The sequence below is a fragment of the Haloarcula salinisoli genome (genome assembly GCF_019599405.1).
Taxonomy (GTDB): domain Archaea; phylum Halobacteriota; class Halobacteria; order Halobacteriales; family Haloarculaceae; genus Haloarcula; species Haloarcula salinisoli.
Map to the genome: position 1 here is coordinate 110904 of NZ_RKLQ01000005.1, position 55101 is coordinate 166004.

Sequence of the window (55101 nt, forward strand, 5' to 3'; positions counted from 1 at the left end):
GTCGAGTGCTTCAACCCTACAAGGGTTCGTCTGAAACTCTTCGTCGTATGCGTCGGCCCGAGCCAACATCTGCTTCAACCCTACAAGGGTTCGTCTGAAACCTGGTCGGTCCACTCAGACTTAGATTCGTTCAGCGAGCTTCAACCCTACAAGGGTTCGTCTGAAACTCGATATCTCCGAGCCCGGTCTCGTCCTCCAGCTCGCTTCAACCCTACAAGGGTTCGTCTGAAACAACAGCCCGATGTTGTTCTCGATGACCGCGTCGCGCTTCAACCCTACAAGGGTTCGTCTGAAACCCGCTGGTGTTGCCGATAACCGTCGTGAACGTCTGGCTTCAACCCTACAAGGGTTCGTCTGAAACGCGGTCCTCCGGCGCGATGATTTCGTCTTTGTGCTTCAACCCTACAAGGGTTCGTCTGAAACGAGCGTCTCACTGCCGACGGAATTCCCGTTCAGGTAGCTTCAACCCTACAAGGGTTCGTCTGAAACTTTGTGGCCGAGTATACGGCACCGAACCAACCCGGCTTCAACCCTACAAGGGTTCGTCTGAAACATCGGGTACTCCGGGGTCGGGGTGGACTCCGGTAATGCTTCAACCCTACAAGGGTTCGTCTGAAACGCGAGGGGAATATGACGGTCTCGGGCGACCCCGGAGCGCTTCAACCCTACAAGGGTTCGTCTGAAACGTACTGTCCACGGCGGCGTCGGTGTTGCCACGGACGCTTCAACCCTACAAGGGTTCGTCTGAAACACGTCCCGCGCCCGATTCGGACCTGTCCGTCAAACGTGCTTCAACCCTACAAGGGTTCGTCTGAAACATACTTGACGTCCTCGTCACCGAGGCAAACAACGAGCTTCAACCCTACAAGGGTTCGTCTGAAACTTGTAGCCCCACAGATGCCCACGCGACGGGATGCGGCTTCAACCCTACAAGGGTTCGTCTGAAACATCGATATAACACTGGCTTCGGATGACCAGGTCTTCGCTTCAACCCTACAAGGGTTCGTCTGAAACGTTCCCGCCTTTCTGGCCACGCTCGACGGGCTCGGTGCTTCAACCCTACAAGGGTTCGTCTGAAACGAAGTTGCCGATGCCACCACCGAACTGCTCAACGGGCGCTTCAACCCTACAAGGGTTCGTCTGAAACATCTCGTCCGTCTCCCGGCCGAGGTAGTTGTCGCGGCTTCAACCCTACAAGGGTTCGTCTGAAACACGGTAGCAACAGCGTTCAACATTTGAATATCGGTGGCTTCAACCCTACAAGGGTTCGTCTGAAACAGCCTGTCGACGACGTAACCCGGGTTCACGAGGTCGGCTTCAACCCTACAAGGGTTCGTCTGAAACGCTCATCGCTTCCTCCGTTTGTATTCGGTTGCTTTCGCTTCAACCCTACAAGGGTTCGTCTGAAACACGTAAGCGCTGCATACGGCTAAAACGTTGCTCCGGCTTCAACCCTACAAGGGTTCGTCTGAAACACTCCCACGACGGTCGATGGTGATATTGAGTCGGGTGCTTCAACCCTACAAGGGTTCGTCTGAAACTCGGGTTAGCGTGAGCATATGTTATATTTTCACCCGCTTCAACCCTACAAGGGTTCGTCTGAAACCCAGTCCAGAAGCAGCGGGAGCGACAGACCCGACAGCGGCTTCAACCCTACAAGGGTTCGTCTGAAACGGAGCGCGGTACCAACCGCGACCTTCTCGCCGTCCTCGCTTCAACCCTACAAGGGTTCGTCTGAAACTACCAACACGGGACGTTTCCATCAGGTCCGTCCGCATGCTTCAACCCTACAAGGGTTCGTCTGAAACGGGAGCCGCCGCCCTGAACGACCACAGACGACCCCTGCTTCAACCCTACAAGGGTTCGTCTGAAACCATACGTCTCCAGCGCCTCGCCTTCGATTTCGAGGCTTCAACCCTACAAGGGTTCGTCTGAAACGCGCAGACGAGACCGACCGCTGTCGTCGCAGTTCCGCTTCAACCCTACAAGGGTTCGTCTGAAACGTCCCCACCGAAGCTGTCGACGTCGTGCCACCGCATGCTTCAACCCTACAAGGGTTCGTCTGAAACTGTTCTCGGATATCGGGGGTGTTGGTTCGTGGCTAGCTTCAACCCTACAAGGGTTCGTCTGAAACACTATTTTGTCTTGGACTCGTGATACACGGCTCAGGCTTCAACCCTACAAGGGTTCGTCTGAAACCGTCTTCTCGGCGATACGCGGCGGCTCGTTTGCGCTGCTTCAACCCTACAAGGGTTCGTCTGAAACTACCTCAAAATCATCAACGTCGACCTGACCGACGCGCTTCAACCCTACAAGGGTTCGTCTGAAACACCGTGGTCGCGGTCGTCATGAACCGCATGAGCCTCGCTTCAACCCTACAAGGGTTCGTCTGAAACGATCCGCTCTCGCTGAGCCTCGATCATGAGATGCTCCGGCTTCAACCCTACAAGGGTTCGTCTGAAACGAGTACGGTCGCCGGCGCCGGGAGCCCTTTCGGCGCTTCAACCCTACAAGGGTTCGTCTGAAACACGGCCACGGGTCACTGGGGATGTTGGGCCACGAGCTTCAACCCTACAAGGGTTCGTCTGAAACGGCGCTCGCGGAGCTAGGCGGCGTGGTCGATATCGAGGCTTCAACCCTACAAGGGTTCGTCTGAAACGATATCTGCGCTCCATGTCCCGTCTCCGTTGTCGGTGCTTCAACCCTACAAGGGTTCGTCTGAAACCCGCGCTCTGGTCGTTGTAGATAGCGTTCGTGTTGCTTCAACCCTACAAGGGTTCGTCTGAAACGCAAGAGGCAATCACGGCCCGCCGGGAGGACTGACTGCTTCAACCCTACAAGGGTTCGTCTGAAACGGGTCGTTCCGGCCCGATTCGCTCCACTGGTCGGGGCTTCAACCCTACAAGGGTTCGTCTGAAACGCCAACACGGGACGTTTCCATCAGGTCCGTTCGCATGCTTCAACCCTACAAGGGTTCGTCTGAAACAAGTTGCCGATGCCACCACCGAACTGCTCAACGGGCGCTTCAACCCTACAAGGGTTCGTCTGAAACAGTCGGCCGCGGCCTCGCGTGGGAGCGCTTGCTCAAGGCTTCAACCCTACAAGGGTTCGTCTGAAACGTGGTTTTTGTGCAACCGAACTCGTCGGCCATTTCCTGCTTCAACCCTACAAGGGTTCGTCTGAAACCCACTGGTAGCTGATGACCAGCGACTGGCCGTCTGGCTTCAACCCTACAAGGGTTCGTCTGAAACCGCCGCAGTGTTCGCACTCCCATGCCGGTGGGTCGCTTCAACCCTACAAGGGTTCGTCTGAAACTTCAGCAGAGACAGCGGCTCCGGGGGCGTGTCCGCAGCTTCAACCCTACAAGGGTTCGTCTGAAACGGCCACGGAAGTAATCCACAGGTTCACTGGCCAATCGCTTCAACCCTACAAGGGTTCGTCTGAAACTCCTCGTTCTCCTCAGAGTCGGCAGTCTGCTTCAGCTTCAACCCTACAAGGGTTCGTCTGAAACTGCAAGCTCTGAACTCCGACAGGACCGACAGGACAGCTTCAACCCTACAAGGGTTCGTCTGAAACTCTCTTCTCTAAGTTTTTCTGGAGTGTCAGAGCGGACGCTTCAACCCTACAAGGGTTCGTCTGAAACGAGCGTATCTCAGACGCCTACCAACAGGTCAGTCTGCTTCAACCCTACAAGGGTTCGTCTGAAACCGCGGCGTCTCACCGCGCGCATGGTCCGCTCGCTTGCTTCAACCCTACAAGGGTTCGTCTGAAACCCGACTGCCGGGGTCCGCCGACGGGTGGTAAATGTGCTTCAACCCTACAAGGGTTCGTCTGAAACGAGATTATGACCGACGGCGGACAGATGCAAAAACCAGCTTCAACCCTACAAGGGTTCGTCTGAAACGTCAGGCAGCGTAAACGAGTGGTCATGCAACCAGTCGCTTCAACCCTACAAGGGTTCGTCTGAAACGGGTGGCGAGTACGTACACCGTCGAAGTCGGGTAGGCTTCAACCCTACAAGGGTTCGTCTGAAACTAGGTTTGCGGGTCGGCCTGTGGGACCAACTGAGCGCTTCAACCCTACAAGGGTTCGTCTGAAACGGACGACGCAATCGTGTTGCCTAAGGTCGCTTCGTCGGGCTTCAACCCTACAAGGGTTCGTCTGAAACCGCGTTTCGTGGAGATATCGTTGCCCGGCTTCTGGCTTCAACCCTACAAGGGTTCGTCTGAAACGACGTAGCCGAGGATGGCCGCGAGGATGAGTGCGCTTCAACCCTACAAGGGTTCGTCTGAAACATTCTTGCGGACCTTGAGGCAGTCGGGATTCCGATGGCTTCAACCCTACAAGGGTTCGTCTGAAACCGACGCCTACGCGAAGGTGCGGGCGATGCACCGGGAGCTTCAACCCTACAAGGGTTCGTCTGAAACAGATGACCGCGCCCGCAGTCATGCCGACCAACAAGCTTCAACCCTACAAGGGTTCGTCTGAAACCATGCCCAACATACGGGCTATAGGCATGCTAACGGCGGGTCACAGTAAAGCCCTTCCGTCGACCATCAATAGTGCGTGTTCCCCAGGGGGGTTGATGGAATCCGACTATAGAAACCGTTGATTCTCCGTTGGGTCTTCCCCATAGACGGTTCGATTGAGTAGCGTATCAGAAGACAGCTCGTAGATGATTGTTGATTCACCGGGTTTCAGCAAATCATCGATCTCGTTTTTGAGCTTGGACAAATCGCCCTCTGAAATTTCCCCTTCAAGAACCGAGTTCTGTACGTGAGTTAGATACCGCCGGCCGATTTTGAGGGCTTTCTGCGTTCTGTCGGCTTCCAGGTCATAGACCATCACAACGTACATTTCACCACCACCGTTGGAACGGATCGTATTCTTCACCGGTGAGCAAGTGTTTTTTCAGCTTGTATGCCTCGAGCCGCATCAGATACTGGTAACTCACCTTTCGGTTGAGCGTCGGATGTTCAACAGTACGCTCAAGCGTCTCTTCGAACGCCTTTGTGTACGTTTTCCGCCCAGATTCGTTCAGTAAACACGAGCCGAGCTCCGTCTCGAAATCGGTATCCGAAATCTGGTTTCGGTTTACCAGCCGGAACAGGACACGGTCGGCAAGGACGGGTTTGAACAGGTCGGCGAGATCGAGCGATAGCGAGTAGCGCCGCTCGCCCGGCTCGTGGAGGTAGCTAATCGTCGGGTCGAGTGCAGTAGCACGGATTGCCGAGACGCAGTTCGCATAGACCAGCGAATTACCGAACGAAATGAGGCTGTTAATCTCGTTGGGCGGTGGGTTGTACTCTCGCTGGCTCAGCTGAAACTCGCTTGGGAGAATCTCATTAAAACTCCGGTAGTATGCCTTTCTCGCAGTGGCTTCGGTTCCCAGTAACTCATCGACGGGCAACTCCTTATCAACGCGTGCGGCCGCAGCTTCGAGCTCCTCGATAATGTCGTCGAGATCGTGATCGCGGCCGTTGTAATAGACCACGTTCGTCCGCATATTGTGAATGCTGCCCCGCACAATTGCCGCGGCGAGTTGCCGTCGGTGCTGGCTATCCTCGTAGGCCCGGACCTGATTGACGACTGTCTTCCCCGATGTTTGTCCGCGTTTCGGCATCACCGACCCCGAGTAGTAATCCTCCCAGCCGAACACGTGGAGTGCGACCGTGCGGTCGTTGAGAAACGACATCAGCCGCGTGTTGAAATCGATCTGGCCGTGAAGGAAGAACGCCTCGGCGTTCTCGATTGGGATGTACTGCTTTTCTCCACCATCGTCGGGGACGAGCCTGAGCGTGTCGTCGCTGCGTTCGAGTCGGCCGTCGGAAAAGACGTGGTAATTTCGATCCATTGTTAACACCAACAGAAGTCGTGGTACGCACACGAATCGCAGAACGGTTTCTCCTCTGCCGGCGGCGGCGAGGACTGGCTGACAATCTCATGGATGCCACCAATCGCGGTTTCGACCTTGTCCTTTCGCTCCGCTGTAAGTACAACCGGCTCGCGTTTTCGCTCCCGTGGGTGAGCCAAGACGCCGTCTCGCTGGATATCGGCGACGCGGTCGAGATACCAGAGGTAGTACGACAGCTGCATCTCGGCCGGTTCGGTGAGAGTCGAGGAGGGTTTGACCTCAACGACGCGGCCGTCGTCTAGCAAATCAAGTGATATCATTCCGAGATTGAGGTTCTCGCGTTTGTCACTGTAGGCCGTCTCGTCGACGCGGGTGCCACGGACAACAGTAGCGTTCTCACGGTCGATTTCGAGGTTTCGACTTTCGAACCAGAGTTCGCGTTCGCAGACGTAGTAGTACTGGACCATCACGCCAGTCACGCGAAACGGCTCGTCGACCGGCTCACCGCGAGCGGTTGCGAGGAGGCGGTCGACTGGATCAGCGGCAGTCATAAAATCCGCCTCTCAGCAGTGCTATCCGGGATTACGAATCCTGTATTCTCATCGAAATACTCACTCAATCCATGTTTACGAACATCAAGACATAGCACGTCCGTGTCAGAGTGGACTGGATTCAGCTGACCGAGCTTGTCTCTTTTATCAGACTCGCCGTGGTAGATAGGAATCGACACACGCGTCTCCTTGAGTTCATCCATCAGCCGACGGACGCGGTCGAACTCATAGAGGTTCCACGCTTCGCGTACCTGTTCTACCTGCTCCCGTTCGGCTACGGTTCGACAGATGATAATGTCCACTGCATTACGCTGATCGATCAGTGATAGCTCTCCGAGTTTGTCTCCGCGGACGTCGTCGACATACTCAGCGTACTCCTGTTTGCCGACATTCTTGTCTGTGTGTAGTGTTTTGTAGTATTCCCTGACTGCTGTACGGGCCACAGCGGTCTCGGAGAGTGGTTCATCTTCTTCACGAACTGCATCGAGGGTTTCCGCCGCGACAGGAAGAAGTGTCGCTCCTCGGTTGTAGACCGCTTCTGCAGGCGTCTTTTGCTGCTCCTCTGGTACGTCAAGCCACCAGACAATGACGCGTCCCTGTTCTCGCTCGAACGACCGGTTACAGCGACCGGCTGCCTGAACGATACTGTCGATTGGGGCCAGATCACGGTAGACACGGTCGAAGCTAATATCGACACCAGCTTCGATCAGCTGTGTCGAGACCGTGATGAGGCCATGTCCGTCGTCGGTGAGTTCCTTTGCGGTTTCAATCAGTTTGAGACGATCCACAGGACGGAGTCGTGTCGAGAGGTGGAGCACCGACCGGTCGCTCCGCTCTTCGACTCGGCTCGCAAGCGTCTTCGGATTGATGTCAGCTGTCGTTTCGACTTTGCTGAGTTCGTCAGCGTAGATATCTCCGACACTGGGTAGCAAGTCCGCATTGTCGGTGAGTTCGTCAAAGAGGGCCCGGGCACTATCGATTGTGTTACAGACTGCAAGCGTTGACCCACCGGAATCAACTGCAGTTAGCAGTTCTATTCCCGCATCGGCGTATGATTTCGGGGTTTCTTGCGTTTCGATATACCTCTCGGTCGACTCATCGAGTTCGTACTGTACGCGCTCGGTCGCCTCAAAGTAGACATCAGGATCGTTGACGAGCTCAGTCACGTCCTCTCCTCTCTCGGTTGCTTCATCGAACAGCTGTGGCTGAGTTGCGGTCATAGCAATAACCGTTGCGCCGTACTGTTCGGTCAGTATTGCAACGAGCCGGGGGACGAGCTTCCACCAGTCGAGTGGCAAGCTCTGTGGCTCATCAAGGATGACCACGCTATTTCGGAGAGCGGGAATCTTCATCGACTGCTTGTTAGCTGGCCCAGCAAGACTCTCGAACAACTGCACGAACGTCGTGACTGTGAGGCCGGCCCGCCAACTTTCGGCGAGCATCCCGGCGACATCGTCGTTCTTGTCCGCATCGTCAGCGTCTATATCGTCGTCGACGATCTTGGTTTCTGAAAGGTGGTGGTGAGCACTAAGTAATCGTCCGAATGTGTCAGCCTCGTAGATGTCTTCAACCTCATCGACGACCTGATCGATGATACTGGTAAACGGAAGTGCGTAGACGACCCTCTCGCCATCAAGTTCGTCACGAACCGTCTGTGCGGCCGACAACCCGGAGAGCGTCTTTCCCATTCCCGTTGGCAGGGTAAGTGTCGCTACGCCCCCGCCAGCTTCGGCAAACTCTTTCGCGTTCTCTACGACAGCGGACCGTGCACGTGAACGATAGTGGTTGAGTCGTTCCGTTCTAGAACCGTCCGAGTCAGCGGGCGAAGACGCTTCGAGTTCTGCCACGTATTCGTCCAACACCTGGAACGACGGCTGCTTTGCTTCGTAGGTCGAATCCGAGTCAGTCTCCTCACTACGACTTGCTGCACTCGTCTTGTCTGCAAGCACAAGCGATCCCCATATTTCGAGGGCTAGTCCATAACAAGACTCTGACAACGACTCTCGATTGATTGTCGTTCCACTCTCCGTGGCAACAGCACCGGCGATTTCATCGAGGAGGTCTTTGTATGAGTGGCGAAATCCGTCCCACGAACCATCGCTATCAGTGGCATCATCGAAAATATCGGCCGCCAGCTCCGAAACGTGTTCTTCGATATCGTTGAGCTGCATAGCGATTGCTGCCTGTAGCTGTTCATCGTTGGTCTGTGCCCCTCCACTTGAGTTCTCTGAGTTGTACGCACGATTATAGATGTACTGCGTCACATCGGGAAGTTGCCCATGATGTTTGGCGACTGCGACGAAGCCAGCCAGACAGGTCTCTGTTTCAAACCCCTGTGCGTCGAGGGCATAGTACCCACCGAACGACCCGATTGGGGCATGATATCGACACGGCTTGTGCTCGGGTTCGGTGCCATGTCTAAGGTACTCCTGAAAGAAGGTCGTTGCTTTCCCGAAGTCGTGAACGTAGGCGAGCGTCTCAACGACCTGCTGTAGCGACTCATCATCAGATGTTGTCGCTTCATCGGGAACGATTTCGCTGGCCCGTCGGGCAACATCATCCAGATGATTGTGAAGATAAACACCCTCGTAGCCGTCTTCGGGTGGATGAGAGTATACAGGCATCAAACAAACACCACGGTTCGACCGTCGACACTGACTGCTGTCGTGTCTCGCACCTCAAGCGAATCAGCGTCGGGATTGTAGGCGTAGTTTGTGAATCCCGTTGTCGTACGACCACCGGCATCAGAATCCATGAACGCGGGTGACTCCTCAATCTGACAGCGTGTTCCTGAATCCAGAACGATATTGTCAACGGCATTCGGGACAGCTGAATCAATTTCCACAGTATCGGTCTGTGGTCCGTCCCCAACATCGAATTCACCGTGATACTCGATGTCAGCGAGATGCTCCGAAAGGCCAAGACTCGGGACGTAGTGCGATTCGCCTGCGGCGAGCGTCTCGCGCAGTCCGGTATACCACTGCTCGTTGGCAAGTGCGACATCGATTCGATAAGCAGGATCAACCAGTACCTCGTAGTTATGTTGCTGCCGGAGCGTCGTCGGATCAGGTAGCTTGACGCTGATTTTTCCACGGCCGTTAAGCGACTGCAAGTCTCCCGCTGCAGTTGACAGCGTGTTCATCGGCATATTGACCGTCCTGATCTCTCGAACAGGTTCGATGGCGACTGCCGAACTATCGGGCGCGAACAGGTCGTAGTAGCCATCCCGTTCAATCCCGAGGACAGCTGCGAGGAGCCCAGCAACGGTAGTGCGGGGAATAATTCGATAGGTTTGCTTGACGATATTCCCCTCAATCCGTCGGAAGTGACCCCACGGGCCACGCACCGTAAACGAGAGACAGCGATCAGGCTGGCCGCCGTTTCGGTCGGCCGTCCAATCGTCCAGCGATTGTTGCGACATCGTTACGCCGTGTCGTCTTTACTCGGGAGTGTCGCGGTCTGTTCGTCGTAGATATCGATTTCCTCTACGGCATCCGTTCCGACAGCGTCTTCGAGAGCGTCCTGAAGTACCGATGGCCCGCCGAGTTCGCCATCGTAGGAGAGCTGGAGCACATCGCTGGCAACAACTCGAACACGTTCGATACGGTCACTCGCCCCGTCGAGTCGGTCTACGAGTCCTGTCACGTCGAGCGTGAGATCACGAACCGTTCTAAGTTCCTCGTCGGGTTTCGAATGTTCGTCATCGAGTTCGAGATCGCGGTCGAGGCCGCCGAGGTGGAAACTCTCGTCGGCGTATTCAACGCGACAGTAGAGTCGCGGTTCTTGCCCGACTTTGCTCCGACTGATAGTTTGGTTTTTGATCGCCCGCCAACAGAGCGTATCGAGTCGTTCGACATCCGCTGCGGTGAGGTTTGTATCGGCAGCACCGTGTTCGTCGACGAGTCCGTGGAACCGGATCAATCCGTATTGAATCCGGTGATCGTCGAGATCGAATCCACCCTGCTGTTTGTTTTCCTGCGTGGCGATTACGCTCGTCAGGCTATCGTACTCCTCGTTTTCGTTGACCGCGTGCATCGATTTGCCGGGTGAGAACTGGACTGGACCAGTAAAGTGGTCCGGCAGGTGTTTGGCGTATACCTCGTCAGTATCCACCGACATCGTCGCGCCGAAGTATCGTACGTCAACACTTTCGTTCAGGAACTCGCCGAAGATATCGTCGCGGAACACCTCGACTTCTTCGTCGTCATCGAGGTCGTAGTCGTCAGGCTCGACAGCCTTGAGGCGATCTTCGAGGAGCTGGCCGCGGGTGTACTGGTCGCCATCTTCCTGCACGTTTCGAATGTAAACGCCGTGACCGTCGTCGTCGAGCTGGTCGCGGAGATACCGCTTCAGGCGAACGTCGGTGACGATTGCCTGCTGGGTCTGTGGGTCGATTCGCGGCCGGTTGGCACCGGACAGCGGATTGCCGTTCGGGTTGGCATCGACGGCATCGTACAAGAAAACGATTTCTGAGCGGTTCGTCACGGGGTCAGCTGTGTCGGACATGTTAGTGTTCCTCCTCGGAAATTGAATCGTTAGCATCGGTTTCGTCTCGGTTCCACGGGTGGTCGTTCATCCCGTACGTCACGCCAAGAGCGTAGTAGAAGCGGAGATCGTCGGTTTCGATCTCCCACTCTTCCGGTTCAGGATTGAGAATCGTATCACGAAGCCGGTCGACGATGTGATCCGCCTTCGTGCCAGGGTAGTTCCCCTGTTGTTTCTTTTCCTGACGCGTGTAGGTCAGCGTCTTGGCGACGGTTTCCTGTGTCACCTTCTTGATTCGGGAGCGAGTGATCGATTTGACTGGGTACTGATCTACGAGTGTCGTCGACCGATCCTCGCTGTACTCCTGATAGCTGCCGATGTCGCCGACGAGCGCGCCAAGCAGGAACGCCCCCCTGCGTTGGCTCGTCACGGAGTCCGGGTCGTCGTCGTTAGCTGGCGACAATGCGGGTGTTTCGCTGATGAACGACTCGAGTTTCGGTGCGGCGGGGTGGCCCCCGTCCGCGATTGTGATTTCATCTAGTGATGGCATGGTGTCTCTATCATACTCCGGTTGCTGGGTAATCTGGTTTTTTGAAGGGTCGGTCGTCTGCAACAGCTTGAGATCGTCATCCGCAAGCACGCAGAGTTGAGCGAACTGACTGGCAACGAGGAACGAGGGGAATCCTTCGTGCTCACTGTCATCGGTCTGTTCGTCAATAATCCGGTTCACGTACTCTTCGAGCAGCACATCGACAGCTACCGCTTCACCACTCAACACGCTGATGAGAGCTTCGATTCGCGGATCGTCAGCATCAGCGTCGTCGTCATCACGTTCGGCGAAGGTCTGTCTGAAATACCAGCCAGTCGAGACTGTGTGTAACTGCCCGTCGTTCGTTTCAAGCAGTCCCCAGTTTTGGTTAGTTGGGAGTGGTGCTGTCCAGTCCGTGTAGTGGTCCCTATTGAACGCCGAGACGGTTTGGACGAACTCGTTGTGCGTGATTGCGAGTTGCTTCGGATAGTGGAGCCGGCCGTTCAGCGTCTCGCCAAACACGTCGTATCGAGACATCTGATGCGGCATCACGGCCGATACGTAGAACCGGAAATCCTGCTCTTGAAGGGTTTTTCGCCGTTCTTCTCTATACGCGTCCTCGATTGGTGTCGTCTCTTCGTCTTCGACAGTCCGATAGAGCAATTCGTATAATCGATAAACCTTCTCAGGAGCCAGTCGACCGAATACGTATGGAAGGTAGTATACCTTCGCGCCGAACGTCCGATAGGTACAGGCCTCAACGAACGTGTCGGCGTTCATTACTGTGATTGCGGCATCCTCTGAAATCGGATGTGACCGCCACGCCTCTTCGATGTTGAGTCCAGGGAACTTCTCAAGTTGCTTGCCGAGAAAGTAATTTTGCGGGTCTTCGGACGTACCAACGGTTCGAGCTGGCGAGCCCGTGACGAGATCAGTCGCGTCCCCGGATGAGTCATCCGCCTTGTTTTTGGTGACGAGTTTCGAGAGTTTCCGCTGCCGCATGGCCTCACGGAACACGTCTATGTCACCGGGCCACTGGTACTCGCCATCAGGTTCCGTTTTCACCTGCACAGTCAGCAGCGCGGTTGTCGACTCACCACCCAGTTTTCGTGCGAGCGTGTCTGCAATCGTGTCCAGTGCAGCCTCGTTTTCGCTGAGTTCAGCAAGCCGTTCGATAATCCAACCTTCAGGATGTTCCCCGGCTGCTTCGGTGACCACATCGTCAGTGGCCCATTTGGTGAGCCGTTCTTTCGCATAGCGGGCTAGTTTCTCCGGATCGCTGTTTCGCCCAGCCTGATGTGTCACACTGTGATCAATTCCGCGAGCGGCCGGATACTTACAGTGACCGACCTGTTGAATCAGGTCGCCAGTGTATCTCGTCACCTGTACCGAGCCGAGTTTGTCATCAGCCAGTCGCGGGTCATCACCGGACACGTCAACCCGAACCACAATTAAGCTACTATCAGTGTCAACGAGATCACCAGCAGCGTCGGGTGTGAGATACGGAGCATACTCGCCGCCGCCTGTCGTAGCTAGCGTATAGAGTTTCCCATAGAGGTACTGGAGATCACGTAACGAGCCGATTGGCGACTCCGGAAGCTCTGCTTCCAATTCATCGGGCGGGTACTTCTCGCGGAACGTGTCAGGTGAAAGCATCTCTACCCTCCAGTTCGCTCTTGCCCGGCGGCGTTTTGTCCGTGATATTCACGAACCCAAGCCCCAGCGAATTCCGCTCACCGAGTCCGCAGTCCAGCGCGAGGTTTAGGTGTCGACGGTGGTGATCGTCCTGCACCGTATACTCGAACTTCCACTTGCTCAGGACGTAGGTCATCTCCTGACCCTCGGTAACGGTCACCGGAACGGCGAAGGTCTTGATGAGTTCGTAGCCGTCGAACAGATCGCCGTCGACATCGCTCGGCCCAGGCAGGTGGTCGTGGGCGAAGCGGTCATGTTTCTGATCGAGATTGTCCTCCAACTGCTTCCGGAGCGGTGCCATCGAATGCTTCGGGCGCCAGAACACGGCGGTTTCGCCACCGGGATGGTCGATACCGTACTCCTCGCATCTCCACGGTGGAATCCGAACCAGGAGGCCGGTCCCGGTTTCAATCGTCCCGCGTGTGCCGGGTTCGCCGACATCGGGGGATAGCGACGTGATATCGTCGACGTAAAACGGCATTTCGCCGATATTCAGTTCCGGTTCCTCGAGCAAGTCAGCAGCGACCTGTGCCAGTAACTCTTCTTCCGGCGAAGCAACCAACAGCTTCCGGTCATCCCCTGCTTCCATATCATGGGGAGGAAACGGATTGGAGTAAGCGAACCCTGGAGGCTCGCCGTCGTCGTGACGTCGATCGTACTTGGTGTCGGCGAGCGCGTCCCAGAGTCGGCCACGAAGCTTGTGATGGTAATCGTTCTGATAGGCTGTATCCGCGCGTGCCGACAAATGGGCCATTACACGCACCCTGGTGACTCACCTTTGCATATCATACAATCCGAATCATAATATCAGCATACAAAAAACACAGGTTGTGAAATGTTTATGATATTTTAGCAGTCGGATGCAATTAGAGGTGATACAGGTGGTCGTGATTATCGCCGTAATCACGACCAATAGCCACTGGCGTCGGTAACACACAGCCCAACCGCCATTCCGCAAATCCATACCCAGCCCACCGCATATCCGACCCCAAGCCACAACCCAACGAGGCACCCAAGAACTGCCACCTCACCAGCTGGCACGAGACCAGTGTACTGCCCTGGCGTGTCCACCACGACGCCCATCCAAGTAACTTAGTATCGTAGAATCGTGTCCCAATATGGAGACAAAGAGCGACCGCTCGTGGAATGCGTGCGAGAACTACTCTATGACCCGCCCCTTGCACGGGAGGCTACCGATGACAGTCTCCGGAAGATGCCCCTGTCCCCAACAGGGTGAACTTTCGAGAGATCGTAGTACCAGGCGGAGAGCGCCTGCAGAGACGCCACTAACGAGATTCTGGCCTACGTAGACCTGCTACACTAACTTACGAGATATCCGCCGGCAGGTGGAAATCTACGTTGCCCGCCATGAGCAATGGCTCCAAGTATTCAATCGCCTGTTCACGGTTGTTGAACTGTAGGGACACCTCAGGGGTAGGACCCGACGCTGGTCGGGTCATCTCTTCGTCAGCTTGCGACGAATCCTCAATGTATTCAACTCTAACCTCCCAATCAAGATTTCTGAATCGTTCGTCATCGATTGGTGCATCAGAGAAGACAACGGGGAGATCTGGATTGGCGGGATAGGAATCGTGCGGAGGTTCAACCTCTCCTTCAGCAACCATGGCAGCAAAGATGAGCATCTGAATATATTCTGGCGGTATGCCCCAGAGGTTTCTATCGTACTCCTCACGGAGCTTCTCGGCGGTCACAGGCGACTCCTCCGCTGGTACCTGTTCGATGATGGGCTCGATTACAATTCGGGCATTTGTGCCATCGTTCTCGTACATCAGAACCGGTGGTTTCATTCTGAACGTCCCTACTTCGCCCTCCTGCTCGTATTGCCTCCAGTGCCCGGGATAGTCGATATTCATTTTGTTCTGAGCGACACCCTTCAAAGATGAAAAATTCTATTACTACTAATTTCCCCCACTGTACAGTTTGACCACTATACATCCCGAGCGAGCGCCCGAGTGCCGGCTGGTGAACGCCCAGCAGCCACGCCACCCCGAAATAAAAGGCACGTAGTGCCCGTCCTCGGTCCGTCCAGCGGAGACGTGAGTGAGGGGTCAGCAAAAGAGACGATTCCCACGCGTCAAAGAACAACTGTGACGGGCGTACTCTGCCAGTGAATGGACAGCTAACGCTCCCGGGCACCGACTCCCTGAACTCGTCCGATACTGTACCACACCCCGCTCGCATTGACTGCCGTAGTATCTCTGAGCCAGACGTGTTCCGTCTCTTCGCTCCACATCGACGGAAGATGGCTGCAACTCTCACATGGCATCAGCTAATTACCAGTTGAAACATAACAAGAGGTGATGCACAGACGGGAAGTACTAGCCGGGCTTGGAAGCGTGTTCACGATAGCCGGCGCGGGATGTGCAGGGAACGACAACCCCGTCGACGGCACCGCTCCAAACAGCCAGCAGCCCGAGTCAGAGTCCCAACAGAACGCGGCCGGCGTCAATACCACCAACGTGGAACGGCTCGTCCATCAGGAGATCAACGAGCGACGGACTGCGAACGGCCTCGAGCCGATCGCCTACGACCCAGCGCTGGCCAGTATCGCCGAAGACCACAGCCAGGACATGATCGACCGGAACTTCTTCGCCCACGAGAATCCCGACGGCGACGATTTCGCCGACCGGTACGACCAGGCCGGCTACGACTGTCGAGTCGCCACCGGCGGTGGGACGTACGCGACCGGTGGGGAGAACATCGCTCAGACATGGTGGGACGAACAGATTTCGACCACCCAGGGCTCGGTCAGATACGACACGGAAGCCGAACTCGCCGCGGGCATCGTCAATCAGTGGGTGAACTCCACCGGCCATCGCGAGAATATCCTCACCGACCACTGGGAATCGGAGGGCATCGGTATCGCGTTCACCGACGATGACGAAGTCCTCGTGACGCAGAACTTCTGTTGAGCGGGCAAAGCAACCACCCCGAATTCGCGATAGCGCTCAATACCGGGAGACAGACTGAGTTGCTGGCTGCCGACTGCATCAAACTCATACAGTCCTTGAGGCAACGCAAGTCGGAGGCACTGTACACCCATATACCAGACTGTGGGACTGTCTACGAAGCAGTTAGAGTGCGTAGATCGTCAACCCAAGAAGAAGGAGAAGAAGAATACCGGCGTAGAACCAGTGGTTACTCCCTTCGGACGCCGGCTGCAGCGGAGAGCTCGTAGCCTCACGGACGTTCGAGATTGTTTCAACATCGTCGTCGGGGCGCGTGTACTGTTCGGCTTCCTTGTCCCAAGCTGATTGTTCGCCGACCGTTGTGAAGCCCTCAGTGCCACAGACCTTGCACTGTTCGGGCTCGTCTGTATGTTTCTGCTTGCACTTTTCGCAATACTACACTACTTTTTGCGGGGCTGGCTCAGCAGGAGATCGACTCGACTGTGTCTGTGTCGATGGGGTGTCCGCCTCACGAAATTGTGTGAGAACAGTGTGACCACACGCGGAGCACTTGGAGGGGTTCGACTTGTAGGTCGCGCCACAGCTGTTGCACTCCCACTTGTCGCTCCCAAATAACCCCATCTCTGTCAACTAGTAACGAGGAGTAGTGTCTTAGTATTAGGTGGCAATCGAGTACCCGTACCCACCTCTGTGGGTTAATCTCCTGCCCCCATCTGTCCACCCTGCGGTCCAATCTTCGGCGGTGGCGGTTGCACCCCGTCCCGAATGAGCGCCCAAGTGTCGGATGGGTGAACGGCGGGCAGCCACTGCCCCTGTGTAACTGGCCACCCAACCGATAGACCTTATTCGTCCTTGTCTGATGGCGGCCGTTCGGAGAGGCGGTCGAACCGGTCCTGCGCCTGCTCACGCCGCGTCGATGTCAGCTCGGCGTCGTAGTCCCACTCGACCAACTCTCCATCGGCCACAGTGACCGACAACACCGCATCAGCATGCTGTCCATCGTCGGGCAGTGCCGTCGCATCGATGACTGCATTCCCGACCTCGTCGCCATCGTCCTCCAAGAACACCGTCGCCAGCCCGTCCTCGATTGAATCGACGACAGCGGTGTAAGTTCCATCAGCCAAGTCAACATGCGCAGTCATCAGTAAGTCTCCTCCAGGATGGTATCGCCCTCGCTGTTCCGGACGATGACGGTATCGCCGCCGTTGTTCCAGACCGGCGAGCCATAGCCCCAGTACAATTCGGTCTCCGTGTCCGTCCCGTTGCCCGTGTACAGCGTCACGCTGTCGCCGGCAGCCAGCGTGTAACCATCGGGGAACTCGTAGGTCTTGCCAGCCTCGTCGGCGACCGTCCAGCCCGAGAGATCGAGCATAGCGTCACCATCGTTTCGGAACACTACAAATTCGCCGTTGAGATTCTCCCTGTCGTCACCCTCCGCATCGGCGTTGATATCCGCTACCACCAGCTCCCCACCGCCGCCATCCGTGGCCACTGGCTCGGTCACAGTCCCAGACGCAGCACCGATCCGGTCGCGTTCGACCACCTCATCACCAGTGCCTGGCTCGATTGGCTCCCCATCTCGAAGCGTGGACGGGTCTGTGGGAGCGCCCTGTTGTGTCTGGACCGAGACGGCAGTCCCGTTGCTGACGAACACGATGTCACCGTGGGTCGCCGTCCAGTAGGTCGGAATCGACCGCGTCGCAAGTCGATCAAGTACGTCCTCGGTCGGGTGGCCGTACTGGGAGTCATAGGCACTGGAGACGACGACCGCCTGCGGATCAACAGCGTCCAACAGCGCCTCACTGGTCGAACTCGACGATCCGTGATGGCCGGCCTTCAGCACGGTTGCGTTGAGCTGAGTACCATACTCCTCGACGAGATAGGCTTCCTGATCATCCTCGGCATCCCCAGTCAGGAGGAAGCTCGTCTCGCCGTAGCTGAGCCGGAGCACGATGCTGTTCTCGTTGCGCGCCTCGCTCTCGAGATACGGGTCCGGTGGCCCGAGCACCTGGACGTCCACGCCCTCGAACTGGATACTGTCTCCCTCACGCGTCTCGTACAGCGTCACGTCGTGCTCCTCGACTTCATCGAGATAGCCCTCGTAGGTCTGCGTACTCGCTGCAATCCCCGGGTCGTAGATGGCACCGATACCGTCGGCCTCGGTCTCGTAGTAGTCGATGATCGCCGCGTTTCCGCCGATGTGATCAGCGTCGTTGTGCGAGACCACCAGATGGTCGATGCGAGTGATATTGTGGGACTGGAGATACTGTAACACGTACTCCCCATCATCGTTGTAGTGGCCCGTGTCGATCAGCATGGTCTCGTTCGACGGACTGACGACGAGCGTGCTCACCGACTGGCCGACGTTGATGTAGTGAACCTCGAGCGAGCTATTCCATTCAGTGATGGTTGTCGAATTCGTGTTAGCGGCCGAACCGTCGGGTTGAATGACGCCCGCACAACCGACGAGAACCACCAGACTGCAACAGACCATTAGAAGAAGTGGCCGAGACCGGAACATACTTGCCTAATACAGGCTGCTCGGATATACATTACGTGCCTAACAAGATCGTCGTACGCTAAGATAGCGGTCCTTGTCCGCGGAGATCAGTATCCTCAGCTGCCCAGGTTGACGGGCGCTCCCTGACCACGGTGTTCGTCTCGCTGGCTAGTAGAAGGAGTGATCGTCGAACGGGTCAAGGTTCGTCGACGTATCTTCCTCCGGTGCTGCTTCGATATACTCCGCCATCTCAGTGAGCTCCTCCGTCAGATGGTCGTGCATCGTTGCAATCCGCTCACGTTCTGCCGATGCAATCGGGTCACCATTGGCCTCTACTCGCTCCAGGAGCAAATGCGTCGAGTTGACGATACTCTGGGCAAGCACGAGTGCTTGCGATGGCGGGTGAATGAACTGACACAACTCGACGTCTCCCGAGTAGATATCGTAATCTAACCGCGGCAACTCCGTCTCGTCCGAGTAGCGAAAGCCACGGCGAAGCCCAGGCTGGGGGTTCTGCAATTCGTTAATCCGTTCAGATAAGACCAACTCGATAGGATCATCGAGACGGCTATACTCCGACCCCAGCGCCTTCAGGTCCTCAATCGGAGGTGTCTCATCCTCGTACTGCTCGGCGAGGTCACTGTAGAACGTCTCGACATCAATGACGATCAGTGCGATGGCCCGAAAGAGTCCATTTTCTGCCTCGCCAAAGGCACGAAGTTTCTCACGGACATCCTCGTACTCGCCGAGCAAGTGTGCCTCTCTGATATCGTCAAGGACACCGCGAACTTCTGCTTCACTGTCGTAGAATTGCTCGACCCACGCCCGGGGTGGCTCCGTCGTCTTGCCCTCTGTAGCAGCCATAGTACACTGTTGAGACGACATCAAAAGTGGGTTCCCCTGAGGCACGGAACCTGCTCCTCCAGTAACAATATGAGGCAAGCAGCGCTCAGTCGTCACCGGCCGTCGACGACCGAGCAGGAACGGACTGCTCGGCCGCTGGCTCCTGGTCGACGTAGTCGGTCAACGCTGGTTCGGAACTCGAGAGCAGACTCTCGACAAGCCGTTGGGCGAGTGTCACCGGCACCGCGTTCCCAATCTGACGCGTGGTCTCCGTCTTGTTGCCGCGGATCTCGTAATCGTCGGGGAAGCCCTGGGCCCGCTTGAGCTCTCGCGGCTGGAGCATTCTGTAGCGAATGTGCTACACAAGAGGAGCAAATTTAGACTAACGAGCGACTTGGCCTGTTGTGCGAATTTAGTTTGCTTGTGAGTCTAAATTGGCTCAAGAGAGAGCGTACACCGAACCGTCCCCACTCCCAATATAAATTGTCCCATCGGCAACTGCTGGTGACGAGATCACGAAGTTGTCCGTCTGATATGACCATTGTTCACTTCCATCGCTTGCCGACAGTCCGTACACTGAGTTGTCACCGCTCCCGATGTAGACTGTTCCACCCACTACTGCTGGTGACCCACTTACGTAGTCTCCTGTCTCATAGGTCCACTCCTCGCTCCCGTCACTTGCTGATAACGCGTAGACTGAACTGTCTATGCATCCAACGTAAACCATCCCGTCCACCACTGTTGGTGAAGAGTTCACAAAGTCACCAGTCTCATAGGACCAATACTCGCTCCCGTCACTGGCCGACAGTGCGTACACATAGCCGTCGCGACTTCCAACGTAGACAGTCCCATCGACCACTGCAGGCGTCGATTCAACCAATCCACCCGTCTGATACGACCATTGTTCACTTCCGGAATGTCCCGACTGCGGGTGGCGGCCCGGGCTACCTGGCCTGCGACTGCTCACCCATTGGCCAAATTGGAGCCAGCTTCGCCGTCGCACGAAGAGCTTGCTCACAACCATGATCAAACTCGGCGTAATGGCCGTGTTGGTGCTCGCTTTTGTCTCCTTCCAGTTCGGCACCGGTATCCTAGCCATCGACGACACGGTCAGCTCGATCGCTCCTAACAACCAGCAGCCCGAGTCACAGTCCCAACAGAACGCTGCTGGTGTCAATACCACGAACGTTGAACGGCTCGTCCATCAGGAAATCAACGAACGACGGACTGCGAATGATCTCGCGCCGATCACATACGATCCTACGCTGGCCAGTATCGCCGCCGACCACAGTGAGGATATGGTCGAACGTGATTTCTTCGCCCACGAGAATCCCGACGGCGACGATTTCGCCGACTGGTACGACCATGCCGGCTACGACTGTCGGGTCGCCACCGGCGACGGGACGTACGTGACCTGCGGGGAAAATATCGCCCAGACCTGGTGGGAAGAACAGATCACGACCGACCGAGGCACGGTTAGCTACCAAACTGAAGCCGAGCTCGCCGAGGGCATCGTTAATCAGTTGATGAATTCTACCGGCCATCGTGAGAAGATTCTTACAGAGTATTGGGAATCAGAGGGCATCGGTATCGCCTTCACCGACGACGACGAGGTTCTTGTGACACAGAACTTCTGTTGAGAGGGCAGAGTTATCCCAACGCATTTGCGATTGGGCTCGAGCTGGAAATACCGACTGAGTAGCCATCTGCCGACTGAATCAAAACTATGCAGTCCCTGGTGCTGCCCAACAGCTCGAAGCTAGAGGGGGCAACAGACCATCATAATAATTTGTTAGATTTTGACTGAATTTAGAGTTTAGATACTGTTCTCTGGATTAACACTACAGATATGACACATACTATAGAAAGGAGGTAGACACTATATTCAATAAATGGAGTTGTCCGAATAGCGCCGTCTGATACTTCGACAAAAAGCCCGCTGCTTTTTAAAAAATATAGTTCCACGGTATACAAGACACCCTTCCAAGTGACTGTATTTAATGCAAAAGCAAATATTGCAACTGTGTATCGGAGAACTATCTCCGATCTGTTCTTACTTAGTGAATCCGTGGATTCTGAATCTAATAATTCCCGATAGAGTGGGCCTGTTTTGATAAACCAATAAATGATAAATAAAAATAGTATCAGACTAGCCAATAAAACAGCAGAATTAGTAAGAAGTGCGAAGGTTCCACTAGTATTATTTAAATAACTCGTAAATAACTCCCCATTCACTAAGCTAACCAATTCAAAGTTTATGATAATCAATGATAATAGTATCAGAGATTGTAGAACAGTATTATCAATCCAAGACCGCAATGTCGTTCTATTTACATTCATCGCCGGATATCTAATGATGGGACTAACAAGTATTTTTTGGGTTTTGATATTCGATACCCGGAACGACGTGTTTTCTGATAGACGAGAGTAATCGTGTCACGGTTTCCTGCCCCAGTGAGGAACTTCGGGCCCGGTAGACTGCCTGATTGAATTGCTACCCTTCGTGTACATACAAGAAATGTGCGGAAATTGGTCAATGAACAAGATTTTATTTGCCATCTTTGGATATATAACCAGACATTCTCACCGAATTTCTTCGATTTCGGTCTGCTGATTTTGCCAGATTATAACTCAACCCTTTTGCGACGTTACATACTGCACCCCATAGTCTCGACCACCCTACTCGCTCTTAATCAAAAACCAAAAATAGTAAACAGTTTGACCGCCCTATGTCCAGGAAACGGTCACCGTTCCATATGATATATGACCGTCTGGGTAATTATCTGTATCATCGTCTGTAAATGCATCGGCTTCTGAAGATGAATAAAGCCTATCAGCGGTACCGGAAACGGTCACTGCAGTGGCGAACCTTAGAACGTCTCCATCGGATATGTCATCCGGTTCGACATAGAGCTCCGCCATTTCCCAGTCTTCGTAGGCGTCACTTCCACCATTTTTCTTGGAAGCCTGCACGTGCGTCTGGGAATCGTACCAATCAGATTTATCCGTAGTGAATTCTGGAGTGTCGTCATCTGCAACATAGGTCAGGAAAGTTATTTCACAAGTCCCAAGCCCAATCTGGTTGAGGAACCCTCTCCAAACAGGATCCATCTCAAGTTTAAGTGTTTGATCTGGCTCTCCATCTATTTCCAATAGCCTTCCTATTTGGCATGTAGCTCCACCACTTTCTGAAACTTGGAAAGTACACGCAGCCTCGGCTTGTTTTTCGTAGAAGTCGTACTGGGCTTTTGTTTTCTGTACCGGGATGCCTTTACGTTCATAGCCACCAAATGTGGCGTTGTCATACCATTCATACTCCTCTCCCGGTTCGATTTGATCTGGATTCGCTCGTGTGATATCTTGTCCCATTGTTAGTTACCTCCAACGTGCATTTCGTTGTTAATACGCTTCTCAATCTCAACGAACAAATCTGAACGGTTTTGTTGGACAATATACTTTTTACCGTCCCAATCGGTTAATTGTACATTATTTCCTGCCTCTCTATGTTCAACCGTTACTGTCTCTCCATTTGCCATCTTAAACTCAAGATTATCTTCGGAAGGAGTGATACTCTCTATCCTACCGTTCTTTTCAACTTTTTGCTTCAATTTGTCATTCAGAGTTTGGTTTGACCCCTTCGCAGAAATCCCCGGCGGCAAAGTTACATTCTTCGCGGCTAATTTTAGCGAGGATTCTTCAGTACCTTCGATAGTCGTTGAGACAGTTCCGGATTCAAACTCCCGATCTTTAGTTCCACAATGGGTTCTAAGGAATCCATTGTATAGTACGACATTATGCTCCCCACTGTTCTTCCATTCTATCGCTATACGGCAACTTCCCTCGGGGACACCTACTATTTGTGTAGAAGACAGTACTTCAGAATCATCCGATGACTCCTTTTCAATCAACAGCTCTCTGTTTTTCAGGTCTGCTGTAGCGATATAGGACTTGTCATCTGACTCTCCATAATGGATATTGATGACGTCCGTATCGTCAATCTGGAAAAACGCTTCTATCGTCTCGCCTTGACTCATGGTTGTGTCAAGGTCTTCTGAACTCTGATTTTCTCCGGTAATTGAATCAAAAACCACTTCTACATTGTTTTTAGAGCTCGACACGTTCCCTGAGCTACCACTGACTGTTCCAGTGAGGCTACCTGCAGCAATTAGCCCAGAGAGGCCTAGTGTAAATTCTCTCCTTTGAATCAGGTTATTATCGCGTGACATCAATTGTAGATAATAGTCGATAGAAATAAGTTTTATTGTTTGGATAAATTATTTATATGTATTTCTAGTTGATAAATAAGGCATTCAGAATTCTGATTTTCACGTGTGATTCATCGCTATACACAGTAGCAATCGTCAGACAAATTGCTAGGTGCGCGAATTTTACAGTTTGAGATGCTCTTCATCAAATCTTTCACCAGAGATATTAAGATTAGAAGCGCGCGGCCGCGTCTGGCGATTATACTTATAAGTATAGCGTCGAACGAATCCACTCTTGCCGAAGTTTTTCCGCCATATTTTACGGACCAACCGCTATCGAGTCAAATATATAGTAATTGCTCTTTGTGTTAACTCCATTCAATACGCTCCCAAATAGTTCGTCCCAAGTATGATTACTAGTTTTCTATCATATTAGAGGATAAAAATTTGGACTTCGTCATTATAGTAATTAAGCATAAAGAGGATACCGGTGGCCTTAGTAATTGGCTACATGACACGTGATACAGTCATTTCATGGAAGATGTTCGTACTTTTTCTCCTATTTCCTCCGCTAGCACTTCTTGCGATTGTTTTCTTTCCAATCACGCTCATTGTTCTTTTTTGGCTCTATCAGCGGGGAAAGAGACAGGTAATAGAAGAGCAATTCGATGAGAAAAGACAAACTGAGTGAGAAGACAGATTAATCATCTGAAGAGGCAATCTCCCTCAGAAATTCCAGGGTTACAGGTACATAGAGAAAGCAGCACAGGAATCCAGACCCAATCCCCCAAACTCTCAAACAATTTCGCGCCCACAACTCAGACCCCAGAATCAACACTAGCCGCCCGACAAGCCCATTTGTACCGTCAGTCGCGTTCCATCAACGAACCGCATGGATGTTCTAGATGACCTGTCCGGGTTCGATTTCGAGGAGCTGATAGAAGACATCTTCCGGAACCTCGGCTATGACAACATCCGACAAGCCGGGAAGTCAGCCGACGAAGGCCGGGATATCTTCATGGAAGAGGTCGTCGACAGGACACGCCGAGCCATCGTCGAGTGCAAGCACACTGACACCGGCGGGCGGCCGTCGCGAGTTGCCATGATGAACAGACGCTCTCGGGAGGTTGGGTCGCCGTAGTCGGCGGCGTTTAACACCTCCCAGTCGATGCTGTAGCCCAGCGAATGGAGGCTGTTGATCACTGGTCGAAGGTCTCGCCGTTCCGCGTCGGCTGGCCATCGTCGTCGATAGGTCCCCACGACCGAAATTCTGTGACGTTTTCGACGAGGACGTGTTCTGGGCGGAGCTTCTGGACCCAGGTGAGGAAGTCCCACGCGGGCATCCGTTTCTGTTCGTCGACGGGCTTCCCACCTCGGGCGGTCGACCAGTGGGTTGCGTAACTGTTACAAAATTCAATATTTATAAGTATTTGCCAGTAAAAAATAGTAACATCAGAATGCCACGGTCGTTCTCGGTTGGCGAGTTCGCCGATGAACTCGGTGTTCACGCCCAGACCGTGAAACGCTGGTTTCGTAACGACGACCTCGATTACACTCGCACACCAGGCGGTGAACGGCGGATTCCACATCGGGAACTCCGCCGACTTGCAGGCGACACTCGTTCAACAGACCGTGTTGCCCTCTACGGTCGCGTCTCAAGCCACGGCCAGAAAGACAATGGCGACCTCGACCGGCAACTCGACCGACTCACGGACTACGCTCACGACCACGGTTGGAGCGTCGAACACACCTACACCGACGTTGGCAGTGGCCTCAACGAAGACCGACGCGGCCTCAACTCCCTCCTCGATGACGTGCCAGACGCCGACTACGGCCGAGTTCTCGTCACCTACGAAGATAGGCTCACTCGCTTTGACTTCTCGTATCTTGAACGGTATTTCGACTGCTACGGTATCACCATCACCGTCATCGAAGACGAGACAGACAAATCAGCACAGGAAGACCTCGTTGATGACCTCATCAAGCTCGTCGCCAGCTTCAGCCGGAAACTCTACGGTATGCGCTCCTCGAAAAACAACAGGTCGTCAACGCCGTCGAGTCTGAGGTGAAACCCGATGAGTGACCACCTCTCGCTTCCAATCCGCTTGCCAGACGACGACGCCGACCGATTCGACCGACTGGCGACACTCACGCAACGAGTCGCCAATTATGTCCTCAAAGACCACTGGACGCCAACCCATCTCAACGGGATTGCTGACGCATCCCATCAAGCGTGGAAATACTTCGATGAACACGACCCGTTCGAAGAACTCGACCTGTATCTCCCCTCGCGGTTTCGACGGTGCATCTTGCAGAAAGTCGGTGAAACGCTCCGCAGTCACGCCGACCGCCAAGACGCCTTTCAGTCCATCCAGAGCCTGTTGCCCGACCACAAAATCCGACGCATTCACCGCCGACACATCAAAGATCAGCTCTGGGACGACGGTGACTACCTCTCGTCAGGCTACGTGGACATCCTCATCGACCAACTCAACAGCTACTACGACCGTCACGGCACGTATCCAGACACGTATCTTGGGATGCAAGACTGTCCCGAGTACGATAGCGGCGTCTTGCCGTTCTCTGCGGATGATGGGCCAACCAGTGGGCAAGCTGTCAAATATCAGTACGACAGCGACAACGAGACACTGACCATTCGCCTCAAAACACCGGACACACTATCGCCGGAGACACGAGGTGACTGGTCGTGGACGGAGTACGAGCGCGGCGGCTACGAAGCGTTTCATGACCTCCTCGCTCAGGGCGACCTGTCGGCTCCCGAGTTCCAGTCCTCCCGTCGCAAAACCGGTGACGCCTACTACGAACTCTCCTTCCCTGTCGAAGTCGAACAGACTGGAGCACGCGACGACATTGACTGCGTACTGGCACTCGACGCCGGGATGCGTAAAGACATGACTGGCGTGGTGGTCACTGACGGCGGCGAGCAACTATCCACGCCACATTTCATCCAGTTCACCGACCGTGACGGGATGCGACGACTTCACCGCGAACGAACCCGACTCAACGACCGCCTTGCCGCGTTGGGCCGTGATGGTCGCTCGCATACTGACGAGTTCGCGCACATCCAGAGCGAGTACGAGCGGGTAAACAGCAAACTCCAGCACAAGCGTGAGCAACTGACACACGACGTAGCCAACCAAGTCCTCGCACTTGCACTCGCCTACGACGTGGACACGATTGTTCACGAGGACTTGCGGTCGCTCTCCCCGCCGCGAGACGAAGGCGCGTTGTCGTGGGAGCTGTCGTCGTGGGCACGACGGGACATCATCGAGAACATCGAATACCGAGCGGAGAGTGTTGGTGTCGCTGTCGAGCGAGTGTATCCGCAGGGAACGAGCCGGTCGTGCCCGCGTTGTGGCGCGACTGGCCACACTTGCAAGTCGCCCGACCACCACGGGGAACTGTGGTGGGGCGGACACTTCCGGTGTGACAATACCCGGTGTGACTTCGAGGGCGACCGCGACTATATCGGGGCACTGAACGTGGCTCGCGTGTTCTTCAGCGACGGCGATACGCTAGACCACGGTTTCACGTCCTCCTACATGGGGGATTCCGAAACCGTGCTAGCTCGCCGTTCCGCTGGCACGCGGCTCACGTTCGGGTCTGGCATCGTCGCCTACAACCCCGAACAGGCAGCGGCGACCGCTGGTGGTGGGTCGGCTGTCATAGCGCCTGCCGTCGCCCTGCCCGAGTCGAACGCAGATGGTAGCGATGGACGTGGCCCAGTCGTCCAGCAGTGTACCCAATTCTTACGGTGTACTACTGAAAACTACTGAAAATTGGAACGGTACACTCGATACCGCCGGAGAGAATAGTCACCGTCGGGTCGCACTCGTCGAACACCTCGCGCGGGTTGACGTTCTGGATATCGTCGTGGAAGTGCCGGGCCCACGGGTGGTTCGCCGCGTGGGTCTCGATGGCTCGCTCCCAGTGGTTGACGCCCACCAGATCGATGGTCTCCTCCAGGACTGCACGTGTTGGCTGTGGGATAGTCATCGCGACGTCTTTCAACGCCTCAACCAGCCCCCACGAGAGGCCACCGGCGCCACAAAAGAGGTCCACTGCGCGAATGGTACGATTCGACTCCTCGGGGTGTGGATCACTCGACATGGGTGTCTGTCGGGACGTACTCTCTGGCACGTCCCCGCACCTACCAGGGGAGCAAAAAACGGCTCTAATAAACTACTCAGTCGGTGATAGGAGTCTATAGCCGTGCTGAATACAGAGGTATAGGCAGCAGACGACTTTTCAGCTCGTACCGGCAATCAGCAGACGACTAATCTGAATCACCAATTGTAGAGTTTGTCTTCTTCAGGGGGAAACTCCAACAATTCGATACCATATGGATATGGCTCTGAGATGATGGTTTCTGGTTCACGAATATGTCTCGATTCGAAGCCTGGAGGAGCTAATGATCCAATATATGCGCCTTCTGGATACTGTTCGAGAGGGTGTTTGTCAAGAATCTGTTTTATTCGATCCGCTGCGTCCTCGGGGAGTTCGTTCACATCTTCGTAGGCAACGATGTCAGTCCCGTCCATACTACCTGCGCGGAGGTGGACACGTGGTCGCACATCTTTAGAGTCTGTTCGAATAAATTCCACACGAACATTTGTCAGTGCCTGCACATAGTAGTTTGTAGGTCAATACTCCTTGATTGGCTATTGCAATATATACACCCTGTATTCAACACGCCATTTGTGTCAGATATTAAAATATTCCACAGTTCCAGAAATTTCGATACTGGCGTAACTTACCCGTCTTCGCTACCCTCGAGATTGTCCCTGATGTACTTGTGGAACGTCTCAGTAGAGTGGTCAAGGTCGTACTCGTCGACGAGATCGAGCGCAGCGAGTGCGACGCCGGCGTTTGCGAATCGGGATGTCAGCAGTTGCTGAAGATTTGAGACGGCCTGGTACGCTCGGTCCTCGTCGTCCCGGTCATCGCGAACGAGGAACGCCATCATCAGGCGCTTCCACTCCGACGCAGGCGCTTCGATAGCGAGATCCCACTTTGGGGCTTCCGTCGGACAGGACGACTGGCGCTCGTACACCGCCGCACTGTCAAGGTCACCCAAGAGCCGGTCGACGAAAGCGCCGCGCTCGATCGTGGGATAGTGCGTCCGGAACGTTGGGTTGACCAGACCCTCCCACTCGCTCTCCGACCCCAGCGTCGTCGTGAACGACAGCTGGACAGGCGTCGTTTCGATACAGGACATACTGGTCCCGACCTGCTGGCGCCGCTCTGCGACGCCCTCAGCCGTCACTGTTAGCGTCGGGAAGTCGGGACTCGTGGATTCGGACTTAGTTGCCTCGCGATGCGTGCTGTCGTCGCGGGAAGATGCATCTGTACTCATGGTTGCCTGGGACAGCGCCTGCTGCCCCGCACCCGCCTGGGGCCCAGAAAATGGCCGCTGTGTCTCGCTCAACAGCGACTGATCCACGCCGGCGCACAATCGTGGGTCTCACCATATATCGACCCCTCTGAATACTGGTCGTCGTCGGCCTCGACGCTGACGATGACTTCACCGCCACGTGCGGAGATGTCGGTCACTGTCCCAACCACGGTATCAAGCGGCCCCTGGCCGTCGCGCCAGTCTACCTCGACGTGGTCGCCGCGGTCGAACTCGTAGTCGTCGAATGTTGGCATCAATTGGTGCCTCCAGTCGTCAGCGGCGACAGAAATTAACCAACGTGTAGACTGTTTCGGCCTCAGCTGTTGGTTAAAGATTCCGAACCAAACACCGCAGATCAGTTCAGCAAGTAGGTCCGGCTCAATCCCGAACAGTCTGCTCCACGAGACTGGTCGATACAGGTCACGCACCTACCCCCTCCAGCGATTACTCTTCAGAAGTTTATCAGAAACACCGTGCAAGATACAGAGGGTATATTTTTGAGTAGTTGTCCGTGCCGAATCGGATCTTCGAGTCTTCCAAGATTCTACAGGCTGAGCAGGCCCAGTGCCTCGGGGCTTCCCCGAGGCGGTCACTGTGGCTTAGACGCGCTCAGGGGAGATGCTCGCATGCAATCCCGTCACCGTCGCCATCGAGACCATGCGCTCCACCAGAAGCTTCGTGGACACCTTGAGCGGCCGCCTGTGAGAAAAAGTCATCACAATTATAGTCACCACCAGTACCGGTGTTCGCCCGATCAGCCTGCACAGCCTCTTGTTTCCACTGTGGGGTGGTAATAGACGTGTCCTCACGCAGTTCAATCGTTAATGAGAATTGTGCTGCATTCCCGTCAACTGTGGTGTTGATCGTGAGATGCTTGATAAGACCATCGTCACGAACAACGATTTCCCCTGTGGTGTCGGTGGTCTGATTAGAAACAGAATACACGTGGAATGCATGATCATCGTTCCGCCGTGTCTCAACGTATTCTGGAGTTGTGTCAGTGAAGAAGTTATCATATAATGTAGGTTTGACAATTCGGAAGAACGAGGTATGATGGAACTCAGCGAACCCGTACTCGCTAAACTCACGATCAACGAAGTAATACGGCTGACGCTCGGTACCATCATGATTTACGCCGCCGTTTCGGACGTAACTGACTGTGCCCTCAGTGTACCATGTCTGGTTGGTGCTATCCCCGCTATCAAACGTATTGTTCTGGTGTAGGATTCGTTTTTTATCGGTGAGGTTACTTCGAACGGCTGAGTTTTCTTGGACCCACGAGTACTTGTCCGGGTCACGGATGTAGTAGTCGCCCGTGTAGCTTGCGTGAGCGATGTAGTCGTTGTGCCGGATAAGGTCCCAGTGATCGCCGAACAGGGCCGATACGTTCGTGATTTCTTGATCGCTCGTCCCGTTAGGAAACGCCACAGGCTCTTGATCGTGTTGCCCAGTTTCATTAGGAATAAATCCTGAACATCCAGCGAAAGTAAACAGGATAATAACGGGGAGAGTTACGATAAGCGTACGATTCATAGCATATAGCTATTAACTACAAACATCAAAGTGCCGAGTATGATTGAGTACGATTGGCGCCAGCGTCAATGAAGTGTTTATGACGGTCAAGCGTAGGGGGACGCCCTACTTCCCGCAGTATCCGGATCGCTACCACACGGATTTATTCGTCTGAATCATCACATATCTCCATCTACTTGACCGATCTGTGGATCGATTTGCATTGCGAGATACGCGCTGTGCATCTTGCACAGCTATCATAATATTTCTCTGAACTGGTAGAAACTCCGATGGTCAATTCGCACACTCTCTCTAGCGTCTAATTCACTAAATTCTGGCCGTAAACAATACCTTGTGAATGGTGTTATAACGCCCTCGTAATTAACCAGCATTTAGACTCCATCTATTGGTTAAATATTCCGAACGACACATCGCAGACCAGTTCAGTACGAAGAGTCGGCTCAATCCCGAATGACCGGCTCTATGAGACTGGACACTGGCAGCCCCTCGAAAGGCAGGTCGAACTGTGTATACGACTCGCTCTCAAGCTCGCTGTCCGCAGGCTCGTGTCGGGGCTGCCCACAGGTTGTACACGCCCAGATCGGCCGACCACGATGGGGATATGGCGCGATACTGTCGCGGCCGACTGCCTCATGACCAGTAATCTCCCCACAGTCGACACAGTACAGCGGCTCGTCAATATCGTCGAGGTCTGGCGTCCTCTCGTACCGCTGTACGATGCCAGGTACGACCCAGTACTGTCGGTCGGCGGCATCGATTTCTGCCTCGAGTGTATCGAGCTCACCGCTGGTGGTCACCGGGCTGCCGTCCTCGCGATAGATCCGTGGGTCGCCCTCACCGTCCCAGTGCGTCTTGTCGACAGCAGTCTCGAACAGCGTCGTCCCGTCGGGCTCGTCGATAGGTGCCTCCGACGGAAGATCGGGCCAGCCCGTTGTAAGATGTGACGCCGGCGCCGTCTCGAAGGCAGCCCGGAGTTTCACCTCGCCATGGGAGACCTCCGGTCCGGTCGCAACGTGGTCGCTGACATCGAATGCCGAGGCCCCCAGCGCTCGGGCATGATAGGTACTGTTGCCGGGAACCATAGCAACGACGGTACGACCGAACGACCAATCTTGGACAGCTGTGTCGCCATCCGAAGCCGCGGACTCGCTCACCCCGTTGCTCGCACAGTATGGACACTGGATTTCGCCCTCGGGAATTGGCTGCCAGCAGCTGGCACAGGTGTTGGCCCGGTCCTGGCCATCGCGATGGGTCGGGTAGTTCCCTGGGAGTGTGTCCCCATCATCCACCGCATCTTCCGCGCCAGGGTCAGACCGACCCGCTCCACGGAGATCCGCCGGGTCGTACTCGGAGTTCGGATCAGTCACACACAGTGAGTATCTCGTCATCGTTTTTAAACTACAGGACGGCCCAATTTACAGAAAAAGAAGGCGTGTCACTGGTCTAGTGCCTCAAGAGCGCCGACACGAGCGGCCTCGTTCGTGTGATGCTTCAACCAGCGGCGGGCCTCAGCCTGGGCTGCGCCGACACGCCCATCGTCAGGGTCCGTGTTGGACGCCCACGCCTCGCCATCGGTGAGACAGTCGGCACAGGCCTGTGCGACCAGTTCGAGCGCTCGTTGGCGTGCCAGCCAGTCTAGCGTCGCTTCGATTGCCTCTAGCCGGCCGAGATACTCGACGTCCTCGCCCTGGTTGTGTTGCCGGAGGTCGGCGGCCTCGCTGACGACGGCCCGACCATCGCAGATGCGAGTAAGCTGACCGTCGTTTTCGATGCACAGCCAGACCAGGTTTCGAAGCAGTGTCGTGTCGAAGTCAGTCGCCATCCGCTCGGCGAAGCTCGATTGCCGTTCAACCGAAGTCTCGGGGCGCTCACCACCCATCGATGCTCCCCTGGACCTTGGTGACGTGTTTCTGGAGCGATACAGCGACTGCTCTAGCGATTTGTTGAGATAGCACGAGTAATCACAGGACGATATGTTCTCGTCCCGCACCCGCCCGGGACGCACAAATTCAGCTATAGCCAGTTGGCGCTGATATACTCCAGCGTGACATCCGGCTGTTCGATATACTGGGACATTTCGTGGACGATATCGCCTACTTCGCGAGCCGAGAGCGTCTGGTCCTTCTGAAACAACACGCCCGGACTGTCTGCGAGGTTCAGTGCGGTAAAGAAGTCGTCATCCTGTGTCAGAATGAGGCGACCCTCTGCTGTCGCATATGCAGCAATATCGGTATCAGAACTACCAACACCGAGCTCGGGAACATCTCGTATCCACTCGACGTCGTGGTCGAGCTTCCGGAGATACGTCACCGTCGCTCGCTCGATGTTCTCGTCCGCCAAGATCCGATAGCCCATCAGTTTCGAACGTCCTCAGGGTCAGTCGTTAGATGGGCGTGCTCCTCGATAGCAGCCTCACGGTCCTGTTCAACGGCCCGCATCTCTTCGGGATTATCGTAGTAGTATGTCAGTGCTCGGTAGACATCTGCGACGTCGATGTCATGCCGGTCAGCAACCGTCCTGGGTTCGAGTCCTCGACCCTCGACCTGCTCTTTGATGAACTGGACCGTAATCCGCCGGCCCTCCAGATGTGGCTCGTCGTGGAGCTCCCGAACGATCCGACGGGCCATCTGACTCATATTACTAGGTACAACCTCTCAGTACTTGAACCTCGGGCTTCGGAGAAGCAACCAATCCGCTAGCTACCGCTCGTCGCTCTCCCCGTCGTCTTTCGACGGCTGGATGTTCCGGCACCGGTCACTGTACTCGGCTTCGTACTTCTCTAGCAGGAACTCGAACTCGCTGGCCGCTTCTTCGGCCGTCGCCCCCTTGCCCTTGATCGTGAACTGGTCTTCATCGCGCGTATCGGTTCCGCGTTTGAGACGCACTTCGATACTGGCACCGACATCAGTTCGCTCGATTCGCTCTGGGTTTGCAGTGTCGTCTGTCATGGTTTGAAGGAGCACAGCGTCGTGCCCCGCACCCGCTCGGGGCACAGAAATTCGAAACCGTCACTTGAGGTCGTAGCGGTTCTCCAGGGCGTGTCGATACCGCGCCTGGAGTTTCTCGGCGACCGATTCGCCACTCCCCGCTGGCTTCGCGATAATGCTCGCAAACTCCGCAGCCGGTTTCCAGCCGTCGTCTTCCCGCTCGGCGTCCCACTCCTGGACGACAGCTCGGCTGCCGTCCACAACGACGTACAGCACTCGACACGCGGGCCGTTCGCGATTCGGGAGCCCAGTTCGGTCCCCGGTCTGTGGATCCACCTCGAACTCCAGGTGGAGACCCCATCGATAGTAAACTACCCCACCCTACTTCGCTCACCGCATACGCGGTTCGCTCGTTGAGGGTGGGGCTTTGATGTGGACTCCCGGCAATCAGTCGCCAGCAATAGGCTGGTGACTCTCGCCGTTCAACGTCCCACCATTTATACGCACGTCTACTGGTGCGTCTCCGCTCCCCGACTTGGGCGAGGAACGGAGTCTATGTTGTCGCTTTCGGGCGTACCGTAGCCCGATGTTCTTTGCGCCGTTGTAGTCTGCGTTCACCTCGTAGCCGCACTTCTGGCAACAGAAGTGTTCTCCGTGACGGTTATCGTCGTGTGTGAACCCACAGTCCGTCCGAGAACAGCGTTGGGACGTGTGGTTCGGATCAACTTGCTCCACGGAGACACCCCATTCTGGTGCCTTGTACTCGACGTACTCGAACAGGCGTCGGAACGCCCATATGTGGTGCCACTTTGCTTCGGGAAGCCGCTCCCGGATGTCCGTCAAGTCCTCGAACACGATTACGTCGCACTCGTTCTCAACGGCTTCCGTGACAAGTTCGTTGGCAACGGTATGGATGTACTGCTTCCGCCATTCTTCTTCACGCTTTCCGAGGCGAAGCAGGGCGTTGTGCGCGGCTTGTGTCCCACGCTGTTGCAGCTCTCCTCGTCGCTTCTCGAACTCCCCAATCCAATGGTCGTAGTCGTCTCCTTGCCAGAAACGCCCGGTGGAGGAAACAGCAAGACTGTTGACACCGAGGTCGATACCGAGGACTGTTTGGTGCCCGGTATCTGCCGAAACCTCTGCGTTGTCACTTCTGTCTTCGTCTTCTTCAGAGTCATACTTCCGAGTGGTAATATGGAAGTAGAACTCGTCGTCCACCGCGTCGTACTGGAGTGTACTCGCCCGGAACTCATACTCCTCGGATAGCACGTACTCTTCGTATGGTGTGGGGCTGTCCGAAGGAAGTTCAAAGTCACACTCGACACGCCCGTTGACAGTCGAGAGTGAGACTTTGTTCCGGTAGAATGTGGCGCTGCGCTTGTCGTAGACTATACTCCACGACGTGAACTCCGGTTGACTGACTTGCTTGCCGTTCTTCCACCGTTCAACACACCCCTTGGTTGCTTGGACGGCGCGTCGGATGGCTTCTTGAACAAGGTTTGCAGTGAGTTCGGTTTCGTCGCGGAGGTCGTCGTAGAGCGCGTTTCGTGCGGTTGTGTTGGCCGTGATGCACTCGGTATAGGAGTTGTCGGACCAACAGAACTCGGCAGCGCGGTTGGCACAATGAAGGAACTGGCGGGCGGATTTGTGGAGGTCGTCGCGGCTCTCGTTGGGAACGACGAGTTTGACGGGTGCGGTACGCCGGACCTCCATATTTCAGATGAGTATCCGACGGTTGTTAAATACTTGGGAGTCAGTCTGCCGATGCATACTGGTTGTGTGGCACCATGTCGGTTTCCTCTCCGGCCTACTCACTCACTCCGTTCGCTCCTTGAGGCCGGAGGCTCCACCTCGAAAGTGCTGGATCGCATAGAAGGCCTTCTCGTCACGCTCGATGGGTTCGTGGCGACCGTGTTCTGCCCACGAGTCTGGCAGGGGTCGGTTCTCGCTTTCGTCCTTCCAGCGCCATTTGTACTCGGTCCCTGAACCGCCGTTCCGCTGGGAACTCCTGCTCATCTCTCTCAGCCACCGGAGAGTCCACAAAATCGCACTGAAAGTGCCGTATCACGACGTCTTGCGCTTCTAGATGTCAGCTAAACAGTCGAGAATGTGTCGAGGACATCTTGTGTCGTATACACAGGTACCAAGTCTTGACTCTGGAAATCAGTATCATCGCTCCATATTCCAGCGTCAGTGCCGAGCGCACAGGCCAGATAGAGGACATCATCTGGGTCTGTATCACCAATCGCTGTATCAGCGTCGTCAATATGGTTCTGGAAGGAACGTACGGGGACAGTCTCGATGTGCCTGAACAGCAGGTCGATGAACTGCTGCACTCGGTCTTCGTCCATCCCTGATTTCTCGATGACTAACGGCTTGTATTTGCCCAGCTCGTCTACCACGATTTCAGGAGTGAGAAGTTCTGGCTCCAGCGTCACAATCAGTTCCCGTGTTTTCGAATCCGCGATGAGAGCGGATATGATGACGTTCGCATCAACAATCAATTTCATCCGGAATCAATCCGACGTATCTTCGAGACGCTCGCGTGCGCTTCCGTTTATTTTGTCAGCAATTTCGGCGACATCCGCTTCAGTGAGTTCGCTATCGCCAGTGAGTTCATCCATAACATCTAGTTGCTGGACTTTCTCCTGAATCGCCTGTCGAGTGACCTCACTCCAATTGATCTCTGGATGGCGCTCCATCTGTTCTTTGAGCGTCTCATCGACATTGACGGTAATACTTGGCATACAGTATCCTATGTGTACACAGATTACTGTGTTTTTCGGTGCTCACATGAACAGACAACACGAGCTACGACTCTTCCAAGCTGTGATGCTACGCTGCAGTCGGCCCGTGTCGAATATCGTGGACCAACCGGAACAGTGCCCAGCCGTACAGCACGACCGACGCTGACCACAGCCACCGGTGGTACGGTAGGTCGGCGCGAGCCGCCACCAACGCGATGGGCGACACGACAAGTCCGACGCCGGCGGAGATACAGAACTGGACCAGCCCACCGCCCACACGGCACGGAAGCCGACGGAGGGAATCTTCCAGGGCGATGGCGGCCCCCAGCAGCACGATGCCGCCACCGACAGCACCCAGGGTGAACCTCAGCATCCTCGACCACCGACCGACAGTGCAGCGATTGGCTGGACGTCCACTCGGCCGAGCTCTGACTGGGTTAGCACGGCACACAGTCCCTCCCGAGCCTCAGCACGCGAACACGGTTCGATATCGACTCCATGTCGCCGGTCGATTCGCACCCTGGCGAACGGCTCCGATGCCGAGGCGCTGAGATGCTTGCTTTGACAGAGAATCCATTCGGTGCTGAAGTCTGGTGCTGACTGGAACCGTGCCGCGACCGGCTCGTGACGCAGTTCGACCAGCACACACTCGGCGAACGCCACAGCCTCCGTTGGCGAGCGCAGCGTCGGGACATCCGCCTCCAGGTCCTGCCACGCTGCGGGAGTGTCGGGCACACCCACCGTCTGCGAAATGATTTGGTTGTTCGGCGCTGCCGCTTCGGCGACTGTAAGTGACTCCTTGTTTCGGAACATAACGGTGTGTGAGCGCCCGTTTTTCGACGCCCCTCGCCCGTCTGGGGCCCAGAAAATTTGCTGGGCGTGGCTACTCGTTAACGTGGTCTTGGAGTCGTTGATACCACATCCGCAGCGTTGGCGGGACCACCTCCGCGGCCTCTGCAACAGTCGTCTGAGCCCATTCTTGGCCAGTCTCTTCACCGGCGAGATAGACACATCCCGCCGCGATTCCCCGCCGACTCCCGGTGAACCCCTGCTCGTCGTCAACCAGCTGTGCCAACTCCCGAGCCCGTCGACCTGTCGCGTCGGTAGCCGGCACGGGCATCGCTTCCAAGACCCTCGGCACCCGCTCACTCGGGCGCTCAATGGGAATCGGGAGTTCGAGGTCACGTTGAAACACTTTGTATACCGTCCAGATGTGGGACTCCGAACACCGTGCCACTTCGGCGAGCCGGTGCATCTCGATGGCGTTGTTGCACCGACAGGCGATATAGACCGCCGCTGCAGCGCCGCCCTCTATCGATCGTCCGATCAGAAGGTCCGCATCTTGGGCGGTCTTGAACAGCGAGCACGCCTGGGTGCGAATCGTATCTGACAGCTCAAGCGCGCTGGTGACCCGCCGAATCTCGCCCAGTCCGTGCGAAAGGTTTCGCTGGCGCTTGGACTCGAACCGCGACCGACGGTGGAGAGTCCGCTGACGGCTGAGCCGGCGCTTTTTCCGCGCCGTCAGGACCGTCCCGTTCGCATCCGAATGGGCACGACCAATCTCCGTCGAGAGCCCCTTATCGTGCCGGGTTACCGTCCGAGGAGCGCCAGTCCGGCGACACTCGTCCTCGTCAAATGAACGCCATTCCGGACCGTGGTCGATCTGCTGTTCCTCGACCACAAGCCCGCAGTCGGAACAGTGCGTCTCTCCGCCGACTCGATCAAGATGACCACCACACTCGGGACACGTTGATGGAGTGCTGGACTTACCTGTCGGTGCAGATTGCGATGACATGTGTTTCTCCTCCACCCGCAAGGGAGTCAGAAAAACTCGCTACAGGACGGCTCAGTTGGCGTCTGGAAGCCGTCCATCGGGCCGCGGAACCAAACCGTCCCGAATCTCAATATCGACCCGACGCAGGTGCTTACACCGCTCTGCAATGTCCGGACAGCTGCACGATTCGGCCAGCACGTCAGCCTCGTAGACACTGCCGGACGCCGAGTGTACCTCATAGCGGCCGGGTTTCTCGAGGAAGGATATGTCCATGTCCTCGCGTTTGGCCCGCTTGGTCCGGTCCTCGTCGTCGCTGTGGACTGCGAAGGGGTCGTCTTCAGGGTCAGTTAACTCTCCGTCGTCGAATCGTGCCTGAGCGACTCCGCCGTCAGTCGCGGAAAAGCGAACCTCACTGTCGACGTGTTCACCGAAGCCATCATCCAATTTTCTTCGTTTGACCCAGCCGGGAATCGGACGCTCGCCGGTGACAAACGCTACCCGCCGCCGATGCTTGCAGGTCACCTCGCGGTGCTCATCGTCCGGACACTCACAGGTTTCTTCCAGAGTGTCGACGAGATAGGTCGCTCCAGAACTCGACACGACCAGATACAGGTCGGGCGCACCGCGAGCCAGCCCGATATCGTCAAGGACGCTCATTACCTCCATCAGGGCGGCCTCGGTTCGGTCGGGAAGGTCACTAATCTCGGGCCTGTCGGTCGTCGCTGAAGGGTTCTGTGTCGCCATGTCTGTAGGGGCGAGACGCACTCACCGGTACGCCTCTCACCCACCAGAGGCCCAGAAAATCACCCTACGAGTAGCGCCGGCCGAGTTCGAGCGCTCGTTCATGGCGCTCATCAAGGTGATCGATATCCTCTCGATATATCGTCCCTGGACGTGCGATGAACCCACAGGCACGGGCACAGAGAAACACCACCTCCCAGCCACCCGGGACCGCACTGAAGCGATACAGCAACGATGAACTGCATCTGGGACAGGTTGCATCGGGATGTTCGATGATCATCGGTCCACCAGCCGTTCGTGGACTTCGGGGTTGACTACCGGGACGACGCCGGTCACCTCAGTTTTCCCGTACCCTTCTCGAAGGAGATCGTGGACATCGTTCGCGAGAGCGACCGCTTCGTCCCGCTTCTCAGGGGTCTGCGCGTTGGCCGAGAAATCCGATGGGCTAACGCCCCGAACTTCGATGAAGAATCGCGGTTCAGCCTCACACATCGGCCTCAACCTCACTGACCAGAAGGGTCGTCTCATCACCCTGTGCCGTCATCGGGACCCGGTGCGTCCGGACGAAATCTGAGGTTGCGAGCGTGTGTTCGACGAGCCCGACAAAGCCTTCCTCGACGTCGTCACCAAACTCGATAACCGCATCTGGGTCGGGAACAGCTGCATACTCATCGTCCTCTGCTGTCGCTGGCTCTGAGACTTGCTCTTTCGACATGATCAACCACGCGGTGCTGGAATAGCCCCGCATCCAGCTGGGGCTCACAAAACGGGAGCCGTTTCACCGTCGTCTTGCCCCTCGTCGCGAAGTTCCCGCGCCCGCATCCGCAACGCGGCCTGGACCTGTGTGCGGTCGCGATGCTGGGACTCGTAGGCGACGTACTTCTGGACTGTCTCGATGGAATCCATACAGCAGATGCCGGCCCGGATCGGTCGGAGGCGGTCAGCATCCAGCAGTCTCTCTGGCGGAAGGCGCTCAAGAACCGCCTCTGTTTCGTGTTCGGGCATACCACTCACTCTGCAGCAGCAGAAAATTCGCTGAGTGTGAGCTGGTCGTCCATCTTGAACCGACACTCAGGATAGTGCGCGAGAACGGTCCCATCGAAGACCGCCCAGAAACTGAGCTTGTGGGGCTCGACATGCTGCCAGAACCGAGCGTGCCGCAATCCGTCTTCGACCCGCCGGGCTTCGACGTGGGGCCAGCACTCGCGCTCGATTAGCGCCATGCGGACGCTCCCTCTGGCCGGTCCTGCATATACAAGTTGGCCAGCGACAGGCCTGCGTCGAGCGTCTGCCGCGTCCCGACAAGTTTCGTCGCCCGTTCGAGTCGCCACCTGTTGTCCTTTCTTTTGAGCAGGACCGTCGCCCCGGTGTCGGGGATGAGCCACCCAATCGTGTCGGTCCCAGCGGCGAGATACTCCCACTGCCCAGCGGCGGCCTCTCGGGCCGCGGCCTGTCTATCAATCTGGCCATCCGATCGGGGTCCGCCGGCGCCGAAATCGCCGAGCGTGGCTACCTCGCCGGTCATCGCGATGCCCCCTGTTTCCAGTGTTCCACCTCGGTGAGAATCGCATCGATGGTGGTCGCGACTCGTTGGACTAGCGGGGCCTGAGCGTCAACGTCAACGGTGACCTGTGCTCGGAGTGCAAGGACATCCGGCGTCGACAGCCACGGTAGCCGGTCAGCGACAGAACTGAGGACCACTGCCTGGAGGTCGGTATCAAGCGGTTGCTGCTCGCGAATAATGGTCGTTATCGGGGCGACGAAATTCCGACGGGACGGGAGTCCACGAGTATGCCGACTCGACTCGTGTTTTGGATAGTTCTGATACATCCTCTCGGCCGCCAGAGGAACACAAAAGATGGTCTAATCCAAGCTAAATCCAATATATCTAATATATTTTGTAAATGTGTTGTAATTCATCGGTGCTTGTTCATTCTTCTCTATCGTCTGGAGTCCGTCATCAGTCTCGCAAACAGGTTTTTTCCCATCTGCGTCGCTAATTCTCTCACCAGTAAACGTCGCGTTTGGTCCATATTCTTCTTCACAGTGCCTCTGGCTCGCTAACTCAAACAGGTAGAATTGATACCCCATCCAGAATAGAAACAACGCAATGACTATTAGTTGAGCCATTCTCCCTATCAGGTACCGCCGCCGCTCCTGTTTATTCATCTCACTCATGTTGGTTCACACGTCTGCATCATCTAGTCCGACCTGAACGATCTCAATAAAAACAGGAGTCATGTTTCTGAAACGCTTCTTGTCGTGTCGTTGCTGTTTGTCTGACATCCTCGCACCCGTTTGAGGAGCATAAAATCACGGCAACTCGCACTAGACTTCTAACTGTCTCGGCACCGGCCAAACCGTGGTCTGACAAATCGTTCAGAGCCGTCTACACTCGGTATCGGGTGTCCGTCTCCCAGTAGGAGTTTAGCAGGCTGAGTGAACCGCCGACAACACCAAGAATAACAGCAGTTATCAAGAGACTCACGAGGAACTCAAACTTCAGGACTGAGTTGAATATCCAAGTAAGTATACCCCCAAGAAAGAGTGCTATTATAAAACCGTATTCAACGAAAGTCGCTACCAGTATTTTGAGAGTATCTGGCATGGCTAGTAAACCACCGGATATGAATGAATTACACTTCTATTAAAATATAGTTCTGACTTTTCAAGCCCAGATATCAAGACCAGCCTGTTCGCTTTCAGTTGGAGTGCCGCTGGTCGTCTCGACACGTTCCGTATCGAACGGTGGCTTGGCCAACCGAACAGCCTCGTCGTTGTACGACCACTTCGTCCGTTTCACGCAGCCGATGGCAAGAACAGGACTGCACTCGACACAGGTACTCACGGAACCCTCAAACCCGACAATCTCTACTGACCAAGCGATGATACTCTGGATTCGGTGAGTATCTTCTTCTGGCCGGCGAGTACTGGACGACCGGCAGCCAACAGCCCCACAGCAGTCGCACGTCACCAGATACTCGCGGTCTGCTTCGTGGAAGAGGGGCGCCGCTTGCTCCATGTTGTCTCGGTTGGCGAAGGCGCACTCGCCACAGATTGCGAAGTGGTACACACCTTCCTCACGGTCGACATCAGCAGGCCACCGGAGGTACGTTCGTGTCCGCCCGAGGTACTCCCAGTTTCGGGTCCCACAGAACCGGCAGTACTCGGCCTCAGCATCTTGTGATACATCGCTCATTGCGACCATCGGTCCAGCGTCGACTGTTCGCGAATGTTTTCGACGGGACAGAGGAACCGCCACTTGTACCGCTCGCGGATTGGTTTGTCCTCGCGATTGCTCGCCTGCCCTGGCTCGCGATACCCGGTACAGGTCCACCCTTTGTCCCGCAACGCCCGCACCATCGCGCCGTCGAAATCCGCCCGCACCCACGTTAGGAGGAAGCGAACGTCCTCGTCGGCATGGTCACGAACGAATCGCTCCTGGGCCCGCGCGAGTGCCGCTGATGCGAGGTTCGGCATCCGAACACCGATGCAAATCCGAGCGGCCTCGACGATGGTGTCGCCGGCGACCACCTCACTGTCGACGACGGGCTCGTCCGTCGACAGGAGGATCCGCCGGGCCGTCGGTCGAAGACGCTTCGGGAGCGGGTCGATATCCAGCGGCTCTGGATGGAGCTGGCCGGCGACGCCGTACCGAATCCGCTTGCGCGAGATGAGCGGGTAGCGCCAGGTGATAGCGCCGACCAGTGCCCCCTGGAAGTACACGCCGTGATGGGCGATGTTCACCGACGGCAGCGAGTCCATGTAGGAGTGGTGCGCCTCGTACACGGCTGACGCTGTCTCGCGGGAGATTGGGTCGACATCGACGTGGTCAGCGAACCGGATGCCGAACGGCGCCGTGAACGGTTGCCCATGATCGTGAATCGGACATGAACACGACGGCGTTGGTTGGTGCTGGAACGACTCTGGTTCGGAGTGGGAAGCAGACTGAGCCATCCTCTCGCCCGCCAGAGGAGCACAAAATCCGGAGTGTTAACCAACACTAGAGCCTGTTGCCACTCTTGAATTCCCGCGCGTCAACCCAGTCCGATAGTCCCCACTCATCACTCATCCATAGGCAGATCTGGTATAAAGAAATAGACTTACTTCCAAACAGGGGGAAAATTCTGTCCCGGGCAAATGCCCGAGTGTGAAGATCCACACACCTGATTTCTAGTGAAAACTGGAATATCTGTTCCAGCTTGTGTGACAAACACTCACTCACGAGGGGACGGGCCACACACCAGTGAGCGTGTCAAAAACGGGTTCATTGCTGTAGCGTTTGGACCTGCGGTGCTACCCCGACGGCCATGCTACTGTTCCGACAACGCGTACACATTGTTGTCAAAGCTCCCAACATAGACGGTGCCATCCACCACTGCTGGTGACGAACCCACTTGACCGCCCGTCCCGTAAGACCATTGGTCGGTGCCACCCTCGGCCGACAACGCGTACACACTGGTATCGTTGCTCCCAACATAGACAGTGCCATCAACCACCGCCGGTGACGAAGCTACCCAGTCACCCGTCTGGTAGGACCATTGCTCGGTGCCATCCTCGGCCACCAACGCGTACACATAGCTGTCGTCGCTCCCAATGTAGACGGTGCCATCCACCACTGCCGGTGACGAACGTACTACTCTACCTGTCTCGAAGGACCATTGCTCGGTGCCATCCTCGGCCGACAACGCATACACATAGTGGTCGTCGCTCCCAACATAGACGGTGCCATCCACCACTGCCGGTGACGAAAACACCCATTCACCCGTCTCGAAGGACCATTGCTCGGTGCCATCCTCGGCCGACAACGCATACAAATAGTGGTCGTCGCTCCCAATGTAGATGGTGCCATCGACCACTGCCGGAAACGATGACACTAATCCACCAGTCTCGAAGGACCACTGTTCGGTGCCATCCTCGGCCGACAACGCGTATACATTGTTGTCAAAGCTCCCAACATAGACAGTGCCATCGACCACTGTCGGTGACGACCGCACTTGATCACCCGTCTCGAAGGCCCATTGTTCGGTGCCATCCTCGGCCGACAACGCGTACACATTGGAGTCGAGGCTCCCGACGTAGACAGTACCATCACCCACTGCCGGGGACGAAGCTACTGCATCATCCGTCTCGAAGGCCCATTGTTCGGTACCGTCTTGGGCCGACAACGCGTACACACTGTCGTCCCAACTCCCAACATAGACAGTGCCATCCACCACTGCCGGTGACGAACGCACTTCAGCGTCCGTCTCGAAGGCCCATTGTTCGCCAACGGGTCCTTCCGGCCCTTCAGATGAGCTACAGCCAGCAATCACACCCACACCAGCAGCCCCCACCACACGAAGCCACTCCCGACGAGTCCGATTTGACATATTTGTACCATAAAGTGCTGATATATAAACTCAATTGGTAACTGGTTTTTCAAGAAGCGCCCTGCCGCTGTCGCGAAGTGTCAGATTCTCGCGTTCATGAAACGGGAACCTGACGGTTGCTTTCGGCGGGAGTTCCCGGTACGTCCCTCGACCAGTCCGAACCGCTGTCGGCCTGCCGCTGAAGATATCCCGCTCGCGAAGCGCGTCGACGTAGTCACTCCCGGCGAGGACGACCAGTTCCCGACAAGGCGACTCGTCCTGGTCGGCGGCGTAGAGACGACGAAGCCAGCTGCCGAGCGCCGAGTGGACCCCCATCGCCCACCGGTCCAATTCCGTCTCGACTGGGTCACCCGAATGGAGTTCGTACGCTGGCTTGTCATTGATCGGCACGTCTCGAAGGTCGTCGATTGTTGTGTGGTAGGGGTCGACCTACAGCCGCGGCATGAGGACCGCGTGTTCCGCCGAGAGGATTCCCCATGTGTTCGGCCACCGATCGGCCGTCCCGGCCCATCGGACAGCAGCCTCGACGTACTGGCGTTTGACCGCAAAGTATGACGACGTATACAGTTCGCGGGCCTCCACTGTTTCCGAAGCTATCGCTGCCCCACATCCAATGAGCACGAAACGGCCACGGGTTCGCTCACCGGGCATTCTCACTGGCTATCCGGGTGCTCTCCCTCGAACACCTCACCGGACTCCTGGGCCCGGCAATGCTCGGTGCCAATGTCGTCTATGTCGCTATCCGGCTCCTGCTCGTCCGTCGACTGCTGTTGGTCGGTACTCATTTGAAGAATCCTCACCCGACTGGGTGGCACAAAATCTAACTGTTAACCAACAATTGCCGATTTTTGCCTCGTGTTGGTTAATACAAGTCTCACGGCCGCCGCTCACCAATCGGTGTCAGTCCCTCGCGGTACTCGATTCGGTCCCGTTCGTATTCATCGCGATAGGCCAGCGTCTGGCCGTTCTCGTACTCAACGACGATAGCATCCTCCAGGTCTCGACCACCCGCATGGTGCCCGTCGGCGGCGAACACCCGGTCCATCGGTTCCGCTGTTAGCGGATTCCGGTCTTTCTCCCTCGACGGCCACACCCCGACCGACTGCCAATACCGCTTGATCTCCCGAAGACTCTCCCGGACCGTCTCCCGAATCGAGAACTCATCAGCCTCTCGATAGCCGTGTGGCGAGAAGTACTGGCCTTTGAGCGCCGCGAGATGAATCCCGTTCCAGTCCACTCCGACGATGTCCGCCGGTTCCTCGCCGGTCACACGCGGTTGAGTGAGCTCATCGATCACCTCGTACTGCTTCGGGGGACTCGCACCAAGCAGATGCACCCGACGACCCCGCCAATCGACGATGTTGGTGTACTCCCCAGCTGTCTTGTCCGAATACCCCATCGGGTAACCCAGTACAATATCCTTGTCGACGGCGTCGATTGCCTCCCGGCACTTCGGGACGATGATGAGCTCCGTGTCGGGGAACTTCGACTTGAGTTCCCGCGCGGCGCGGTTGTACTCGCGTGCTTCCTCGACATCGTAGGCATCGCCGAGGATTCCAATCGAGGGTGCATACCGCTCAAATCGCTCGATGTACCGGTCCAAGTCGGGATTCCGAAAGTCGTTGTCCAGCATCTCAATTGGGACGTCGACGTTCCGCAGCGACGACTGGTAGGAGTAGTCCTCGCGAACACCGACAGTGAATCCGAGCCGATACGCGTCGACGACGAACGGCTCACGATGGAGGAAACCGATCCACTCGGCTCGCTGTGCGTCGTCGATGGCCGTTGCTGACCAGGAGTAGATCGCCTCTGAAGACATGGAACACCAAGCGCGCCCATCGGCGCGCTCAGCTGGCTAGCGCGCCACAAAACCACCCCGTAGTTTAAATTGGGTTACGTGACAATCAGCAAGTAAGAGGATGGCCAAGCCCGGCGTTGACCCTCGCTTTACCGATCCACACAACTTCGACGGCTACTGGCCGCCAGATTGGGATGCCCGTCAGCAACTGGTCGTTAAACGCGACGACTGGACGTGCCAGAACTGCAATACCCGCAACCCAGACAACCTCTGTACGATTCCTGAGCAACCAATTGACCACGGTGGAAGCTTCGAGCTTTGGAACCTCATCACGCTGTGTGAGGACTGCAAATTCGAATTCCAACAATCGAACGAGGCAGGCCAAGGGACAGCCCAGTCGTCGAATACGTCTGGACCAGAGAGAGGCTCCACAGACGGCCTCGATCAGCCAGCGGCACCAGGCACTAATTCCACAGACCAGCAGGAAACAGATGCCTCTGCAGTGACCGTGGAAACTGATCCAGAATCGGAACCCAATGAGACGGTCTCTGGACTCAAACGAGCAGTCGTCGCTTTCGGCGGTGGCACAGCCCTGGCCGGGACATATATCGGTGCGTTAGTCATCGCCTCCATCGCCCCAGACTGGATGTTCTCGCTATTCTTCCTTGGCCTGCCATTCGCCGGGCTGGCCACCGGGTCCAGGTGGCCACTCTCGACTGTTGTCGCTCTCGGCCATGTGGCTCTGTTTTATGTCGCCATCGCGCCGTTTGCCCCGCCGAGCATGACGGTCACCAACCTCCGCCTCTGGATACCGTTTGTAGTGCCTCTGGTCGGAATCGCGTACGGACTCGCTGCAGACCACTATGACCTGTCGCTACGTGACCGGCTCCGACGGCCTCAGATTCTCGATTGATGGTCGAGTGCGTTCGTCGACGATATGTAGGCTGAAAAACTACGAATAGCGGAATGTGGACTTATCGCCGGTAGTATCGGGCCCGTGTTATACGCACACATACTGGGAGAACCTTTCTGTACTCGGCCAGTATCGGTGCAAATATGCGAGTCAGTCGGGAGGTCTGGGACGATCAACAACCGCCAGCGGTGTTTGAGACGGCCGACACCGACGCCGAACGCCGGCGGATTCTCAAGGCCGTGCGTGAGGACAACCGGGTCGAAGCGTTCCCGCTGGTCGCCCAAATTGCGGCTGGAGACGGGGGTTATGAGGGGAGAATCCGCCGGGCAGCGATGAGTGCGGTCAGTACGATTGGCGAGCCGGATGCCATCTATGCCGTAGCACTGGGCGTGGCCGCCGACGAATCTGCTGAGTACTGGACGCGGATGATGGCCGTAGAAGCACTTTCAGACCTCGAGGAAAGCGTCTACGACGAGCGGCTGCCGGAGACACTAATTGAGGCTCTGACCGACGGTGAGTCAACTCCTGAGAACGAGTCCAAGCGCAGGCAGTTCTGGATTGTCGCGTTCAAGCTACTGGCGACGTGTGACCCTGATCTGGCCCGCCGGACGGCGCTGACAGTACTGTCCGAGTCCCGGCAGCTGGACGAACGCAAGAGAGCCATAGCCCGCGCTCTCTCTGGAGCCGAGAGCGCAATCGTTGACGAACAGATACTACAGGTACTTGAGCGAATAGCGACCGATACCGATGGCGACGGGGAACTCCAGGAGGCTGCTGTCGATGCGCTCGTCGCTCACTGGCCCGATCGTGCGGGGGAACTGGCCAGACGGCTGCTTACCGACGGGGTGACCATCCGTTCGAGTGGGGTCCAGAAGTCGCTCGTCTCGACTCTCGATGGCAGCGACGAAGGAGATAGAACCGTTCTCAGGACCGTCCTCGACGAGCAATGGCGAAGCACTGGTGTACGGATTCGGGCGGCGAAAGAACTGGCAACCAGTGGGACTGCCGCAGATCTTCGGGCGGTGTGTGACGCCTTCGGGTTTCCAACCAATCGGGAGGAAGAGCTCGGCTACTCCAGCGTTTCGTTCAGCCGTGTTGCTGATACGTTGCTCTCGTTCGACCATGAGGCTGTGCGGCCGGTGTTTGAGGCCGTCGCGGGCGATACGTCCGCAAGGAACCGCGACCGGCTCGCCGCAATCAAGGGCCTCGGGACACTTGGTGATACACGCTCAGTCCCGGTACTGGTGTCGCTGCTCGACTCTGAGCAGGAGGAACGGCGCCGTCGGTTGTCCACCTGGCACCGAATTGTATCCGCCCTGAGTGCAATTGGCAGCGACGAGGCACTCGACGCACTCATCCAGGGTGACGGCGCCGATCTTTCAGGGATGGCGGCGCGAGTAGCGGACGGTTCGGCCGATGCGTGGCGCCGTCGCAACGCAGCGGAGGCCCTCGGTGAAGCTGGCGACGAGCGCTCCGTCCCAGTCCTCCAATCAGTGCTTCTGTCGGAAGATTTGTTGGCGGTCAAGCACGGTCAGTCGAAAATCGCGAGAGCACTTGCGGAAATCGGCACTGAACTAGCCTACCAAGCGCTTGTTGCCGCCATTGAAGCCGATACTAACATCCGAACCACGTACGCCGCTGCCAAACAACTCGCATGGGACCAACCGACCTGCTTAGAGATACAGACGCGTATCGATGCCCTCGATAGGGCTCTCCAGGAACTGTCGGAGACACCCCAGACTCGATGGGGGCCCAGGTTCCGGACCCGGCAGCTCTACGAGTCACTAGGAGAGCTACGGGCTGATGCGGATTTAGAAGCGGCTGTCGAGGCTGCGGGCTCATATGACGGTAAGTACTACCCCCGGGCGCTGGTCGAGCCGGCACTGGCGGCTGGCCGGCTGGACTACCTCCAAGAGTTGGTAGCCTCAGTTGGACTCCCTTGGACCGTTGCCAGTCCGCTGATTGAGGGGCTGGTCGAGCAGCATGAGTCACTCGGCCTGTCGGAGGTCGGCGACTTTCTGCTATGGTTGCTCGATCCAGAGACTGGATCCTACCCGAACGGACGGCATCTCTCGCCCCTGGAGACCGAGGCTGGTGAAAAAGTGATCGGGTATCTACGGACCGAGCGACCCGCTGACTACCGCCAGGTCGTGCTGTCGCTGGTACAAGAGCATCAGACTGGCCTTAGATTGCTGGATGATCTGGACGACGGCGAAGATCGGCTCCAAGCCTGTCTTGTGGCCTTCGAGCGTCTTGGCCAGTACTCGAGGAAACGGCGCCGTCGACTACTGAACGAAATCGCGTCGATGGACCCGGTGGCAGCCGACGATGCTGCTGTGGCGGCGCTAACAGAGCGGGTGGATTGGCTATCTATTGGTCGCCTGCTCGACAGGGGTGACGAACGCGTCGTTGACCTGCTGTGTGAGTATCTCGAGGTGACGACTCGGCCGCAATCAGTCGGCAGCCTCGCCGCCGCACTGCGGGACTCGCCGGCAGATTCCGACATCGTCTTCGAGGCGATCAGGGAGAAGTACCGCGACCCATCGTTTTACCACCGACTCCGGATCGAACACGAGGGCTACAACACTGCAATCAGATATGAGGAGGAACCCGGACGGCTCCTCGGCCATCTCCACGAAATCGACCGTGAACGTGCAATCGAAACGTTCCGTGCGGATCTGGCTGCTAATGAAATAACCGCCCTTCGGCAGGACCTGCTGTCTGCACTCGGAGCGTACCTCTCCGAGGACGAATACCAAGAGGTGTGTCAGTCCTTGCTCGACGACTCGGACCCGGCTGTTCGGCTCGATGCGGCACTTGCACTTACCCGCCGAGGGGAGGTGCCAGCTGTGTCGACACTGCAAGAACTGGTCTTGTCGTCTGGGCTCGACTTATCCGACCGCAAGAGTGCCGTGGCTGCCATCGGCAACGCCGACAAGGAAGTGGCGGTGAACCATCTGATTGAAATCATCGAGGCTGACCACGACTACGATGTCCGTGGAGAGGCCGATTCGGTCCGGGCGGCTGCGGTTACGGCGCTCGCCCAACAGGAGACCGTAGAGGCTATGCGATATCTCCAGAACAGAAGTACCAATGACGGCGCAATCTGGCGGGCGTCCTCGGCGACGCTACAGGCGGAGTGAGTCTGTCGGGCGTACCTATTCGACGGCGTCGATGACTTCCGCTGCTGTCTTGGAAATCCGGTCTAGTCGGTCCCGTACTGTCTCCGGTGCATCCCCGTCCCACGCTGCGAGATAGAACGCCGCGTTGTCCGCGTCCAGCCCGAAGTGCCGACTGACGATGTAGGCAACCGCCTCGGCTTCGACCTCTCGACGTGACCGCTCTTTTTCGTCGTCACAGTCGAAATGCAACAGCGCGTGGGCAAATTCGTGGATGAGCGTGCTCGCGAGGTCAGCCCGATTTTCACGGTCAACTACCTCCACGACTGGCTTGGTCGTCGTGGGGCTCCGTCGCTCGCACACCCCGCTGGCTGATCCGTGAGTCCACTCCCCCGGTGGAACGATTCTCGCGTCGACGCCGATGACGTCAGTCACCTCGAGCAGCGCTTCGACCAGTCCATCCGTCTGCCCGTATGCCTCGGTCTCCAGCTCGGGAAGGGGCTCGCCCTCAGTCTGGGAGATGTCGAACACCGACGTTGGCCGGAATCCGACCAAGCCTCGCGACCACTCCTCGGGCTCCGTCTCGTCGAACTCACAGTCAGTGCGCTCGTGGTACGAGGGAGAGTTCCCACACTCCGGGCATTTGTCGGTGATGATAGGCGCCCAGATCCAGATGGCCTCCTCACCCGCCTGGACCTGCCGGTCGAACTCGTCTTTCCAGGTGTTGTACCCAGCGACCTTCGTCGCCTCGGGACACTGTAGTTTGATCAGCAGCGTGTTCCGGGCCGAGTAGTCGTGGAACTTGCTCTGGACGTCCAGCCATTGCTGGAACTGCTTGCTGGCCTGGGCCTCGTCGGTTAGCTTGGCGAGGTCTTCGACCCACGCCTCCAGCTGCTCGCGCATCTCATCGGCCCGTGTGTCTGAATCGTCGAACGAGTGGGTGGTCGTCGTACTGTGCTCCTGGTCGGGAGTCTCGGAGTTCATCGTCGACATGAGTCTGTGTCGGGACGCACTCTCGGGCACGCCCCCGCACCCGCCAAGGGGGACAGAAAAGTATCTTAACCAACAGAGTGAAGATTCCGGCACCGAATGTTGGTTAACATCTATGCCAGAGGAACCCACACAACCAGCGACTCTCCCATCGGGCATTGTCGATGAGTGTTCGGCCCTATCAGTGGACCAACTTCAAGAACTCGCCAAGTATGCCGAGTCGCTGGCTGAGTATCGAGAACGGGAGAAACGACTCGAAGGTGAGGACGAGTCATCAGACGAGGCACCGGATGACAGACCCGATGAGGTACCAACTGGGGCGTCGGTCACGGTCAAGGAAATCAACGACAATCGCTATCGCTACTGGCAGTGGCGTGATGGGGACAAAATCAAATCGAAGTACATCGGTCCAGCCAATCCAGACGAGTGATTCACTGTTGATTATCCTTCGTCATTGGCTGCTTCCCAGCCTTGGTGAAAATACGCCAGAGCGGTGTCGGAATCGAATTTTTCACCGGAAGGCCAGTGTACGAGGCACTGGTCCTCGGGCACTGCTTTGACGATACCAGCTGCCCTGAGTTCCTGCACAATCCGGCGTGCCCTGGACTCGTCGACGTCGACTGTCTGTACTCGGTGATTATCTCGGTCCTGTGCGAGTTGACGGCGCTCAAACCGTTCGTAGTCTGGTCGTGAGTCGTTCATGATTGCTCCGCACCACGAAGGAGCGCAGAAAGTCTATGCCAGAAGCAAACCGAGGGGAATCAATCAAACTAGTTTAGGGTCCTGAAATCAGGAGCCAATCACTTCCACAATATGCCCAACACGCGAATCATCTTCCAAGGCATCTAACACCGAATCGGGGTTGACATCTCCAGCGAGTGTATACATGTTCGACATTCCTTGTCCCCGGCCGCGACCATGGCGGTCTTTCGACAAGACATTTGAATGGACGAGATCGTTCAGCTTTTCTCTAAATGTGTGCTGTTTGAGCTCATTGGCATCAATGTACTCACAGAGATCGGAGTACAGTTGATGGAGTGCCGTCGTTTCACCCGTCGCACCATTCAGTTCGGCAGAAACAACGGTGAGTAGTGCGATTTTACGCTGCGTAGTTTCAGCACCAATCGTATCAATAAGGGCTTCTCTCTCGATCTCCTCTTTCGCAGCACGAACATGGCGTTCGCCAACCATTCCGACACCTTCGTCATCGGCGAGATCACAGGCGTAGGACAGCAATTCGATGGCCTGTCTAGCGTCGCCTGTTTCTTGTGCGGCGAGTGATGCCGTCAGAGGAATTGTGCCGTCCTCAAGCACATCGCTTTTCAGATGGGTGAAATCCTCATCCCCGTCCTCAAAGTGAGTATCGCGGAGTGCCTGTGCAGTACGGCGAGCAAGGATATTTTGAAGATGATTAGCGTTGTAGGGATTGAACGTGATTTCGCGCTGACCGAGGGATGAACGGACATCAGCGTCGAGATTATTCCTGAACTGTAGGTCATTGGTAATACCGATTATTCCGATTTTGACGTCATCGGGGTTAGCTCGAGAGAGTTCGTAGAGAATATAGTCATCTTCACCAATCGCATCAATCTCATCGAGAATGATGATGACAGTCCCGCCAATAGTCTCGAGTTCGTCGAGAACCATCTCGAATAGCCGTTTCCGCTGGTATCCACTGGGTTCGTCAACTCCCTGACCCTTGCGTACTTCGCGAAGTTCTTTGACGAGTCTGGTTAGGACGTGGTACGAACGGTCAGCTCCCTTGCAGGGGAGATGAATGACTTCCAGTTGCACCCCTTCTTGATTAGCCCACTCTTGAAGTTGTTCAGATTTTAGTTGGACACCCGCAGTTTTTCCTTGACCAGTCGGACCATAAACGAGAATATCGCGGGGAGAGCCATCCATAGTTACAGGCCGGAGCGCCATGTGGATCTTGTCAAGCTCTTCCTCCCGCTCAGGAAGATCGGTTGGTTTGTATTTCCCGACATCAGCCTCAAGAACGTCAATATCTTCGTATATCGTGTCCCTATCCCCGAATCCCTGTGTCATCTTACCTGGGGTATAGATGCCATATTTGATAAAACCCCCCGGTAGAGTGATGAGAGTGACATGGGGTGGCTGAGAGTGTAACTCCACGGGGACGGGGGGTATGAGAGTGTAAATGGTCACAGGAACAGGTGGGGGAGAGGACTGCAATAGTAGAGATGATACTTCAGTTATAAAGCGCCAAACAATGAAGATTTCTGGTGGTCTAGTCAATATACTCAATTAGTTGTTAGAGAGTTTCTCCTATCGATATACTGCTCTTCAGCAATTCGTTCTATCTATTACTATACTAGTATATAACGAAAGCGTTATAATAACGCGAAATCACTCCCACCAAGTCCACAAGAACTCTAGGTTCAGATCTTGAGTGCAAGACGGACTCTAATCGCTGAATTCGCTGTTTTTACACTCTTCCACCCCCCGTGGAGGTCAGTTGACTTGGACCTAAATGGATACCATCCCGTCAGTAGTTACACTCTCATACCCCCCGTCTCCCGGTGGTGGAACTGGTGGTTAAAGCGACTTACAATATTAACCAACACTTCCCGATATCCATACTCTGTGTTGGTTAATGAGGACTCTCGGTGCCTTATCGATACCACAGCCACAGCAGACAACAGTTAGTCAGTCTGTTTTCCGAAGTTGGCCATTAACCTCGTAGAGCCAGCCTCGTTCGAGGAGCCGGTTAAGAACGTAGGTCGCGTCCGCATCAGTCTCGATCTGCTCGGCTTCGGTGAGGAGGATCTCGGTAACCGCCTCCCTGGAGAGTTCGTCCGTGTCCGATGCGTACGCTGTCTCAAGTGACTCGTAGGCGTTCTGGATCCATTGTGGTAGAGATGGCTGGTCGGTACGCCGCATCTGGTGTGAATTAGAGGTGATAGCTGGCAATTTCTGTTGAGTGACACTCCGGACACCGTTCCCGATTGGTGTCGGCCATGCACCCGCACCGACGGCACTCATATAAGACTTCTCGCTGAGGCCCAGAGATGGCCGCTCGAAGGTGCTGAAGCATATGACAGACTTTGAAAGCCCGTGACAAATAGCTAGCCCGTCTTTTGGCCTCACAGTTCATGATTACGGCGATAATCACGACCATTGTCCTGGAGAGGCTGCTACCTCTGCTTAGCCTGAGAGGTATGAGCGGAAATCGCATTCGCAGGGACGGGGCCGAAGAACGGTTTTCACAGAGTTGATTTCAGAACGGGTGGGACGAACTAGGTGCTCAGTGTACATGCATATGGACCACTGAGGGCCCTCTCAATGAACTCAACAATGTTGTTGTAGCTATGGGTTCGTTTTACAATCGTTCAAATAGGAGTACGTTTATTTCTGATGTGTACCTACGATAATTGTGAACCAGCACCCACCGAGAGCACACATTCCCCGTTCTATTCGGAGGGGCAGGCCCCACCTCCTTCCGGGTATCGATGGGGCAGCATGGGTCGCGAACTGGACCCGCACCGATCGAGGACCACTCACGAGCGGGCGGCCACGGGGACATGACCGAGGCTCCCCAGCGGACGACAGGGGGACCGTTTCGCAAGCTAGACCCGTGGTCTCTGGCTATTCTTAGTGGAGTCCTGACGGGACTGACCGGAGCTGTCGCGTACTTTCTTGTCCCCCTGGCAACCAGCGAGTACGTCATGAAGTCCGGCGGTCGTGATGCCTTTGAGATTACCAACTACGTCTTCGAGTACTTTTTTGCGCAGTCGATTCTCTATCACGTGGGGGTTCTGGTCCTCGTTCCGTTCGTGACAACAGCGGTAGCGCTGTCACTCGTCCGCCGGGGTGGACACGTCAGCCGAGCGACGGACGTGACGATCGTCACTGCGGTCGTTGTCGGGCCTGTCGTAACGGTCTTGCTCGGGGCGTCTGTCGCCTGGGTCGCCATCGCGTTTCAGTCTCTGGCTATCGCTCTCTACGGTGCCATCATTGCCTTCGTCATCGCGATGATTCTCTCGGCGTGTGTCGCCATCGTCACGGCGGTGAGCGCTGTGGGCGGTTACGCGCTGGTCGAGCGTTTCGGACCCCGACCGCCTGAGTAGTCTCCGACCGTGGCGCCGCCTTGTCACAGGTAACGGTCGAGGGACCGGAGAGTTACCGCGTCACGTATCGCAATCCACGAACGCCGAT

The 55101-nt window shown here is 56.0% G+C and carries 61 protein-coding genes, 3 pseudogenes and 1 CRISPR repeat array (1 of these 65 cut by a window edge); of the genes and pseudogenes, 9 read left to right on the forward strand and 55 right to left on the reverse strand.

From position 1 onward, the window contains the following. Positions 1 to 4491: a CRISPR direct-repeat array (repeat unit 30 nt; unit sequence GCTTCAACCCTACAAGGGTTCGTCTGAAAC); it begins 1630 nt to the left of the window's first position. Between the two features lie 105 nt (positions 4492 to 4596). The 9 genes from cas2 to EGD98_RS18895 form a co-directional block, all read right to left on the reverse strand. Next, positions 4597 to 4857, reverse strand: a complete 261-nt coding sequence (gene cas2 / locus EGD98_RS18855; RefSeq protein ID WP_220589901.1) for a CRISPR-associated endonuclease Cas2 — start codon at positions 4855 to 4857, stop codon at positions 4597 to 4599. Between the two features lies 1 nt (position 4858). Further along, a complete protein-coding gene (gene cas1b / locus EGD98_RS18860; protein ID WP_220589902.1) occupies positions 4859 to 5854 on the reverse strand; it encodes a type I-B CRISPR-associated endonuclease Cas1b in 996 nt (331 codons plus the stop codon). A 2-nt stretch (positions 5855 to 5856) separates the two neighbouring features. Next, entirely contained in the window at positions 5857 to 6405 is a 549-nt protein-coding gene (cas4, locus tag EGD98_RS18865; protein ID WP_220589903.1) for a CRISPR-associated protein Cas4, read from the reverse strand. After that, on the reverse strand, positions 6402 to 9029 hold the full coding sequence (locus tag EGD98_RS18870; RefSeq protein WP_220589904.1) for a CRISPR-associated endonuclease Cas3'': 2628 nt from the start codon (positions 9027 to 9029) through the stop codon (positions 6402 to 6404). Before EGD98_RS18870 ends, cas4 begins: the two co-directional genes overlap by 4 nt. After that, complete coding sequence (gene cas5b / locus EGD98_RS18875; protein ID WP_220589905.1) at positions 9029 to 9826, reverse strand: type I-B CRISPR-associated protein Cas5b; 798 nt, start codon at positions 9824 to 9826, stop codon at positions 9029 to 9031. Before cas5b ends, EGD98_RS18870 begins: the two co-directional genes overlap by 1 nt. A 2-nt stretch (positions 9827 to 9828) precedes the next feature. After that, positions 9829 to 10911, reverse strand: a complete 1083-nt coding sequence (gene cas7b, locus EGD98_RS18880) for a type I-B CRISPR-associated protein Cas7/Csh2 (protein ID WP_220589906.1) — start codon at positions 10909 to 10911, stop codon at positions 9829 to 9831. A gap of 1 nt (position 10912) precedes the next feature. Next, positions 10913 to 13075, reverse strand: coding sequence for a type I-B CRISPR-associated protein Cas8b/Csh1 (gene cas8b / locus EGD98_RS18885; RefSeq protein ID WP_220589907.1), 2163 nt, complete (start codon positions 13073 to 13075; stop codon positions 10913 to 10915). After that, on the reverse strand, positions 13062 to 13868 hold the full coding sequence (cas6, locus tag EGD98_RS18890; protein WP_220589908.1) for a CRISPR-associated endoribonuclease Cas6: 807 nt from the start codon (positions 13866 to 13868) through the stop codon (positions 13062 to 13064). The genes cas8b and cas6 overlap by 14 nt, the downstream gene beginning before the upstream one ends. A gap of 571 nt (positions 13869 to 14439) precedes the next feature. Continuing rightward, a complete protein-coding gene (locus EGD98_RS18895; protein WP_220589909.1) occupies positions 14440 to 14988 on the reverse strand; it encodes a hypothetical protein in 549 nt (182 codons plus the stop codon). A 447-nt stretch (positions 14989 to 15435) separates the two neighbouring features. Between EGD98_RS18895 and EGD98_RS18900 the strand changes: the two genes are divergently transcribed. After that, entirely contained in the window at positions 15436 to 16047 is a 612-nt protein-coding gene (locus EGD98_RS18900; RefSeq protein ID WP_220589910.1) for a CAP domain-containing protein, read from the forward strand. Positions 16048 to 16886: 839 nt separating this feature from the next. On the opposite strand, the gene EGD98_RS18905 is transcribed toward EGD98_RS18900, so the two are convergent. The 5 genes from EGD98_RS18905 to EGD98_RS18925 all read right to left on the reverse strand — a co-directional run bounded on the left by EGD98_RS18905 (position 16887) and on the right by EGD98_RS18925 (position 20486). Next, entirely contained in the window at positions 16887 to 17186 is a 300-nt protein-coding gene (locus EGD98_RS18905; protein ID WP_220589911.1) for a DUF3006 domain-containing protein, read from the reverse strand. Beyond that, positions 17186 to 18538: a lamin tail domain-containing protein gene (locus EGD98_RS18910; RefSeq protein ID WP_236039636.1), complete on the reverse strand. Its 1353-nt coding sequence runs from the start codon at positions 18536 to 18538 to the stop codon at positions 17186 to 17188. Before EGD98_RS18910 ends, EGD98_RS18905 begins: the two co-directional genes overlap by 1 nt. A 174-nt stretch (positions 18539 to 18712) precedes the next feature. Next, entirely contained in the window at positions 18713 to 19408 is a 696-nt protein-coding gene (locus EGD98_RS18915; RefSeq protein ID WP_220589913.1) for a hypothetical protein, read from the reverse strand. Positions 19409 to 19493: 85 nt separating this feature from the next. Further along, positions 19494 to 19730: a DNA cytosine methyltransferase gene (locus EGD98_RS18920; protein WP_220589914.1), complete on the reverse strand. Its 237-nt coding sequence runs from the start codon at positions 19728 to 19730 to the stop codon at positions 19494 to 19496. Positions 19731 to 19826: 96 nt separating this feature from the next. Further along, positions 19827 to 20486 carry an outer membrane protein assembly factor BamB family protein gene (locus tag EGD98_RS18925; RefSeq protein WP_328763344.1) on the reverse strand — a complete coding sequence of 220 codons (660 nt, stop codon included), beginning with the start codon at positions 20484 to 20486 and terminating at the stop codon, positions 19827 to 19829. Between EGD98_RS18925 and EGD98_RS18930 the strand changes: the two genes are divergently transcribed. Then, positions 20428 to 21027 (forward strand): CAP domain-containing protein, encoded by a 600-nt coding sequence (locus tag EGD98_RS18930; RefSeq protein ID WP_220589916.1) that lies wholly within the window; start codon positions 20428 to 20430, stop codon positions 21025 to 21027. The genes EGD98_RS18925 and EGD98_RS18930 overlap by 59 nt on opposite strands. Before the next feature lie 1087 nt (positions 21028 to 22114). On the opposite strand, the gene EGD98_RS18935 is transcribed toward EGD98_RS18930, so the two are convergent. Continuing rightward, on the reverse strand, positions 22115 to 22756 hold the full coding sequence (locus EGD98_RS18935) for a hypothetical protein (RefSeq protein ID WP_220589917.1): 642 nt from the start codon (positions 22754 to 22756) through the stop codon (positions 22115 to 22117). A 2-nt stretch (positions 22757 to 22758) separates the two neighbouring features. Further along, positions 22759 to 23613 (reverse strand): hypothetical protein, encoded by an 855-nt coding sequence (locus EGD98_RS18940; protein ID WP_220589918.1) that lies wholly within the window; start codon positions 23611 to 23613, stop codon positions 22759 to 22761. A gap of 871 nt (positions 23614 to 24484) precedes the next feature. Here EGD98_RS18940 and EGD98_RS18945 point away from each other — a divergent pair. Beyond that, positions 24485 to 24682 (forward strand): annotated as a pseudogene (locus EGD98_RS18945) (restriction endonuclease); the annotation flags it as partial. 44 nt (positions 24683 to 24726) lie between these two features. Here the strand turns inward: EGD98_RS18945 and EGD98_RS21345 are convergent. Together EGD98_RS21345 and EGD98_RS20900 are read right to left on the reverse strand one after the other, a co-directional pair. Beyond that, a pseudogene (locus EGD98_RS21345) lies at positions 24727 to 24852 on the reverse strand (DNA cytosine methyltransferase); the annotation flags it as partial. Further along, positions 24792 to 24935, reverse strand: coding sequence for a hypothetical protein (locus tag EGD98_RS20900; RefSeq protein ID WP_236039639.1), 144 nt, complete (start codon positions 24933 to 24935; stop codon positions 24792 to 24794). The gene EGD98_RS20900 and the pseudogene EGD98_RS21345, both read right to left, overlap by 61 nt. 114 nt (positions 24936 to 25049) lie before the next feature. Here EGD98_RS20900 and EGD98_RS18955 point away from each other — a divergent pair. Both EGD98_RS18955 and EGD98_RS18960 read left to right on the forward strand, forming a co-directional pair. Next, positions 25050 to 25675 (forward strand): annotated as a pseudogene (locus tag EGD98_RS18955) (IS607 family transposase). Continuing rightward, positions 25668 to 27389, forward strand: coding sequence for a zinc ribbon domain-containing protein (locus EGD98_RS18960; protein WP_220589920.1), 1722 nt, complete (start codon positions 25668 to 25670; stop codon positions 27387 to 27389). Before EGD98_RS18955 ends, EGD98_RS18960 begins: the two are co-directional and overlap by 8 nt. Here EGD98_RS18960 and EGD98_RS18965 read toward each other — a convergent pair. From EGD98_RS18965 to EGD98_RS19115, 33 genes are all read right to left on the reverse strand, one after another. Next, positions 27373 to 27723: a DNA cytosine methyltransferase gene (locus EGD98_RS18965; RefSeq protein WP_220589921.1), complete on the reverse strand. Its 351-nt coding sequence runs from the start codon at positions 27721 to 27723 to the stop codon at positions 27373 to 27375. The genes EGD98_RS18960 and EGD98_RS18965 overlap by 17 nt on opposite strands. Positions 27724 to 27899: 176 nt before the next feature. Beyond that, positions 27900 to 28154, reverse strand: coding sequence for a hypothetical protein (locus EGD98_RS18970; RefSeq protein WP_220589922.1), 255 nt, complete (start codon positions 28152 to 28154; stop codon positions 27900 to 27902). A 212-nt stretch (positions 28155 to 28366) separates the two neighbouring features. Next, positions 28367 to 28969, reverse strand: a complete 603-nt coding sequence (locus tag EGD98_RS18975; RefSeq protein ID WP_220589923.1) for a hypothetical protein — start codon at positions 28967 to 28969, stop codon at positions 28367 to 28369. 68 nt (positions 28970 to 29037) lie between these two features. Continuing rightward, complete coding sequence (locus EGD98_RS18980) at positions 29038 to 29262, reverse strand: hypothetical protein (RefSeq protein WP_220589924.1); 225 nt, start codon at positions 29260 to 29262, stop codon at positions 29038 to 29040. A gap of 355 nt (positions 29263 to 29617) precedes the next feature. Further along, a complete protein-coding gene (locus tag EGD98_RS18985) occupies positions 29618 to 30541 on the reverse strand; it encodes an excalibur calcium-binding domain-containing protein (protein WP_220589925.1) in 924 nt (307 codons plus the stop codon). Between the two features lie 440 nt (positions 30542 to 30981). After that, positions 30982 to 31908, reverse strand: coding sequence for a hypothetical protein (locus EGD98_RS18990; RefSeq protein WP_220589926.1), 927 nt, complete (start codon positions 31906 to 31908; stop codon positions 30982 to 30984). Between the two features lie 68 nt (positions 31909 to 31976). Next, on the reverse strand, positions 31977 to 32420 hold the full coding sequence (locus EGD98_RS18995) for a hypothetical protein (RefSeq protein WP_220589927.1): 444 nt from the start codon (positions 32418 to 32420) through the stop codon (positions 31977 to 31979). Positions 32421 to 32554: 134 nt separating this feature from the next. Further along, positions 32555 to 32896, reverse strand: a complete 342-nt coding sequence (locus EGD98_RS19000; protein WP_220589928.1) for a DUF5615 family PIN-like protein — start codon at positions 32894 to 32896, stop codon at positions 32555 to 32557. After that, complete coding sequence (locus tag EGD98_RS19005) at positions 32896 to 33177, reverse strand: DUF433 domain-containing protein (RefSeq protein WP_220589929.1); 282 nt, start codon at positions 33175 to 33177, stop codon at positions 32896 to 32898. Before EGD98_RS19005 ends, EGD98_RS19000 begins: the two co-directional genes overlap by 1 nt. 63 nt (positions 33178 to 33240) lie before the next feature. Next, positions 33241 to 33489: a DUF7389 domain-containing protein gene (locus EGD98_RS19010; RefSeq protein WP_220589930.1), complete on the reverse strand. Its 249-nt coding sequence runs from the start codon at positions 33487 to 33489 to the stop codon at positions 33241 to 33243. A gap of 60 nt (positions 33490 to 33549) precedes the next feature. Continuing rightward, positions 33550 to 33729, reverse strand: a complete 180-nt coding sequence (locus EGD98_RS19015; RefSeq protein ID WP_220589931.1) for a hypothetical protein — start codon at positions 33727 to 33729, stop codon at positions 33550 to 33552. 186 nt (positions 33730 to 33915) lie between these two features. Beyond that, the gene (locus EGD98_RS19020; RefSeq protein ID WP_220589932.1) at positions 33916 to 35181 is read right to left on the reverse strand and encodes an RNA-guided endonuclease InsQ/TnpB family protein; all 1266 of its coding nucleotides are present in this window, start codon (positions 35179 to 35181) and stop codon (positions 33916 to 33918) included. Between the two features lie 102 nt (positions 35182 to 35283). Further along, positions 35284 to 35484, reverse strand: a complete 201-nt coding sequence (locus EGD98_RS19025) for a hypothetical protein (protein WP_220589933.1) — start codon at positions 35482 to 35484, stop codon at positions 35284 to 35286. A 77-nt stretch (positions 35485 to 35561) separates the two neighbouring features. After that, complete coding sequence (locus tag EGD98_RS19030) at positions 35562 to 35978, reverse strand: PIN domain-containing protein (RefSeq protein ID WP_220589934.1); 417 nt, start codon at positions 35976 to 35978, stop codon at positions 35562 to 35564. Between the two features lie 6 nt (positions 35979 to 35984). Further along, positions 35985 to 36215: a hypothetical protein gene (locus EGD98_RS19035; RefSeq protein ID WP_220589935.1), complete on the reverse strand. Its 231-nt coding sequence runs from the start codon at positions 36213 to 36215 to the stop codon at positions 35985 to 35987. An 88-nt stretch (positions 36216 to 36303) separates the two neighbouring features. Next, a complete protein-coding gene (locus tag EGD98_RS19040) occupies positions 36304 to 36588 on the reverse strand; it encodes a hypothetical protein (RefSeq protein ID WP_220589936.1) in 285 nt (94 codons plus the stop codon). Then, a complete protein-coding gene (locus EGD98_RS19045) occupies positions 36582 to 36950 on the reverse strand; it encodes a hypothetical protein (RefSeq protein ID WP_328763347.1) in 369 nt (122 codons plus the stop codon). Before EGD98_RS19045 ends, EGD98_RS19040 begins: the two co-directional genes overlap by 7 nt. A gap of 148 nt (positions 36951 to 37098) precedes the next feature. Then, entirely contained in the window at positions 37099 to 38010 is a 912-nt protein-coding gene (locus EGD98_RS19050; RefSeq protein WP_220589937.1) for a transcription initiation factor IIB, read from the reverse strand. A 51-nt stretch (positions 38011 to 38061) separates the two neighbouring features. Next, positions 38062 to 38733 (reverse strand): SWIM zinc finger family protein, encoded by a 672-nt coding sequence (locus EGD98_RS19055; RefSeq protein ID WP_220589938.1) that lies wholly within the window; start codon positions 38731 to 38733, stop codon positions 38062 to 38064. A 273-nt stretch (positions 38734 to 39006) separates the two neighbouring features. Beyond that, positions 39007 to 39222, reverse strand: a complete 216-nt coding sequence (locus EGD98_RS19060) for a hypothetical protein (protein WP_220589939.1) — start codon at positions 39220 to 39222, stop codon at positions 39007 to 39009. Next, the gene (locus tag EGD98_RS19065) at positions 39215 to 39445 is read right to left on the reverse strand and encodes a hypothetical protein (protein ID WP_220589940.1); all 231 of its coding nucleotides are present in this window, start codon (positions 39443 to 39445) and stop codon (positions 39215 to 39217) included. The genes EGD98_RS19060 and EGD98_RS19065 overlap by 8 nt, the downstream gene beginning before the upstream one ends. A gap of 44 nt (positions 39446 to 39489) precedes the next feature. After that, on the reverse strand, positions 39490 to 39735 hold the full coding sequence (locus EGD98_RS19070; protein ID WP_220589941.1) for a DUF8129 domain-containing protein: 246 nt from the start codon (positions 39733 to 39735) through the stop codon (positions 39490 to 39492). Between the two features lie 5 nt (positions 39736 to 39740). Beyond that, a complete protein-coding gene (locus EGD98_RS19075; protein ID WP_220589942.1) occupies positions 39741 to 39953 on the reverse strand; it encodes a hypothetical protein in 213 nt (70 codons plus the stop codon). After that, positions 39944 to 40255, reverse strand: coding sequence for a hypothetical protein (locus EGD98_RS19080; protein ID WP_220589943.1), 312 nt, complete (start codon positions 40253 to 40255; stop codon positions 39944 to 39946). The genes EGD98_RS19075 and EGD98_RS19080 overlap by 10 nt, the downstream gene beginning before the upstream one ends. A 338-nt stretch (positions 40256 to 40593) precedes the next feature. Further along, on the reverse strand, positions 40594 to 40908 hold the full coding sequence (locus EGD98_RS19085; protein ID WP_220589944.1) for a hypothetical protein: 315 nt from the start codon (positions 40906 to 40908) through the stop codon (positions 40594 to 40596). Between the two features lie 211 nt (positions 40909 to 41119). Next, positions 41120 to 41338 carry a hypothetical protein gene (locus EGD98_RS19090; protein WP_220589945.1) on the reverse strand — a complete coding sequence of 73 codons (219 nt, stop codon included), beginning with the start codon at positions 41336 to 41338 and terminating at the stop codon, positions 41120 to 41122. Between the two features lie 60 nt (positions 41339 to 41398). Further along, positions 41399 to 41929, reverse strand: a complete 531-nt coding sequence (locus EGD98_RS19095; RefSeq protein ID WP_236039643.1) for a hypothetical protein — start codon at positions 41927 to 41929, stop codon at positions 41399 to 41401. Continuing rightward, positions 41926 to 42687 carry a hypothetical protein gene (locus EGD98_RS19100; RefSeq protein ID WP_220589947.1) on the reverse strand — a complete coding sequence of 254 codons (762 nt, stop codon included), beginning with the start codon at positions 42685 to 42687 and terminating at the stop codon, positions 41926 to 41928. Before EGD98_RS19100 ends, EGD98_RS19095 begins: the two co-directional genes overlap by 4 nt. A 356-nt stretch (positions 42688 to 43043) precedes the next feature. Then, on the reverse strand, positions 43044 to 44102 hold the full coding sequence (locus tag EGD98_RS19105; protein ID WP_220589948.1) for an outer membrane protein assembly factor BamB family protein: 1059 nt from the start codon (positions 44100 to 44102) through the stop codon (positions 43044 to 43046). Positions 44103 to 44132: 30 nt separating this feature from the next. Further along, complete coding sequence (locus EGD98_RS20905) at positions 44133 to 44492, reverse strand: hypothetical protein (RefSeq protein WP_236039644.1); 360 nt, start codon at positions 44490 to 44492, stop codon at positions 44133 to 44135. Between the two features lie 39 nt (positions 44493 to 44531). Beyond that, a complete protein-coding gene (locus tag EGD98_RS21220) occupies positions 44532 to 44753 on the reverse strand; it encodes a DUF6884 domain-containing protein (protein WP_328763353.1) in 222 nt (73 codons plus the stop codon). A 2-nt stretch (positions 44754 to 44755) separates the two neighbouring features. Next, positions 44756 to 44887, reverse strand: coding sequence for a hypothetical protein (locus EGD98_RS21110; RefSeq protein WP_268899218.1), 132 nt, complete (start codon positions 44885 to 44887; stop codon positions 44756 to 44758). Between the two features lie 89 nt (positions 44888 to 44976). Continuing rightward, a complete protein-coding gene (locus tag EGD98_RS19115; protein WP_220589949.1) occupies positions 44977 to 45921 on the reverse strand; it encodes a DUF6610 family protein in 945 nt (314 codons plus the stop codon). Positions 45922 to 46021: 100 nt separating this feature from the next. Between EGD98_RS19115 and EGD98_RS19120 the strand changes: the two genes are divergently transcribed. Together EGD98_RS19120 and EGD98_RS19125 are read left to right on the forward strand one after the other, a co-directional pair. Beyond that, positions 46022 to 46813, forward strand: coding sequence for an HNH endonuclease (locus EGD98_RS19120; RefSeq protein ID WP_220589950.1), 792 nt, complete (start codon positions 46022 to 46024; stop codon positions 46811 to 46813). A 143-nt stretch (positions 46814 to 46956) separates the two neighbouring features. After that, entirely contained in the window at positions 46957 to 49956 is a 3000-nt protein-coding gene (locus tag EGD98_RS19125) for a HEAT repeat domain-containing protein (protein ID WP_220589951.1), read from the forward strand. A 15-nt stretch (positions 49957 to 49971) separates the two neighbouring features. Here EGD98_RS19125 and EGD98_RS19130 read toward each other — a convergent pair whose 3' ends face one another. Further along, positions 49972 to 50925, reverse strand: a complete 954-nt coding sequence (locus EGD98_RS19130) for an ArdC-like ssDNA-binding domain-containing protein (protein ID WP_220589952.1) — start codon at positions 50923 to 50925, stop codon at positions 49972 to 49974. A 112-nt stretch (positions 50926 to 51037) separates the two neighbouring features. Between EGD98_RS19130 and EGD98_RS19135 the strand changes: the two genes are divergently transcribed. After that, positions 51038 to 51352, forward strand: a complete 315-nt coding sequence (locus EGD98_RS19135; protein ID WP_220589953.1) for a DUF6788 family protein — start codon at positions 51038 to 51040, stop codon at positions 51350 to 51352. An 11-nt stretch (positions 51353 to 51363) separates the two neighbouring features. Here the strand turns inward: EGD98_RS19135 and EGD98_RS21405 are convergent, their stop codons facing one another. The 3 genes from EGD98_RS21405 to EGD98_RS19145 all read right to left on the reverse strand — a co-directional run bounded on the left by EGD98_RS21405 (position 51364) and on the right by EGD98_RS19145 (position 53826). Beyond that, positions 51364 to 51624 carry a DUF8069 family protein gene (locus EGD98_RS21405; protein ID WP_236039648.1) on the reverse strand — a complete coding sequence of 87 codons (261 nt, stop codon included), beginning with the start codon at positions 51622 to 51624 and terminating at the stop codon, positions 51364 to 51366. A gap of 87 nt (positions 51625 to 51711) precedes the next feature. After that, positions 51712 to 52971 carry a Cdc6/Cdc18 family protein gene (locus EGD98_RS19140; protein WP_220589954.1) on the reverse strand — a complete coding sequence of 420 codons (1260 nt, stop codon included), beginning with the start codon at positions 52969 to 52971 and terminating at the stop codon, positions 51712 to 51714. 621 nt (positions 52972 to 53592) lie between these two features. Next, positions 53593 to 53826 (reverse strand): hypothetical protein, encoded by a 234-nt coding sequence (locus tag EGD98_RS19145; protein ID WP_220589955.1) that lies wholly within the window; start codon positions 53824 to 53826, stop codon positions 53593 to 53595. 785 nt (positions 53827 to 54611) lie between these two features. Here EGD98_RS19145 and EGD98_RS19150 point away from each other — a divergent pair. Then, entirely contained in the window at positions 54612 to 55013 is a 402-nt protein-coding gene (locus EGD98_RS19150; protein WP_220589956.1) for a hypothetical protein, read from the forward strand. Positions 55014 to 55101 lie beyond the last annotated feature (88 nt).

What these genes read in the sequence shown, in the direction of transcription:
- cas2 (WP_220589901.1), bottom strand. Translation starts at nt 4,857, where the DNA reads ATGTACGTTGTGATGGTCTATGACCTGGAAGCCGACAGAACGCAGAAA.
- cas1b (WP_220589902.1), bottom strand. Translation starts at nt 5,854, where the DNA reads ATGGATCGAAATTACCACGTCTTTTCCGACGGCCGACTCGAACGCAGC.
- cas4 (WP_220589903.1), bottom strand. Translation starts at nt 6,405, where the DNA reads ATGACTGCCGCTGATCCAGTCGACCGCCTCCTCGCAACCGCTCGCGGT.
- EGD98_RS18870 (WP_220589904.1), bottom strand. Translation starts at nt 9,029, where the DNA reads ATGCCTGTATACTCTCATCCACCCGAAGACGGCTACGAGGGTGTTTAT.
- cas5b (WP_220589905.1), bottom strand. Translation starts at nt 9,826, where the DNA reads ATGTCGCAACAATCGCTGGACGATTGGACGGCCGACCGAAACGGCGGC.
- cas7b (WP_220589906.1), bottom strand. Translation starts at nt 10,911, where the DNA reads ATGTCCGACACAGCTGACCCCGTGACGAACCGCTCAGAAATCGTTTTC.
- cas8b (WP_220589907.1), bottom strand. Translation starts at nt 13,075, where the DNA reads ATGCTTTCACCTGACACGTTCCGCGAGAAGTACCCGCCCGATGAATTG.
- cas6 (WP_220589908.1), bottom strand. Translation starts at nt 13,868, where the DNA reads ATGGCCCATTTGTCGGCACGCGCGGATACAGCCTATCAGAACGATTAC.
- EGD98_RS18895 (WP_220589909.1), bottom strand. Translation starts at nt 14,988, where the DNA reads ATGAATATCGACTATCCCGGGCACTGGAGGCAATACGAGCAGGAGGGC.
- EGD98_RS18900 (WP_220589910.1), top strand. Translation starts at nt 15,436, where the DNA reads ATGCACAGACGGGAAGTACTAGCCGGGCTTGGAAGCGTGTTCACGATA.
- EGD98_RS18905 (WP_220589911.1), bottom strand. Translation starts at nt 17,186, where the DNA reads ATGACTGCGCATGTTGACTTGGCTGATGGAACTTACACCGCTGTCGTC.
- EGD98_RS18910 (WP_236039636.1), bottom strand. Translation starts at nt 18,538, where the DNA reads ATGGTCTGTTGCAGTCTGGTGGTTCTCGTCGGTTGTGCGGGCGTCATT.
- EGD98_RS18915 (WP_220589913.1), bottom strand. Translation starts at nt 19,408, where the DNA reads ATGGCTGCTACAGAGGGCAAGACGACGGAGCCACCCCGGGCGTGGGTC.
- EGD98_RS18920 (WP_220589914.1), bottom strand. Translation starts at nt 19,730, where the DNA reads ATGCTCCAGCCGCGAGAGCTCAAGCGGGCCCAGGGCTTCCCCGACGAT.
- EGD98_RS18930 (WP_220589916.1), top strand. Translation starts at nt 20,428, where the DNA reads ATGGCCGTGTTGGTGCTCGCTTTTGTCTCCTTCCAGTTCGGCACCGGT.
- EGD98_RS18925 (WP_328763344.1), bottom strand. Translation starts at nt 20,486, where the DNA reads ATGGCTAGGATACCGGTGCCGAACTGGAAGGAGACAAAAGCGAGCACC.
- EGD98_RS18935 (WP_220589917.1), bottom strand. Translation starts at nt 22,756, where the DNA reads ATGGGACAAGATATCACACGAGCGAATCCAGATCAAATCGAACCGGGA.
- EGD98_RS18940 (WP_220589918.1), bottom strand. Translation starts at nt 23,613, where the DNA reads ATGTCACGCGATAATAACCTGATTCAAAGGAGAGAATTTACACTAGGC.
- EGD98_RS20900 (WP_236039639.1), bottom strand. Translation starts at nt 24,935, where the DNA reads ATGCCCGCGTGGGACTTCCTCACCTGGGTCCAGAAGCTCCGCCCAGAA.
- EGD98_RS18960 (WP_220589920.1), top strand. Translation starts at nt 25,668, where the DNA reads ATGAGTGACCACCTCTCGCTTCCAATCCGCTTGCCAGACGACGACGCC.
- EGD98_RS18965 (WP_220589921.1), bottom strand. Translation starts at nt 27,723, where the DNA reads ATGTCGAGTGATCCACACCCCGAGGAGTCGAATCGTACCATTCGCGCA.
- EGD98_RS18970 (WP_220589922.1), bottom strand. Translation starts at nt 28,154, where the DNA reads ATGGACGGGACTGACATCGTTGCCTACGAAGATGTGAACGAACTCCCC.
- EGD98_RS18975 (WP_220589923.1), bottom strand. Translation starts at nt 28,969, where the DNA reads ATGAGTACAGATGCATCTTCCCGCGACGACAGCACGCATCGCGAGGCA.
- EGD98_RS18980 (WP_220589924.1), bottom strand. Translation starts at nt 29,262, where the DNA reads ATGCCAACATTCGACGACTACGAGTTCGACCGCGGCGACCACGTCGAG.
- EGD98_RS18985 (WP_220589925.1), bottom strand. Translation starts at nt 30,541, where the DNA reads ATGAATCGTACGCTTATCGTAACTCTCCCCGTTATTATCCTGTTTACT.
- EGD98_RS18995 (WP_220589927.1), bottom strand. Translation starts at nt 32,420, where the DNA reads ATGGGTGGTGAGCGCCCCGAGACTTCGGTTGAACGGCAATCGAGCTTC.
- EGD98_RS19000 (WP_220589928.1), bottom strand. Translation starts at nt 32,896, where the DNA reads ATGGGCTATCGGATCTTGGCGGACGAGAACATCGAGCGAGCGACGGTG.
- EGD98_RS19005 (WP_220589929.1), bottom strand. Translation starts at nt 33,177, where the DNA reads ATGAGTCAGATGGCCCGTCGGATCGTTCGGGAGCTCCACGACGAGCCA.
- EGD98_RS19010 (WP_220589930.1), bottom strand. Translation starts at nt 33,489, where the DNA reads ATGACAGACGACACTGCAAACCCAGAGCGAATCGAGCGAACTGATGTC.
- EGD98_RS19020 (WP_220589932.1), bottom strand. Translation starts at nt 35,181, where the DNA reads ATGGAGGTCCGGCGTACCGCACCCGTCAAACTCGTCGTTCCCAACGAG.
- EGD98_RS19025 (WP_220589933.1), bottom strand. Translation starts at nt 35,484, where the DNA reads ATGAGCAGGAGTTCCCAGCGGAACGGCGGTTCAGGGACCGAGTACAAA.
- EGD98_RS19030 (WP_220589934.1), bottom strand. Translation starts at nt 35,978, where the DNA reads ATGAAATTGATTGTTGATGCGAACGTCATCATATCCGCTCTCATCGCG.
- EGD98_RS19035 (WP_220589935.1), bottom strand. Translation starts at nt 36,215, where the DNA reads ATGCCAAGTATTACCGTCAATGTCGATGAGACGCTCAAAGAACAGATG.
- EGD98_RS19040 (WP_220589936.1), bottom strand. Translation starts at nt 36,588, where the DNA reads ATGCTGAGGTTCACCCTGGGTGCTGTCGGTGGCGGCATCGTGCTGCTG.
- EGD98_RS19050 (WP_220589937.1), bottom strand. Translation starts at nt 38,010, where the DNA reads ATGTCATCGCAATCTGCACCGACAGGTAAGTCCAGCACTCCATCAACG.
- EGD98_RS19055 (WP_220589938.1), bottom strand. Translation starts at nt 38,733, where the DNA reads ATGGCGACACAGAACCCTTCAGCGACGACCGACAGGCCCGAGATTAGT.
- EGD98_RS19060 (WP_220589939.1), bottom strand. Translation starts at nt 39,222, where the DNA reads ATGTGTGAGGCTGAACCGCGATTCTTCATCGAAGTTCGGGGCGTTAGC.
- EGD98_RS19065 (WP_220589940.1), bottom strand. Translation starts at nt 39,445, where the DNA reads ATGTCGAAAGAGCAAGTCTCAGAGCCAGCGACAGCAGAGGACGATGAG.
- EGD98_RS19070 (WP_220589941.1), bottom strand. Translation starts at nt 39,735, where the DNA reads ATGCCCGAACACGAAACAGAGGCGGTTCTTGAGCGCCTTCCGCCAGAG.
- EGD98_RS19075 (WP_220589942.1), bottom strand. Translation starts at nt 39,953, where the DNA reads ATGGCGCTAATCGAGCGCGAGTGCTGGCCCCACGTCGAAGCCCGGCGG.
- EGD98_RS19080 (WP_220589943.1), bottom strand. Translation starts at nt 40,255, where the DNA reads ATGACCGGCGAGGTAGCCACGCTCGGCGATTTCGGCGCCGGCGGACCC.
- EGD98_RS19085 (WP_220589944.1), bottom strand. Translation starts at nt 40,908, where the DNA reads ATGAGTGAGATGAATAAACAGGAGCGGCGGCGGTACCTGATAGGGAGA.
- EGD98_RS19090 (WP_220589945.1), bottom strand. Translation starts at nt 41,338, where the DNA reads ATGCCAGATACTCTCAAAATACTGGTAGCGACTTTCGTTGAATACGGT.
- EGD98_RS19095 (WP_236039643.1), bottom strand. Translation starts at nt 41,929, where the DNA reads ATGAGCGATGTATCACAAGATGCTGAGGCCGAGTACTGCCGGTTCTGT.
- EGD98_RS19100 (WP_220589947.1), bottom strand. Translation starts at nt 42,687, where the DNA reads ATGGCTCAGTCTGCTTCCCACTCCGAACCAGAGTCGTTCCAGCACCAA.
- EGD98_RS19105 (WP_220589948.1), bottom strand. Translation starts at nt 44,102, where the DNA reads ATGTCAAATCGGACTCGTCGGGAGTGGCTTCGTGTGGTGGGGGCTGCT.
- EGD98_RS21220 (WP_328763353.1), bottom strand. Translation starts at nt 44,753, where the DNA reads ATGCCCGGTGAGCGAACCCGTGGCCGTTTCGTGCTCATTGGATGTGGG.
- EGD98_RS21110 (WP_268899218.1), bottom strand. Translation starts at nt 44,887, where the DNA reads ATGAGTACCGACCAACAGCAGTCGACGGACGAGCAGGAGCCGGATAGC.
- EGD98_RS19115 (WP_220589949.1), bottom strand. Translation starts at nt 45,921, where the DNA reads ATGTCTTCAGAGGCGATCTACTCCTGGTCAGCAACGGCCATCGACGAC.
- EGD98_RS19120 (WP_220589950.1), top strand. Translation starts at nt 46,022, where the DNA reads ATGGCCAAGCCCGGCGTTGACCCTCGCTTTACCGATCCACACAACTTC.
- EGD98_RS19125 (WP_220589951.1), top strand. Translation starts at nt 46,957, where the DNA reads ATGCGAGTCAGTCGGGAGGTCTGGGACGATCAACAACCGCCAGCGGTG.
- EGD98_RS19130 (WP_220589952.1), bottom strand. Translation starts at nt 50,925, where the DNA reads ATGTCGACGATGAACTCCGAGACTCCCGACCAGGAGCACAGTACGACG.
- EGD98_RS19135 (WP_220589953.1), top strand. Translation starts at nt 51,038, where the DNA reads ATGCCAGAGGAACCCACACAACCAGCGACTCTCCCATCGGGCATTGTC.
- EGD98_RS21405 (WP_236039648.1), bottom strand. Translation starts at nt 51,624, where the DNA reads ATGAACGACTCACGACCAGACTACGAACGGTTTGAGCGCCGTCAACTC.
- EGD98_RS19140 (WP_220589954.1), bottom strand. Translation starts at nt 52,971, where the DNA reads ATGACACAGGGATTCGGGGATAGGGACACGATATACGAAGATATTGAC.
- EGD98_RS19145 (WP_220589955.1), bottom strand. Translation starts at nt 53,826, where the DNA reads ATGCGGCGTACCGACCAGCCATCTCTACCACAATGGATCCAGAACGCC.
- EGD98_RS19150 (WP_220589956.1), top strand. Translation starts at nt 54,612, where the DNA reads ATGAAGTCCGGCGGTCGTGATGCCTTTGAGATTACCAACTACGTCTTC.